Genomic DNA, 55,079 nt, shown 5'->3' on the forward strand with positions numbered 1-55,079 from the left:
CGGCAGCTCGACGAGCGGCCGCTCGACGCCCGCCACGACGTGCGCGTTGGTCACGACGCGGTCGGACGCGACGACGAACCCCGAGCCGGTCACCCCCGTCCCGCAGGCGTAGGCCGTGCCCCAGACCCGCGCCACCGACTGGGCGGAGGTGTCCAGGGCCGGGTCCGCGAGGTCGACGTCGGGCGCGACCCGCGTCCGACGCGGATCGAGCAGCCCGTCCAGGGTCGGCAGCCCGTCGTCGACCACCGCGGCACGCGCCTGGGCCAGCGAACGGGTCACGGGGGCCGGCGTGTAGTCCTCGATGGTGCGCAGGACCGACGACGACGAGACGGCCGGCGCGAGCACGGGCGACCCGGTCGCTTTGACCGTCGTGCCGAGGAAGGACAGCGCCACGGCGGCCACCAGCAGGCTCGCCACGCCACCGAGCAGACGCTCGAGCGGACCGAGCGGGGTGCGGTCGACCTGCCGCCGCAGTCCGTGCCCGATCCCGGAACCGACCGAGGCACCGATCAGCGGGATCACGACGGCGAGGAAGAGCGTCGCCGGGCCGCGCCACTGAGCGGTGGGCAACGCGTCGACCACGAGGGGCACGGCCAGGAAGGTGACGACTCCGCCGACGACGAGACCCACCAGACCGCCGAGCGTGGCCAGCAGCCCCCGGGACAGCCCGGCGACGACGGCCACCACGAGGAGCACGACGAGCACGACGTCGAGGGGTGTCACCGGGATCCTCCGGGGTGCTGGGCGACGAGGAACGCCGAGGATACGTGGTCGGACTGTGTTCTTCCTGAGAACGGGGCCGCCCTCCGGTGGTCGCTGGCCACCAGGCATATCGCCGCAGAGGCACCTAGGCCCACGTCGATTTCGGCATGGACGCACTCACCTACTGCGCGCTGTCGATCTGGACGATCCACTCGTTGACCGCCGCGACCGCACCGTCGAGCAGCATCGACAGGCCGGCGTCTCGGGCTGCCGTCGCGTAGTCGCGCGCCGCCCAGTGTTCATGAGCAGTGACGTTCGGCGGCCATGAGCGCTCGGGGCGACCCAGTGCACGCGCATCCTCAGCGCGCGCGTCGAACACCGCTATGGCGGCCGGACGAATGTCGCTCAGGCTCGGCTCGCCGTCCTCGTCGATCATGGACCGCAGGAGGACGAGGTCGACGACGTCGCGGGGCCGGTCGTTGACCCACATCGGGGGCTCGTGCGGATCCGAGGCCGCGTGGAGCTTCTGCGCGATCTGGTAGCGCATCGCGCATCGTGACGAGTGCGTCCGGCGTCGGCAGCCCGAACGGCTCGAGGCGCGGAGCCGGGATCGTCTCAGGCATCGCGCCCGCGCCACCCTCGTCTGGCGCGAGCTCGACCTGGACCTTGCGCCACACCTGTCCCTTCAGGCTCACGAACACCTGGAAGCGGCGGGGCTGGACGACACGGGTCGGGGTCTGGATCGTCTCGACCTCGGACCGGGTGAGCGTGAGCGGTCCCCACTGCTCTTCGAACGCGGCATCGAGCGCGACGATGAAGTCGTCGATGTCCCCACGGACGAGGCCGTCGAGGTCGCTCGTGGCACGCGCGGTCTTGCCCAGTCGATGCTGGAGGTAGGTACCGCCCTTGAGCAGGAAGCGGGGTGCGCCTTCGGAGTCGACCGCGCGTTGGAGCGCGGCGATCACGACCGTGGACGCGACGAGCCAGCCCATCCGCCCACCAGCGGCGGGCACGTCGAGCGCCTTCTCGGCATGGGTGACCCACTGTGCGAGGATCGACGCGCTGGCCGGCGGCTTGGCCTTGGGCTTGAGGTCGGCGAGCGTCTTGGCGGGCGGCTCGGCCTCGGTCATGCGCGATCCTCCAGGAGCTGGGTCAGACGGGCCACGTCGGCGCGCCGGACTGCGCCGGTCCGCTCCCCGCGCTCGATCGCCTGACGCAGGAGATACGTGGGCGTGCCGTAGGCGATGCACTGCTCGATCGCGGTCGTCGCCGTGACGACGCGCATGAGGTTCCACCAGCCGAGCTGGTCCGGCATCAACCTTTCGACGTGGACCACGAAGGCGTCGTTGTCGGACCGTCGAATCCGACGAGCCGTAGGGATGGTGACGTGGTAGCGGGCGGGGTTCACGTCGCTGATCTCGTGCAGCGCGAGGGCCGTCTCATGGCTCAGTGCCGCCTCCGGGTCACCCGTGCGCAGGAGCGCGACCTGGTAACGCTCGTTCTCGACGCCTGGCAGGTAGGGCACGCGGTAGATGCCGCGAGCCACGGGGAGCAGCCCTCCACGAGCGACGAGATGGTCGAGGGCACCCGGGGTCACGCCCAGGTCGTCGACAGCCTGCCTGCGGGACACCAGGCCGTTCTGCCCCTCCGCAAGATCACGCAGGGCATCGCGAGCGAGAACCTCACCAGGACCAGGCATGTCAAAAAACTACCACTAGTGGGGGTGTTTTGACATGTCTTGCTTGCCAGAGCTCCTACCCACGCGTCGCCCGACCTCTTGCCCAACCGGCTCCTGACCTCGGCGCAGGGAAGCACCCCCGCCCTCGGCCGACCCTGGTCGCCCACCACGGTCGAGGCGCAGAAGAGGCCCTGAACTGCGGCGATACCGCAGTTCAGGGCCTCCGAGCAGGACGGTCGAACCTGTCCGTGCTGTCGCAGGGATCAGAGGTTGAGCATGTGCCCCGCGAGACCGTGCACGGCCTCCTGGACGGACTCCGACAGCGTCGGGTGGGTGTGCACGTTGCGCGCCACCTCGTCGGCCGTGAGGTCCCACTTCTGGGCCAGGGTGAGCTCGGGCAGCAGCTCCGAGACGTCCGGGCCGATCAGGTGGGCGCCGAGCAGCTCGTTGTACTTCGAGTCGGCGACGAGCTTGACGAAGCCGGCGGTCTCGCCCAGGCCGTGCGCCTTGCCGTTGGCCATGGTCGGGAACTTGGCGACCTTGACGTCGTAGCCCTCGTCCTTGGCCTGCGCCTCGGTGAGGCCGAAGGAGGCGACCTGCGGCGAGCAGAACGTCGCACGCGGCATCATCCGGTAGTCGCCGAGCGTCATGGTCTCGGCACCGGCGATGGTCTCGGAGGCGACGACACCCATGGCCTCGGCCACGTGGGCGAGCATGAGCTTCGCGGTGACGTCACCGATGGCGAAGATGTGCGGCACGTTCGTGCGCATGTGCTCATCGATCTCGATGGCGCCCTGCTTGGTGAGCTGCACACCGGTGTTCTCCAGACCGAAGCCCTCGACGGCCGGGGCGAACCCGACGGCCATGAGCACCTTGTCGACCTCGAGCGAGCCGGGCTTGTCGTCCTTGACGCCCTTGTACTCGACCTTGACCGAGGAGCCGTTGTCCTCGACGGACTGCACGGCGGTGGAGGTGAGGATCTTGATGCCGAGCTTCTTGTACTGCTTCGCGATCTCCTTGGAGACCTCGGCGTCCTCGTTGGGCAGCGCCCGGTCGAGGAACTCGACGATGGTGACGTCCACGCCGTAGTTCTTCATGACGTAGGCGAACTCCATGCCGATGGCGCCGGCGCCGACGATGGCGACCGACTTCGGCAGCTCGCGCGTCATGATCTGCTTCTCGTAGGTGACGACGTTCTCGGAGAGCTCGACGCCGGGAAGCAGCTTGACCTGGGAACCGGTCGCGATGATCACGTTGTCGCCGGTCACGGTCTCGGTGCCGCCGTCGTTGAGCGCCACCTCGATCGTGTTCGCGTCACGGAAGGTGCCGCGGCCGTCGTACTCGGTGATCTTGTTCTTCTTCATGAGGAAGTGGACGCCCTTGACCCGTCCGTCCGCCACCTCGCGGGACCGGTCGTAGGCCTTGCCGAAGTCGAAGCTCACGTCCCCCGACATGCCGAAGTAGTCGGCCTGCTCGTGGAAGATGTGCGACAGCTCGGCGTTGCGCAGGAGAGCCTTGGAGGGGATGCAGCCCACGTTGAGGCAGACACCACCCCAGTACTTCTCCTCGATGATCGCAACGGACTTGCCGAGCTGGGCCGCACGGATCGCGGCGACGTAGCCGCCGGGGCCAGCTCCGAGGAGAACGACGTCGTAGTGAGAAGCCATGGGCCACAGCCTATGGGGTGCGCGCCGGTGCGTGCGTCGTGAGGTCCGTCGCAGGTTTCAGCGCACCGAGTCGACCCCGTCGTTGGCGAGCTGGTCGGCCCGCTCGTTGCCCGGGTCGCCCGCATGGCCCCTGACCCAGACCCAGTGCACGTCGTGCTGGGCGACCTCGGCGTCGAGGGCCTTCCAGAGGTCGGCGTTCTTCACCGGCTTCTTCGCCGCGGTCTGCCACCCGTTGCGCTTCCAGCCGGCGATCCAGGACTTCATGCCGTTCATCACGTACTGGGAGTCGACGTGCAGGGTGACGTCGCTCGGGCCCTTCAGCGCGCGCAGCGCCTCGACGACGGCCGTGAGCTCCATGCGGTTGTTCGTCGTGGCCTTCTCGCCGCCGAAGAGCTCCTTGCGGTGCTCGCCGGAGCGCAGCAGGGCGCCCCATCCCCCGATGCCGGGGTTGCCCTTGCAGGCACCGTCGGTCCAGATCTCCACGGTCGGCTTGTCGCTCACGGGGGTCACCCTACGTCCCGGCACCCCTGCCCCCGCCGCCGACGCCGACGCCGACGCCGACGAGCGTGCGCACTCGCTCCCTCATCGGGCAGGACGAGGGAGCGAGTGAGCACGCTCGTTGTCGGAGGGGGTGTCTAGCGTCACGGAGATGAGGTTCGGGTTCATCAGCAGCTTCGGCACACCCGCCCAGCACGTGGAGATCGCCCGCGCGTGCGAGGAGCACGGCTGGGACGGCTTCTTCACCTGGGACGGCGTCAGCCTGGGCGAGTTCGGCGAGGGCGCGGTGGCGACGTGGGACCCCTTCGGGATCCTCGCGGCCGCGGCGACGGTCACCGAACGCGTCACGCTGGGGGCGATGGTCTTCGCGCTACCCCGGCACCGGCCGTGGGAGCTGGCGCAGCGGGCGCTCACCGTCGACCACCTCTCGGGCGGCCGCCTCGTGCTGCCGGTGGGCGTCGGCGTCACCGACGACCGCGCCTTCAGCTCGGTGCCGGGGCAGCCGCTCACGCTGAAGGACCGTGCGGCGGCCCTGGACGAGACCCTGGCCTGGCTCGAGCGGTCGTGGTCGGGCGAGCCCTTCACCGCCGACGGCGAGCACGTGCGCACCGGTGTGTTCCAGTTCCCGCAGCGGCCCGTCGCGGGCCGCATCCCCGTGTGGCCGGTGGGGGTCTGGGACGCCACCCGGCCGCCGGCCCGGAACCTGCGCCGCGCGCTGCGCTGGGACGGCGTCGTCCCCCAGCTGCGCGGCACGGCCGAGGTCCCGGGACCCGACGACGTCGCGGGTCTCGTCGCCTGGATCGAGGCCGAGCGCTCCGCGCGGGACGACGCCGGGCGGCCGTTCGACGTCGTCGTGCAGGGTCGCCTGCCCGACGACGACACCGCGGCCGCCGAGCTCGTCGCCGCCCTGCGGGATGCGGGCGCGACGTGGTGGGTCGAGTCGCGCTGGGACCCGGCCCAGGACACCCCCGAGTCGCTCCTGGCCCGCGTCCGCCAGGGACCCCCGGCCACCTGACGGCACCGGTGGACGACGCACCGCCGATTCAATGGTTCAATGTGTTGACTCATTGAGCGAACAGGGAGGTTCCCGTGGCGGTCGTCGTCCTGGCGCTGGGGGTGGCCGCGGCCGCCGTGCCCGCGCTGCTCGTGAGCGCCGTGCTGTGGTTCCGGCGCCGGCCCACCGACGTCGGCGAGCCCACCCTCGCGGCCCGGCGCCACGAGCTGCTGGTGTCCACCGCGGCGCTGCTCGCCGCCGCGGTGTGCGCGGGTGTGCTCCTCGCACAGCCGGTGACCTGGCAGCCGGCCACGCCGGCCCCGGGGCTGCTGCAGGCGCTCAGCCCCTGCGCCGTCGCGGCCACGTTCGCCGCCGTGCGCGGCGTCGGTGAGCTGACCTGGCCCCGGCCGCGCGGCGAGGTCCGCAGCGCCCCGCTGCGACGCCGCACCGCACGCACGCTCGGCGGAGCACGCCTGCGCCTGATGGTCATGACCGCGGGATGCCTCGCCGCGACGCTGGTCGGGTTCGGCCTCACGGCCGACCCGACGGGCCGCGCGTTCCCGACCGGACCGGTCGCCCTCGCCGACGGCGGGACCCTGAGCGGCGCCACCGGCCCCTACCCCGGATGGCCCTACGGCGGTCCCCTGCTCGTCGCCGTCCTGATCACCCTCGGGGTGACCGGCCTCGCACTCGCCACGATCGTCCGACGGCCGCCGCTGCACGGGGTCCCGGGGCACCACGACGACGCCGTGCGGGCCACGAGCACCGCGCGCCTGCTGGGTGCGGTCCAGCTCTGCCTCGGCGTCACGCTCGGGGGCGTGCTCGCCGTCGGCGGCATGGCACTGCGGAACGCGGGAAGCTCCCTGCTGCTGAACGGGGCGTCGCCGCACGGACTGGTCGCCGTCGGCACCGCCCTGGCCCTGGCCGGTGGCGCGATCCTGCTCGCCTCGGTCGTCGCGGGTCTCGTGACCGTGGCCCCGCGGCAGGCGCCCGACCCCGCGACCCCGGCGGACGCGGCCGTCGCATGAGCGACGTCGTCGTCGACCTCGGCTCTCCCGTCCCGGCCTACGAGCAGATCCGGGCCCAGGTCGCCGCTGCCGTCGCGGTGGGCACGCTCCGGCCCGGGGACCGGCTGCCGGCCTCCCGCGCCCTGGCCCACGACCTCGGTATCGCGGTGGGCACCGTGCAGCGGGCCTACCGCGAGCTGGAGGGCGACGGCGTGGTGGTCTCGCGACGGCGCACCGGCACCGTCGTCACGCCGGGGAGGACGACGACGGGCGGCGGGACCGTGGTCCCGCCGCCCGTGATCGTCGAGCGGACCCGCGCGCTCGTCGTCGAGGCGCGGGCCGCCGGCCTCACCGACGAGGCCGTGCTCGACGTGGTCCGGGGCGTCCTGGCCGCACCGCGCGGCCAGGACTCCGACGTCAGCTGACCGGACGCGCCGGCTCGATCTCCACCTTCGGCAGGTGCTTGGCCGGCAGGGTCGTGGGGCGCCAGGACGACCGTGACTGCTCGTACGCGGAGATGTCGTCCTCGTGCTGGAGGGTGAGACCGATGTCGTCCAGACCCTCCATGAGCCGCCAGCGGGTGTAGTCGTCGATCTGGAACGGCACGGTGACGTCGTCGGCGTGCACGGTCCGCTGCTCGAGGTCGACGGTGACCTCGGTACCCGGCTTCGTCTCGAGGATCTTCCAGAGCAGCTCGATGTCGTCCGGGGCCACGACGCCGGCCACGAGGCCCTGCTTGCCCGAGTTGCCGCGAAAGATGTCCGCGAACCGGGAGGCCAGCACGACGCGGAAGCCGTAGTCCTTCAGCGCCCAGACGGCGTGCTCGCGCGAGGAGCCGGTGCCGAAGTCCGGGCCGGCGACCAGCACCGAGCCGTTCCGGTAGGCGTCCTGGTTGAGCACGAACGACTCGTCCCCGCGCCAGGCGGCGAACAGGGCGTCCTCGAAGCCGGTGCGCGTGACCCGCTTGAGGTAGACGGCGGGGATGATCTGGTCGGTGTCGACGTTGCTGCGGCGCAGCGGCACCCCGACGCCGGTGTGGGTGAGGATCTTCTCCATAAGGGGTTCTCCTGTCGGAAGGACGCGGGGCGGGCTCAGACGAAGGACGGCGCGGTCAGCGGCGCCAGCGGGGACCCGTCGAACGTGGTCAGGTCGATGTCCTCGCCCAGGTCGAGGTCGGCCACGGAGGACAGCGTGCCGCGCACGGCCGTGGCGGCCGCGACGAGCGGCGAGACCAGGTGCGTGCGGCCGCCCTTGCCCTGGCGGCCCTCGAAGTTCCGGTTCGACGTCGACGCCGCCCGCTCCCCCGGCTGCAGCTGGTCGGGGTTCATACCGAGGCACATCGAGCACCCGGCGTTGCGCCACTCGGCCCCGAAGTCCTTGAAGACGACGTCCAGACCCTCGGCCTCGGCCTGCAGCCGGACGCGGGCGGACGCGGGCACGACGAGCACCCGCACGCCGTCGGCCTTGGTGCGGCCCTGCAGGACCTTCGCCACGGACCGCAGGTCCTCGATGCGGCCGTTGGTGCACGAGCCGATGAACACGGTGTCCACGGCGATGTCGCGCAGCGGAGTGCCGGCCTCGAGCCCCATGTACTCCAGGGAGCGCTCGGCGGCCACGCGCTCGCCCTCGTCGGCGATCTCGGCGGGCACGGGCACGGAGGCGGATAGCGGCAGCCCCTGGCCGGGGTTCGTCCCCCAGGTGACGAACGGCTCGAGGTCGGCGGCCTCGAGCACCACCTCGGTGTCGAACTCGGCGTCGTCGTCGCTGCGCAGCGTCCGCCAGTACTCGACGGCGGCGTCCCAGTCCTCGCCCTCGGGGGCGTGGGGGCGGCCCTTCAGGTACTCGAACGTGGTCTCGTCGGGGGCGATCATGCCCGCCCGGGCGCCGGCCTCGATGGACATGTTGCAGATGGTCATCCGCGCCTCCATCGACAGCCGGCGGATCGCCTCGCCGCGGTACTCGAGCACGTAGCCCTGGCCGCCGCCGGTGCCGATCTTGGCGATGATCGCCAGGATGATGTCCTTCGACGTCGTGCCGGGGGGCAGGTCGCCGTTGACGGTGATCGCCATCGTCTTGAACGGGGCCAGCGGCAGCGTCTGGGTGGCCAGCACGTGCTCGACCTCGGAGGTGCCGATGCCGAAGGCGAGCGCCCCGAAAGCGCCGTGCGTCGACGTGTGTGAGTCGCCGCACACCACGGTCAGCCCCGGCATGGTGAGACCGAGCTGCGGGCCGACCTGGTGGACGATGCCCTGGTCGGCGTCGCCGAGCGAGTGCAGGCGCACGCCGAACTCCGCGGCGTTGTTCCGCAGGGTGTCGATCTGGGTCCGGCTCGTGGGGTCGGCGATCGGCAGGTCGATGTCGAGCGTGGGGGTGTTGTGGTCCTCGGTGGCGATGGTCAGGTCGGGGCGGCGGACGGGCCGTCCCGCGAGACGCAGCCCCTCGAAGGCCTGGGGGCTCGTGACCTCGTGCACCAGGTGCAGGTCGATGTAGAGCAGGTCCGGTGCTCCGTCCGTGCCCTGGCGCACGAGGTGCGCCTCCCAGACCTTCTCTGCCAACGTGCCGGCCATCGCGACCTCCTCGTCCGCCGCCTCGTGAGCGGCTGTCGTCCATTCCATCGTGCGGGCTCTGACGTGACGGCGGGAGCCCTCACCCGCTGAGAACTTGCAATCTCAGTACGCGAGACGTCAGTATCGACCTATGGACGATACTAGCGGAGTCGGCGTACTGGACAAGGCCGCGTCCGTACTCGGAGCACTGGAGGCCGGTCCGGCCACCCTCGCGCAGCTGGTCGCCTCGACCGGACTGGCGCGACCTACCGCGCACCGCCTGGCGGTCGCGCTCGAGCACCATCGGTTCGTCGCACGGGACATGCAGGGACGGTTCGTGCTCGGGCCCCGGCTCAACGAGCTCGCCACCGCGGCGGGCGAGGACCGGCTGCTCGCCGCGGCGAACCCGGTGCTGACCGCGCTGCGCGACCACACCGGCGAGAGCGCGCAGCTCTACCGCCGCCAGGGCGACCACCGCGTGTGCGTCGCGGCCGCCGAACGGCCCGTCGGCCTGCGCGACTCCATCCCGGTCGGCGCCACGCTGACCATGCAGGCCGGCTCGGCCGCCCAGGTCCTGCTGGCCTGGGAGGAGCCGGACCGCCTGCACCGCGGGCTGCGCGAGGCGGTGTTCACCGCGACGATCCTGTCCGGCGTGCGCCGGCGCGGCTGGGCGCAGTCCGTGTCCGAGCGGGAGCTCGGCGTCGCGTCGGTCTCGGCCCCGGTCCGCGGACCGTCGGGGCGGATCGTCGCCGCGGTCTCGGTCTCCGGACCGGTGGAACGCCTCACGCGCCAGCCCGGCCGGCTGCACTCGGCCTCGGTGATGGCCGCGGCGAACCGCCTGACCGAGGTGCTGCAGCGCGCCGGGGACTGACGGCGCGCCGACCCGATTGTCACGAACATCACGTCCCGGTCAGTAGGCTCACCAGCAGCGGGACAACACAGTCTCGTGACCCGAGAGGCGTGAGGACCGGATGTCGGGAAAGGCCAAGACCGTGCTGATGTGGATCGTCGTGATCTTCCTGATCTACGCGATCGTGACGAGCCCTGAGCGCTCCGCCGACATCGTCCAGGCCCTGTGGGACGTCATCGTGGGGGCGTTCGCCAGCTTCGGGGAGTTCGTCTCGAACCTGATGTCATGAGCAGCTTCGCCGACCCCGAGCTCGCGGTCCGGCGCCACCGGCACCTGCGGCGCTACGTGCTGGCCGGCGAGAAGGTCACGGTGGCCACCCGCCTGCACTGGTCCAAGCTCGTCGAGCCGGTCGTGACGACGATCGCCGTGACGATGCTCGTGGCGTGGCTGCACTCCGCGACCGAGGTGGGCTGGGTCTGGATCCTCTGGGCCCCGGTCGTGGCGCGCCTGGTGCTGCGGTGGGCCGAATGGCACTACGAGTGGTTCGTCGCCACCGACAAGCGGCTGCTCCTCAGCTACGGCTTCATCATCCACAAGGTGGCGATGATGCCCATGACCAAGGTCACGGACATGGGGTACACACGGACGCTGATGGGTCAGCTGCTGGGTTACGGCCGCTTCGTCATGGAGTCGGCCGGCCAGGACCAGGTGCTGCGGCAGATCGACCGCGTCCCCGACGCGGACCAGACCTACCGCACCCTCTGCGACACGATCTTCTCGCCGAGACCACCGTCCGCGCAGGGCGACCCGGCACCCCGACCGCCCGCGATCGTCCCGTCCGAGCGGGCCGCCCGGCGGCCGGGCACGGCGGAGATCCCGGTGGTCGCCGCCGGAGAGCCCGCACCGGCGACGGGGTCCCCCACCACGCTCGAGGACCACCCGACGTCGACGGAGGAGCCGGCCACGGTGGGCCCGTCGGACGTGCTGCGTTCGTGGCGACGCGCCCGGCGGCGGCGCTCCGGCCGCGACGACGCGGAGGACTCCACCGGCGGCACCACCGTCCCCGACCCGTTCCTGTGACGCGCCGGGGTCGGTCCCGGCGGTGAGCACCCCACGCACGACGAAGGCCCGGTCCTGTCGGACCGGGCCTTCGCGATGTGTACCCCCAGCGGGATTTGAACCCGCGTTACCGCCGTGAGAGGGCGGCGTCCTAGGCCGCTAGACGATGGGGGCCGGACGTGACCCCGCGAACGGAGTCTGCGCACCGTCCGTGACGGACGATGATGCGTACCCCCAGCGGGATTTGAACCCGCGTTACCGCCGTGAGAGGGCGGCGTCCTAGGCCGCTAGACGATGGGGGCCTATGGTTGGTCGATCCGAGGAGCGACTCGCCGGTGAGAACTCTAGCGCACCGTGAGACCGGATCAGGGCCTCGTGAGGTGTGACGTAGAGCGCTGCGCTGGGGTACCAGGACTCGAACCTAGACTAAGTGGACCAGAACCACTCGTGCTGCCAATTACACCATACCCCATGGTGTCCGGACCAAGCGGGACATATCCGATCTTTGTCGGCGTTCCCTGCGTGGCCCAACGACCGGAAACATTACCGGACGAGAGCCCCGGATCCAAACCGGCCGACGGGTGCCCTTCGTCACGCCCGCCGCGCCCGCTCGACGCCGCCGGACCGACCGGCCCGCGGTCGGCGCGGCGCGCCCGTCAGGCGTCGCCGACGAGGTCCGGGAGCGCCGCCGCCAGCCCCGGCACGACGACGATGCCCCGTGCCCGCATGGCCGCGACGTCGGCGTCGTGCTCGTCCGCGCGCCGGGCGCCCGGCCGGTCCAGCCAGACGCCCAGCAGGCCCGCCTCGTGCGCGGCGGTCGCGTCGACACGCGGCTCGTCCCCCACGTAGGCGGTGCGACCCGGCAGGGTCCCCAGGCGCCGCGCCCCCTCGACGAAGACGTCCGGGTGCGGCTTGCCGTAGCCGAGGGTGTCGACGCCGACGAGGATCGGCAGGTCGAGGCCGACGGCGGCGAGCTTCTGCTCCTGCAGCGCCACGCCGGCGTTGGTGACGACCCCCAGGTCGACGCCCGCCGCCCGGAGCCGGTCGAGGAACCCGGCGGCGTCGTCGAAGGCCCGCCACGACCGTTCGAACGTCCCCCAGAACAGCTCGTCCCAGGCGTCGAACGCCTCCTCGCCCACCGGGCCCCCGCCGAACGTCCGGTGCAGCAGGTCGGCACGCAGGCGGCGCTGCGTGCGGTGGTCGGTCTCGCCCCGCGTGTAGCGGCGGTAGTGGCCGGCCGGGTCGGAGCGCCAGTGGTCCAGCACCGCGCCGTGGTCGACGTCCTCGGGCAGGTGCGCCTCCGCCACGGCCCGCAGCGCCGCGGCGAACGCTCCCCGCGTGTCCACCAGGGTGTCGTCGATGTCGAGCAGGACACCGTCGACGCGGCGTGGCGGGACGCCGAACGTCGTCATCGCACCGGGTCCTGCGGGGCGTTCTCGGCGAGCGCGGCCAGGGCGGCGTCGATCCGGCCGAGGGTCCGCTCGCGACCGAGCACCTCCAGGGACTCGAAGAGCGGCAGACCGATCGTGCGGCCGGTGACGGCCACACGGACCGGCGCCTGCGCCTTGCCGAGCTTCATCCCGTGCCACTCCCCCGCCGTGGCGACGGTGTTCTTCAGCGGCTCGGCCTCCCACGGGTCGAGCGTCGCCAGCGCGGCCCGCACGTCCGTGAGCAGCTCGACGGCGCCGGGCTTCATGGCCTTGTTCCAGGACTTCTCGTCGAACACGGGCTCGTCGAGGAACAGGAAGTCGACGTTGTCGGTGATGTCGCCGAGCAGCGCGACCCGCGACTGGGCCAGCGGCGCGACGGCGGCGAAGGCGGCAGGGTCGAACTGCTCCTCGGCCCACGGGGCGTGCGGGGCCCGCAGCCACGGTCCGACGGCGGCGATGAACTCGTCGACGCTCAGCGCGCGGATGTACTCACCGTTGAACGCGGCGAGCTTCTTGAGGTCGAAGAACGCCGCGGCGCTGTTGACGTCCTCGATGCGGAACCGCTCGATCATCTCCTCGAACGGCAGGATCTCCTCGTCGTTGCCCGGCGCCCAGCCCAGCAGCATGAGGTAGTTCACCATCGCGGCGGGCAGGTAGCCCTCGGCGAGGTAGTCCTCGAGCGCGACCTTGTCGCGGCGCTTGGAGAGCTTCTGGCGCTTCTCGTTGACGATGACCGGCAGGTGCGCCCACACGGGCGGCTCCGCGCCCAGCGCGATCCACAGCAGCTGCTGCTTGGGCGTGTTCGACAGGTGCTCCTCGCCCCGGATGACGTGCGTGATGCCCTCGTCGAGGTCGTCGACCACGTTGGCCAGCAGGAAGACCGGCGACCCGTCGCCGCGCGCGACGACGAAGTCCTCCATCGCGCCGTTCGGGAAGACGGGGTTGCCACGGATGAGGTCCACGACGCGCGTCTCGCCCTCGTCCGGGGTGCGGAAGCGCAGCGCCCGGCCCGGGGCCTCGGTCAGCCCGCGGTCGCGGCAGTGCCCGTCGTAGCCCGACTGCTGGCTGCCGGTCCGCGCGGTGACGTCGTCGCGGGTGCAGTCGCAGTAGTAGGCGCTGCCGGCCGCGAGCAGGGTCTGGAGCGCTTCGCGGTGCTTGTCGAGGTTCGCCGACTGGAAGTACGGCCCCTCGAACGTCGGGTCGTCGGCGTGCATGCCGAGGGCCGCGTGCGCCGCGAGGATGCCGTCGACCCACTCGGGCTTGTTGCGCGAGGTGTCGGTGTCCTCGATCCGCAGCACGAACCGGCCGCCGGTCTGCTTGGCGACGGCCCAGTTGAAGAGCGCGGAGCGCGCACCGCCGACGTGGAACATGCCGGTCGGGGAGGGTGCGAAGCGGACACGGACGGAGGAGGTACCAGCTGCGGGGATCACGGGCACAGCCTAGTTGTCCGACGCCGACGGGTCGCCCGGGGTCCGCTCAGCGCGCGAAGACCAGGTGGTGGTCGAAGGCGAAGCGCTCGTCGCGCACCAGGCGCAGCCCGGCGTCGGTGGCCGCACGCGCCACGTCGTCCGGCCGGTGGACCCGGAAGCGCCAGTCGCTGCCCCGCAGGCGCGGGTAGACGTTGAGCACGCCACCCGCCGCGCGCATCCACCAGGTGTCCCGCGGGAACGCCAGCACGAGGTAGCGCCGTGTCCGGTCCGCGGCCGCGGTGACGAGCGCTCGGGCGTCGGGGTAGCAGCACACCACGCTGTGCAGGGCGACGACGTCGGCCGGGCCGGCCAGGTCCGGGTGCGTCACCAGGTCGCCCGTGCGGCGGCTCGCCCGGCCCGTCAGGCCCGCGTCGGCCAGCAGGCGGGCGGCCACGGCGTCGTAGCCGGTGGAGATGTCCACGCAGACGGCCCGGTCCACGCCGGCTCCGAGCATCTCGGCGGAGAAGTCACCGATGCCGCCGCCCACCTCGAGCAGCGTCGAGCCGCCGATCACGCCGTCGCGGTAGAGCTCCAGCGTGCGCCGCGGCAGCGTGGTCAGCCCGGACCGGGCGTACCGCGCGGCGGCGCGACGTGCCTCGCGGTCGTCGAAGACCTTCTCGTAGCCCTGCGGCTCGCAGCACGCCGCCATCGCACGCCCTCTTTCCGCTCAGTCCTCGCGACGCACCACGGGGTTGGCCAGCACGCCGATCTCGTCGACCTCGCACTCGACGCGGTCACCGGCCTCGATCCGCCCCACCCCGGCCGGGGTCCCGGTGAGCAGCACGTCACCGGGCAGCAGGGTCATGGCCTTGGAGGCGTAGGAGATGAGGTAGTCGACGTCGAAGATCATCTCCGCGGTGCGACCGTCCTGCTTGGTCTCGCCGTTGACGCGCGAGACCACGCCGACGTCCTCGGGGTCGAGGTCGGTCTCGATCCACGGCCCGAGGGGGCAGGCCGTGTCGAAACCCTTGGCCCGCGCCCACTGGTCGTCGGTGCGCTGGGCGTCCCGGGCGGTGACGTCGTTGGCGACGGTGTAGCCGAGCACGTAGGCGCGCGCGTTCTCCGGCTCGACGTCCTTGCACGGCTTGGCGATGACGACGGCGAGCTCGGCCTCGTAGGAGACCTCCGTCGTCCACTCCGGCAGCACGACGGGGTCGTCCGGGCCCACGACGGACGTGTTGGGCTTGAGGAAGAGCAGCGGCGCCGTCGGCGGCTCCCCGCCCATCTCCCGGACGTGGTCCATGTAGTTGCGGCCGACGCCCACGATCTTCGAGCGCGGGATCACGGGCGAGAGCAGCCGCACCCCGTCGCCGAGCTCGATCCGCTCGCCCGTCGGCATCGCCGGCATGGACAGCGGGTCGCCGCTGAGGACGGCGAGGTAGGTCCTGTCGCCCTCGGTCTGGACGAAGCCGAAGCGGGGGTCGTCACCGGTGGTGAATCTCGCGATACGCACGGGTCCAGGCTAACCGGCCGTACGCCCCCGTGGGCGGAGGCGCAGGCGCCCCGAAGCCGATAACCTGCATCGACACACTCAGCGACCGAAGGGGCATCATGAGCACGCCGCACGACGACTCGAACGCACCGCACCGCGACGAACCGCCCCACCCCGACCGCCACGACACCGAGCACCACGACGCCGACCGCCGCGACGCCGGGCGCTACGACGCCGGGCACCAGCAGCCGTACGCGGCCCAGGGCGCACCGGCCGCCCCCTACGCCGGCGGCACGCCCACGCAGGGGCCGGCCCCGAGCCGTGGGCTGGCGATCGCCGCGCTGGTCCTCGGCATCCTCGCGGTGCTCGGCTCGTGGATCCCGGTGCTCAACATCGGTGCCATCGTCCTCGCCATCATCGGCATCGTCCTGGGCATCATGGCGCTCGTGCAGGCGAAGCGGGGGACGGCGGCCGGCCGAGGCATGGCGCTGTTCGGCACGGTGCTGTCGGTCGTCGCGATCATCCTGGCGATCGTCGTCAACGTGTTCCTCGTGTCGACCCTCGAGGAGCAGGCCCCGGCGATCCAGCAGGAGCTGGAGCGCCAGCTCGAGGAGCAGGGCTACTCCGACGAGGAGATCGAGGAGCTGCTGGGCAACGGCTGACGCCGGTCCGCACGCCCGCACGGCAACGCCCGGTCCGCCTCCTGGCGGACCGGGCGTTCCCGCGTCCGACGGCGTGGCCGGGCCACGGCTGGTCAGGCCCGGGCGAGCACCTCGCCGTGCAGGACGGCGAACCAGCCGTCCGGCGCCTGGGCCCAGGCCCGCCAGTCGTGGGCGAGCTGCTCGAGGGCGACGTCGTCGGCAAGGTGGGACTCCTGGGCCTGCCGCGCGAAGTTCGACTCCACGCACCGCTCGGCCCAGACCTGGCCCCACCACTCCCGGTCCGTCGGGGTGGCGTAGCACCACGAGGACGCGCTGGGCACGGTGCCCGCGACGTCGAACCCTGCCTGCAGCACCCAGGAGAACAGCCGACGCCCGGCATCGGGCTCGAACCCGTAGGCGCGCGTGACCTCGTGGTACAGCGTGTTCCACTCGGTGAGCCCGGCCGACTCCGGGTACCAGGCCATGGCGAGGTAGTCGGCGTCACGGGCGGCGACGAGACCGCCGGGCTTGGTGACCCGCTTCATCTCGCGCAGCGCGGCGACGGGGTCGGACAGGTGCTGCAGGAGCTGGTGGGCGTAGACGACGTCGAAGGTGTCGTCGTCGAAGGGGAGCTCGTAGGCGTTGGCCTGCTCGAACCGGACGTTCTGCGCCCCGAGGGCGTCGGCGTGCGCCTGGGCCGCCTCGAGCACCGTCGCCGAGGCGTCGACGCCGACGACGCGCCCGCCGGCGAGGACCCTCCCGAGATCGGTCGTCACCGTGCCCGGACCGCACCCGACGTCGAGCAGGTGCATGTCGTCCTTGAGGTGCGGCAGCAGGAACCCGGCGGAGTTCTGCGCCGTCCGGGCGCGGTGAGCGCGCAGCACCGACTCGTGGTGCCCGTGCGTGTAGGACTCCGACTCCTGGCTCGGCACCGTCTGGTGGGTGCTCGGGGCCTCGATCGCGTCGGAGAGGGCCGCGCCCGACGGCTCGTCGGAGGCGTTCCCGTTCGGGCCGTCGGCCGGGCTGCCCAGGCTCGGGGGCTCCGGGAAGTCGGGCTCGGAACCCGTCGGCAGATCACTCATGGCGCCAACCTAGTGAAGACGTCCTGTCAGCACATCCCGTTTCTCACGAGACGGGACGGCTGGCAAGATCGCTGCCATGCCCACGGTCCGCGAGCGCCTCCTCGGCGGTCCCGCACGCGTCGTGGGGCTCGACGTCGCCCGCGGACTGGCCGTGCTGGGCATGTTCACCGCCCACGTCGGCGTGGCCGAGGACTCGACGGCCTGGCTCACCATCGCCGACGGCCGGTCCTCGGTGCTGTTCGCCCTGGTCGCCGGCGTCTCGCTCGCCCTGGTCACGGGTGGCCCGCGGGTCCTGGCCGGTGACGTGCTGGTCCACGCGCGGGCCCGGCTGCTCGTCCGGGCCGTCCTCCTGCTCGCCCTCGTGGCGCTCCTCGACCTGCTCGGCACGCGCGTGCTGCTCATCCTGGGCTTCTACGCGGCGTACTTCGTGCTGGCGCTGCCGTTCCTCACGTGGGGGCCGCGGCGGCTGGCCGTGGCGGCGGTCGTGGTGGCCGTGGCCGGGCCGCCGGTGGCGTACTGGGGCCCGGTCGCCCTGAGCCGCGCAGGCCTGCACCTGCCGGACGACGGGTCCGGGGCCGTCACGGACTTCCTGCTGACCGGCCACTACCCGGCGGTGGTCTGGATGGCCTACGTCTTCGCCGGCATGGCGATCGGGCGGTGCGACCTCTCCTCGACCGCGCTGCGCCGCGGGCTCGTGATCGGCGGCCTGAGCGCCATGGTGGTGGGCACGCTGGCGTCCTCGGCGGTCGTGGACCGGTTCGGGGGCCAGTTCGTGGTGCGCGACCAGGTGGAGGCCGCCTCCACGCCGGGCTGGTCCTGGACCGACCCGTGGCCGACGCCGGTGTACCTGGCGCTGGCCGGCCCGCACGACGACAGCTGGCTGGAGGTGGTGGCCACCGGTGGGTTCGCGGTGGCCGTGGTGGGGCTGTGCCTGTCCGTGGGGCGGATCAGCGGCTGGGTGCTGTCCCCGCTGGCCGCGGTGGGCTCGATGGCGCTGACCGTGTACTCGCTGCAGATCGTGGCGATCTGGCGGTGGGACCTCATCGGGTCCGCGACGAACGGGCCGCTGCTGGTGATGATCCTGGCCTCGCTGGTGACGGCCACGCTGTGGCGGCTGTGGCTGGGCCGCGGCCCGCTGGAGCGGCTGTTCACCGCGGTGGCACGACGCACCGCTCCCCCGCCACCCACGACGCGGGTCAGCACCACCGACCCGCGGTGACCGTTCGGCCCGCGCCCGGGGGCCGAAAGCCTCTACGCGGCGGGTGGCCACCGGCATAGCCTCGGGGCAGGACGGAGGGGGTGAGCGTCATGGCGGACCGTGAGACCACGGACCCGGCACGGCGCCGGGCGAAGGCGGCGACGGGTCTGATGTGGCACGTCGGGGTCTTCGTGATCGTCAACGGCTTCCTGTGGGCCATCGACCTGGCCACGGACCCGGGGGTGGACTGGGCCTTCTGGACCACGCTGCCCTGGGCGGTCGGTCTGGCCTTCCACGCGCTCGCGTACCTCATCGACGGCCGGCAGGTCGAGGACCGCCTGACCCGGAAGTACGAGGAGCGTCGGGGCGGCTGACCCTCGTCAGACGGTGACCTCGCCGCGCACGGTGGTGACCGTGGAGCCACCGACCCGGACGACGTCGCCGTCGCGGCGCACGTGCACGCGCCCCCGCCGACCGAGCACCGTTCCCTGGGAGGCGACGTAGGCCGTCGGCAGGACGGTGCCCGCGAGCCACTCCCCCAGCCCGGCGTTGAGCGAGCCGGTCACGGGGTCCTCGGCCGCACCGATCTCCGCGATGAACGCGCGCACCTCGACGTCCGCGTCGGGCTCCCCCGGACCGTACGGCCCGACGACGCCGACGGCGAGTCCGCCGAGCGCGGCGGGATCGGGGTCGACGGCGAGCACCGCGGCGGCGTCGGCGAGCCGGACGCCCACCCAGCCCGGTCCGTTGTCGACCCACGCGGCGTCGACGACGTCGGTGTCCCGGATGCGCAGCGCCCGGACGATCCGCTCGCGGTCGGCCGGCGAGACCGGTCCCGACCGGCGCAGCGGCGGCCCCACGAACGCCAACCCGTCCGCGGTCCGCGAGACCTCGACCAGCCCGACGCCGCACTCCTGGACGACGACGTCCTCGCGACCCGGCGTCCCGCCCGCCTCGAGCCATGCGTGGGCGGTCCCGAGCGTGGGGTGCCCGGCGAAGGGGAGCTCGCCGCCCGGGGTCCAGATGCGCACCCGGTAGTCGGCATCGGGGTGCGTGGCGGGCAGCAGGAAGGTGGTCTCGGACAGGTTGGTCCAGCGCGCGAAGGCGGCCATGCGCTGCTCGTCCCAGGTCCCGGCGTCGTGCACCACGGCCACGGGGTTGCCGGCCAGGGGTCCGTCGCCGAAGACGTCGACCTGACGGAACGGGAAGCTCGTCATGGCCGCAAGGTACCGCCGGACGACCCCCGGCGCCGCGCGGATCAGTCCACGTAGCGCAGCAGGGTCGCGATCACGGCCGCGATCCCGACCAGCAGACCGACCGTGGTGCCGTGACGTTCCACCCACGTGTCCAGCGGGACGTGCGGCGTGGGTTCGACCTCGTCCTGGTGCGGGTCGAAGTCCGACTGCGTGCCGACGGTGGCCATCGTCACCACCTCCCGTCTGCTTCCACGATACGACGGCCGCCGTACCCTGGCCGGGTGACACCGCCCTCTCTCCTCGCCGGTCCCGAGGCTCTCCGCGAGCCCGTCGGGGACGTCGTCGTGGACGGCTGGCGCGAGCCCGCGGCGGCGCACGCGCGCCGTGCCGACGCGCTCACCGCCGTCTGGCGCGCCGCCCGCGACCGGGGCGAGAAGCACGCCGTCGAGGACTTCCTGTTCACCTACTACCCCACCCGGGTGAGCCACCTGCGGCGCTGGCACCCGGGTGCCGGCAGGGTGCTGCCCGGGGCCGACGACCACGCCTCCTGGCGCTGGTACCGCACGGTGGACCTGCCCGACGGCGGCACGGGCGCCACGCTGGACACGGCGGCGTTCCTCGCCGGGCGCGGCGACACCGTGCGCTACGTGCGGTCGCTGGTGGGTGCCACGGCCGGTCGGACCGGGACCTTCGGCTGCTTCGGGCTGCACGAGTGGGCGATGGTCTACCGCGACGCCGCGGCCGGACGCGACCATCGCCACCCGCTGCCGCTGCGGCTGGGGGCGTCCGGCACGGACGAGGTCGTGGAGTCGCACCGCGTCGGGTGCTCGCACTACGACGCCTTCCGGTTCTTCACCCCGGAGGCCCGGGACGCCAACGAGCTCCGCCCGACCCGCGAGCGCCAGGTCGCGATGGAGCAGCCGGGCTGCCTGCACGCGAACATGGATCTGTACAAGTGGTGCCAGAAGCTCGGCCCCGCGGTCCCGGGCGAGCTGCTGCTGGACGCCTTCGAGCTGGCCCGCGACATCCGGTACACCGACATGGCGGCCTCCCCCTACGACGTCTCGTCCTACGGCGTCGAACCGGTCGCGATCGAGACGGCGGCCGGCAAGGCCGAGTACGTGCGGCGCCAGCGGGCCTTCGCCGAACGGGCGCAGGCGCTGCGGGCACGGCTGCTGGACGTCTGCGACGCGCTGCTCGCCGCCGAGGGCTGAACCGCTCCGCGACGGCGTCGCACCGGCGCTCTCGTATCACCCGAGCCCCGCGACGCCTCCTTCCAGGAGAGGGCCCGTGGCGCGGACCCCGGTCGAGCTCGAGGAGATGACCCGCCGTGGGACTCGGCAGCACGTTCGGGAAGATCGCCAAGAAGGCGAAGAGCGCAGCGAAGAAGGTCGGGCGCAGCGCCCAGGGTGCGGCCACCACGCTCGGACGCAGCGCCCGGCGCGCGGGGAAGAAGACCGCGCGCGTCGCGCGACGTGCCGGTCGGAGCGTCCGCAAGGGCGCCGGCTCGGTCGGCTCAAGCGGTCTCCACGTCGTCCAGGAGACGGTGAACCGCGCCGTCGGTCTGCCGGGAGCAGCGCTCGGTGCGTTGGGCGTCCGGCCGATGAAGAAGCTGCGGCTCCGGGTGATCGTCCTCGCGGGCGCTGACGGCGCCCCGGTGACGGGGACGTCGGCCGCGCGCGCCCGCGCACGGGTCCGTGAGGCGGTCGAGGTCGCCGACGAGCTCTTCCGCCGCGAGGCGCGGTTCCGCCTGGTCCCTGCCGGTCGGCGGTTCGTCACCGTCGACGCCGAGCCGGCGCCCGCGCCGGCCCGGCGGGTGCGCTGCAACGGCGGCGCGCTGCAGGACGACCTCACGGACGCGGGCGGGTACTTCCGGGCTCGGGCCGCGAGCAACCTCGTCGGCACGCTCACAGGCGCCGGCTCCCCGCTGACGGCGTTCGTCGTCGAGGACGTCGAGGGCAAGGCCGGGTGCTCCCTCGGCCCGCTGACGGACTACGTCACCGTGGACGACGGCGGGCTGGGCGCGCGGCGCACGCTCGCGCACGAGATCGGCCACGCCCTGGGACTCCCGCACACCGGCGGGGCGGGCAGCGCTCTCTCGGGCAGCAGCACGTCGAACCTCATGACGCCGTCCGGCCACGGGGCGACCCTCAACGACCGTCAGGTGCTGACGTTGCGCAGCTCGCGCCACGTCACCCTGCTGTGAGCGCGCCCCGAGGATCACCAGCTCGGCGTGCACGGTGCGCGACCGCGGCGGTCCCGGCCGCCGGGTCGACGACCTGTCAGGATCACGACATGTCTCGCGACCTCGCCGCCCCGCCGCGCGGACCCGTCGTCGTCCCGGACGCCGTGGCCGCGCTGGCCGGTGCCGACGACGTCGCCCCGGTGTGGCGCAACACCCTCGGTGGCCTGACCTTCCGGCTCTTCGGCGGCCAGGGCGAGCGGTACGTCAAGTGGGTGCCCACGGGGACGCCGGAGATCGACCTGGACGCCGAGGCGGAACGCCTCGTCTGGGCCGGCCGGCACACCCGGGTGCCGCGTGTGCTGGGCCGCGGCCAGGACGCCACCGGGAGCTGGCTGGCGACGGCGGCGCTGCCGGGCCGGTCCGCCGTCGACCCGACCTGGCTGGCCCGTCCCGAGACCGCGGTCCGCGCGATCGGCGCCGGGCTGCGGGCGCTGCACGACACTCTGCCCGTCGCGGACTGCCCGTTCTCGTCGAGCGCGACCGACCGGGTCGCGCGGCTCGAGCCCGCCGTCGGTGCCGACGTCGGACCCGTGCCGCCCGTCGACCGTCTCGTGGTCTGCCACGGCGACGCCTGCGCCCCCAACACCCTGGTGGCCGACGACGGCACCTGGGCCGGGCACGTCGACCTGGGCACCCTCGGGGTCGCCGACCGGTGGGCGGACCTCGCCACGGCAAGCCTGAGCCTGGGCTGGAACTACGGCGACGGGTACGAGCCGCTCTTCTTCGCGGCCTACGACATCGAGCCCGACGCGGAGCGGATCGCCTTCTACCGCCGCCTGTGGGACCTGGGCTGAGCGGGCTTGCGGAGAACCGGCACCCTGGAGTGCTCCCCGCCGCCCGCACGCCCCGGCGCCAACGAGGGTCGTTCGGTACCCCAACCAAGCACTTGACGTACCGAACGAGCACGCTCGTCGGGGGTCATGCGGGGCTGCTGACAGAATGACCGCACGATGACTGCCACCGACACCGCCTCCTCGTCCGTCACGCCCGCACCGCGCCCCGCCGGCACCCTGCTGCCGCACCTGCCCGCCCCGACGGGCCAGGCCCCGGACCCGGACGCGCTGTTCGAGGGCTTCGGCGAGTGGGCGGCCGCGTCCGGACGGCCGCTGTACGCGCACCAGGAGGAGGCGCTGCTGGAGCTCATGACGGGCTCGCACGTCGTCCTGGCGACGCCGACCGGGTCGGGCAAGTCGATGGTGGCGATGGGAGCGCAGTTCGCGGCGCTGGCGGCGCGGCGGTCCGGCCTGGGCGGGCGCACCTACTACACGGCACCGCTCAAGGCGTTGGTCAGCGAGAAGTTCTTCGACCTCGTGGCCGCGTTCGGGTCGCGCAACGTCGGCATGATGACCGGCGACAGCGCGGTCAACGCCGACGCCCCCATCATCTGCTGCACGGCCGAGATCCTGGCGAACCTCGCGCTGCGCAACGGGGCCGGGAGCCCGGGCGACGACGACTTCATCGGCCAGGTCGTCATGGACGAGTTCCACTTCTACGGCGACCCGCAGCGTGGCTGGGCCTGGCAGGTGCCGCTGCTCGAGCTGCCGCACACCCAGTTCCTGCTGATGTCCGGCACGCTCGGCGACACCACACGGCTGCGGGAGGACCTCACCGAGCGCACCGGCCGTGACGTCGCCGAGGTCACCGGCGCCGAGCGGCCGGTCCCGCTGGAGTTCTCCTACGTCCAGGAGCCGCTGCCCGAGGTCATCGAGGAGCTCGTGCACACCCACCGTGCCCCGGTGTACGTCGTGCACTTCACCCAGAAGGACGCCGTCGACCGGGCCCAGGCCCTGCTGAGCACCAAGCTCGCCTCCAAGGAGGAGAAGCAGGCGATCGTCGACGAGATCGGCGCGTTCCGGTTCGGCACCGGGTTCGGCAAGATCCTGTCCAAGTACCTGCGCGCCGGCGTCGGGGTGCACCACGCCGGGATGCTGCCCAAGTACCGCCGGCTCGTGGAGCGCCTCACCCAGAAGGGGCTGCTCAAGGTCGTCTGCGGCACCGACACCCTGGGCGTGGGCATCAACGTGCCGATCCGCACCGTGCTCATGACGTCGCTGGTGAAGTTCGACGGCGAGCGCATGCGCCATCTGACGGCTCGGGAGTTCCACCAGATCGCCGGCCGAGCCGGTCGCGCGGGCTACGACACCCTCGGCGAGGTGCTGGTCATGGCGCCCGAGCACGTCATCGAGAACCGCAAGGCCCTCGCCAAGGCCGGGGACGACCCGAAGAAGAAGAAAAAGATCGTGCGCAAGAAGGCCCCGTCCGGCGCGGTCAACTGGACCGAGTCGACCTTCGACCGCCTGCGCGACGCCCCGCCGGAGCCGCTGGCCAGCCAGTTCCACGTCAACCACGCGATGGTGCTCAACGTGCTGGCCCGCACCCGGGGGACGGGCGACGGCGCCGCCGCCGACCCGGTCGAGGCGATGCGCCACCTGCTGACCGCCAACCACGACACCGCCGCCCAGCAGGCCGGCCACGTGCGCCAGGCGCTGCGCATCTACCGCTCGCTGCGGGTGGCCGGCGTCGTGGAGAGGGTCCGCGTCCCCGACGACACCCGCCCCGCGGGCTACCGCCCGAGCGTGCGGCTGGTCGTGGACCTGCCGCGGGACTTCGCGCTCAACGCCCCGCTGTCGCCGTTCGCGCTGGCGGCCATGGACCTGCTCGACGTCGACTCCCCCACGCACGCCCTCGACGTCGTCTCGGTCATCGAGGCCACGCTCGACGACCCGCGCCAGATCCTGTTCGGCCAGCAGAAGAAGGCGCGCGGCGAGGCCGTCGCCGAGATGAAGGCCGAGGGCATCGAGTACGACGAGCGCATGGAGCTGCTCGAGGAGGTGTCCTGGCCGAAGCCGCTCGCGGACCTGCTCGAACCCGCGTTCGCGCAGTACAAGCAGTCCAACCCGTGGGTCGCCGGGGCCGAGCTGGCCCCGAAGGCCGTGGTGCGCGACATGCTCGAGCAGGCGATGACCTTCGCCGAGATGGTCAGCACCTACGGCCTGGAGCGCACCGAGGGCGTGGTGCTGCGCTACCTCGCCGACGCCTACCGCGCGGTGCGTCAGGTCGTGCCCGAGGAGCACCGCACCGAGGAGGTCGCCGAGGTCGTCGAGTGGCTCGGCGAGCTGGTGCGCGGCGTCGACTCCTCGCTGCTGGACGAGTGGGAGCGGCTGCAGAACCCCGTCGACGACGACGCCGACACCGTGGTGGAGGGCGAGCTCGCCGAGGCGGGCGCCGAGGCGCCCGCCCGCCCGGTCACCGGCAACCCCCGCTCGTTCCGCCGGCTCGTGCGCAACGCCATGTTCCGCCGGGTCGAGCTCGCCGCCCGGGAGGACTACGACGCCCTGGAGACCCTCGACAAGGCCTCCGGCTGGGACGGGGACGCCTGGGCCGACGCGCTGGAGGACCTCTTCGAGACCCAGGGCGACGACGCGATCGGCTTCGGGGCGGACGCCCGCTCGGCCGCGCTGCTGACCATGCTGGAGCCCGGGGCCGCCCTGCCCGCCGGCGCCCCGCCGTCGGACGCCTCGACCGTGCCGGCCGACACCTGGTGGGTCCGTCAGATCCTGGACGACGCGAACGGCGACCGCGACTGGGCGATCACCGCGCTGGTGGACCTGCCGGCCTCCGACGAGGCGGGCCGTCCGGTCCTCGAGGTCCTCGCGGTCGGGCGTCTGTAGCTCACACCAGGCCGGTCAGGCCGCGCACCAGCGTCGCGAGACCGCCGACGTAGGCGAGCACGATGAGCACCCGCCGCGTCGCGGTCGCCGAGACCCGCGGGGCGAGCCGGTCCCCGACCACGAGCCCGGCGAGGATCGAGACCATGAGCACGACCCACTGCCAGGGCGCCATGGACGGGAACGAGGCGTCGGAGAGCACCAGCTTGGCCACCATGGCCGCCAGCGCGTTCGCCGCGAAGAAGGGCTGGGCCGTGGCGGCGAACCGCTTCGGGTCCCAGCCGCTGAGCACCGCGTAGACCGCGACCGGCGGCCCGCCGATACCGGCCGCCACCGAACCGATCCCGCTGGCCGTCCCCGTCACGGCGAGCGGCCAGCCCGCCGCGGCGTCCACCGGGTGCCGGCCCTCGCGGCGCAGCCGGGTCGTCACCACCGCCAACGTCATCGCGGCCACGACGAACGCCCCGATCGTCACCTCGAGGGCGGGGGCGCTGACCTCCCGCAGCGCGAGGGCGGCGGGGACGGTGACGACCAGCGACGACAGGGTCAGCCACGCGAACTTGCGCCACTCCACGTCCCGGACCACGCGGCCGAGGATGAGGGTCGACGCGGTCGCACCGGCCAGGTTGACGAACAGCACGCCCTCGAGCGGCCCGACGATCAGCACGATGAACGGTCCGGCCACCAGGCCGAACCCCATCCCCGAGACCCGCTGCAGGACGCCACCGACGAGGATGGCCAGGACGAGGAGGGCGAGCACGGCCCCACCGTACGCCGAGCGGGGCGGGCGGGCCGGACCGTGCCGTGGGGCGGACCTGCCCGCCGGCGAGTCGTCGGGCACACTGGCCGCGTGACACGCCGGAGGAACAGCGCACCGACCCTCGCCGTGCTCGCCCTGGAGAGGGCCGGGATCCCGCACGGGCTGCACCCGTACGACCACGACCCCCGCAGCACCCTGGGCTACGGGCTCGAGGCGGCCCGGGCGATCGGCGTCCCGCCCGAGCAGGTGTTCAAGTCGCTCGTCGCCGACGTCGACGGCGAGCTGGTGGTCGCCGTGGTCCCCGTGACGGGCGAGCTCGACCTCAAGGCGCTCGCCCGCGCCGTCGGCGGCAAGAAGGCGGTGATGGCGCCGGTCGCCCGGGCCGAGCGCGCCACCGGCTACGTCGCCGGCGGCATCTCGCCGCTGGGGCAGCGCACCCGCCTGGTCACGGTCCTGGACGCCTCCGCGACGTCGCTGGCGGTCGTCTACGTCTCGGGCGGTCGGCGCGGCCTGGACCTCTCCCTCGCCCCCGCGGACCTGGTGCGGCTCACCGGCGCCACCACCGCTCCCCTGGCCCGGTGAGGCCGGCCCCCGGGCGGCCCGGTGCCGGGGCGGGGACGGACGGCGTCAGGAGGGCTGGTAGGTCGGGTACCGGGTGTCGGTGGAGACGATGTCCTTGCCGAGCGGCAGCAGGGAGATCGGGATCATCTTGAGGTTGGCGATGCCGAGCGGGATCCCGATGATCGACACGAACAGCGGGATCGCGGTGACGACGTGCCCGAGGGCCAGCCACCAGCCCGCGACGACGATCCAGATGATGTTGCCCAGCACGGACCAGCCGCCGGCGCCGGGGCGGTCCACGACGGTGCGGCCGAACGGCCACAGGGCGTAGCCGGCGATGCGGAACGAGGCGATCCCCCAGGGGATCGTCACGATGAGCAGGCAGCAGATGATGCCCGCGGCGGCGTACCCGATCGCGAGCCAGAAGCCCGACAGGACGAGCCAGATGACGTTGAGGATCGCTTTCACGCCGTCGATTGTGCCCCGTGGGACCGGGCAGGGCATCCGGGAGGTCCCTGATCCTGCCCCGGAGGTTCCTACACTGGGCGCCATGCCGTCCGACCTCCCCGACCGGATCGCCCGGGTACGCGCACGGATCGACGACGCCGCCACCGCGGCGGGCCGGCGCCCCGACGACGTCCGGCTGATGCTGGCCACCAAGACCCAGGACGCCGGGACCGTCCTCGCGGCCGTCCACGCCGCCGCCGACCTGGCGGCCGCGCGGGGGGACGACCGGCCGGTGCTCGTCGGGGAGAACCGGGTCCAGGAGCTGGTCGCCAAGGCGCCGGCGCTGGCCGACCTGGTCGCGGCCGGCCGGCTCGAGGTGCACATGATCGGGACGCTGCAGCGCAACAAGATCAACCAGATGCTGCCGACCGTCACGGGGCTGGCCGCCGTGGACCGGCTCTCCCTCGCGGAGGCGGTGGCGCGGCGCTGCGTGCGCGACGGCCGGACGCTGGACGTCATGGTGCAGGTCAACGTCTCCGGCGAGGGGTCCAAGTCCGGGGTGGCGCCGGCGGAGGCCGTCGAGCTCGCGACCGCCGTCGCGGCGCTGGAGGGGCTGCACCTGACCGGGTTCCTGACCATCGGGGCGAACACCCCCGACGAGGACGAGGTCCGTGCCGGGTTCGCCCGGCTGCGCGCGGTCCGCGACGAGGTCGTGGCCGGTGGCACGCCCGCCACCGAGGACGCCCGGGAGCTGTCGATGGGGATGTCGACGGACCTCGAGCTCGCGGTCGCCGAGGGGGCCACCGTCGTGCGGGTCGGCACCGCCGTCTTCGGCGCGCGCCCACCCGCCTGACCGGCTCAGGGCACCCGGTGGATCCACTCGGCGGTGTCGAACTTGGTGCGCACCAGGTCCTCGGCCCGCTCGAGCTCCTCGGGGCGCAGGTCGGAGGCCTCGGTCCGGTGCCGCTCGGCGAAGTACACCGCGAACGCCTCGACGACGTCGTCGCGCGTCATGCCGGTCTGCGAGCGCAGCGGGTCGACGCGCTTGTTCGCGCTGCGGGTGCCCTTGTCGGACATCTTCTCCCGGCCGATGCGCAGCACCTGCATCATCTTGTCGGCGTCGATGTCGTAGGCCATCGTCATGTGGTGCAGCACCGCTCCCCCCGCCAGCCGCTTCTGCGCGGACCCGGCGAGCTTGCCGCCGGGTGAGGCGACGTCGTTCATGCCGCTGAAGTACGCCTCCACACCCAGCTCGCCCAGGGCGCCGAGCACCCAGGTGTCCAGGAACGCGTAGGACTGCTCGAAGCTCATCCCGTCGACGAGTGAGCCGGGCACGACCAGGGAGAACGTGACGCAGTTGCCCGCTTCCATGAACATCGCGCCGCCGCCGGAGATGCGTCGCACGACGGTCACGTCGTGCTCGGCGACGCCGTCCTCGTCGATCTCGTTGCGGTAGGACTGGAAGGAACCGATGAACACGGCCCGCTCGTCCCAGTCCCAGAACCGCAGGGTCGGGCCGCGGCGGCCGGCCGCGAGCTCCTCGGTGAGCACCTGGTCGAGCGCGGCGAGCGTGCGCGGGGGCAGGGGTCCGGGGCGCAGCACCTCGAAGGTGTGGTCCTCCCACGTCGTGGCCAGGCCCAGCGCGCGCCGCACGGCGACGGCCACGGCCCGGGCGTCGAAGCCGACCATCGCCACGGGTCCGGCGATCTCCCCGCCCTGCTCGGCCTTCTCCAGCGCCTCGGTGACGGTGCGCGCGAGCTCGCCGGTGCCGGTCGTGGCCGGCAGCCCGCTCAGGGCGGTGTCGATGACGCCCAGCGCCTCGTCGGGTTCGAGGAAGAAGTCGCCCGACACGCGCACGTCCGTCAGGACGCCGTAGCCGGTGGACTCGTCGACCGCAAGGTCGACCGCGACGAGCTTGCCGCCCGGGACCTTGTACTCACCATGCACCCCGCCAGCCTAACCGCCCCGCGCGGACCGTTGTGGGCATGAGATCTGCAGCTCCGGGTGCGCCCGGAGCTGCAGATCTCATGCCCACAACGGGAGAGGAGTCAGCGCGGCTCGACGTCGGCGTGCAGCAGCCCGTAGACGTGGGCGTCGATGAGCGCCTCCCAGGCGGCCTCGATGATGTTGGGCCCGACCCCCACGGTCGACCACGTGTGGTGGCCGTCCGTGGTCTCGACCAGCACCCGGGTGGTGGCGTCCGTGCCGTGCTCGGCGTCCATGATCCGCACCTTGAAGTCCACCAGCTCGAAGGTCTCGATGGTCGGGTAGACCTTCCGCAGGGCATGCCGCAGGGCCTGGTCCAGGGCGTTGACCGGACCGTTGCCCTCCCCGGTGACCACGATGCGCTCGCCACCGGCGTGCAGCTTGACCGTCGCCTCGGCCAGCGCCTCGGCGTCCCGCTGGTCGGCGTCCGGCACGCCGCCGCGCCCGCCCGTGGTCTCGACGATCGCGCGCCACGACTCGACCCGGAAGTAGGCGGGCCGCTGCCCGGTGAGCTCCTCGCGCAGGATGAGCTCGAACGACGCGTCGGCGGCGTCGAACGTGTAGCCCTGCGCCTCGGCGTCCTTGACGCGGTTGGTCACGCGGGTCAGCAGCTCTCCCTGGCCGGCCAGGTCGAACCCCAGCTCGCGGCCCTTGAGCTCGACCGACGCCCGCCCGGCCATGTCGGAGACCAGCATCCGCATGTCGTTGCCCACGGCCGTGGGGTCGATGTGCTGGTACAGGTCCGGGTCGATCTTGATGGCGCTGGCGTGCAGGCCGGCCTTGTGCGCGAACGCGCTGGCCCCGACGTACGGCTGGCGGGTGTAGGGCGCGATGTTGGTGATCTCGGCGACGGCGTGCGCGATGCGGGTCGAGTCGGCCAGCCCGTCGCCGGCGAGGGTCGGCAGGCCGCGCTTGAGCGCGAGGTTCGCGACGACGGACACCAGGTCCACGTTCCCGGTGCGCTCGCCGTAGCCGTTGACGGTGCCCTGCACGTGCGCGCACCCGGCGGCGACGGCGGCCAGCGTGTTGGCCACGGCGCAGCCGGAGTCGTTGTGCGCGTGCATGCCGAGCAGCGGGTCCCCCGGCAGGGCGTCGCGGCCGTGCGGCAGGTCGAGCCCGGTCCGCAGCTCCTCGACGACGTCGGTGACCCAGTCCGGCAGCATGCCGCCGTTGGTGTCGCACAGCGCGACCACCTCGGCACCGGCCTCGAACGCCGCCGCGACCGCGGACCGCGTGTAGGCCGGGTCGTACCGGTAGCCGTCGAAGAAGTGCTCGGCGTCCACCACGACGCGGCGCCCCTCCCCCACGAGGAACTGCACGGTGTCGGTGATCATCGCCAGCCCCTCGTCCGGCGTCGTGCGCAGCGCCCGCTCGACGTGCCGGACGTCGGACTTGGCCACGAGCGTCACCACGGGAGCCTCGGAGTCGAGCAGGGCGCGCACCTGCGGGTCGTCCCACGCCCGGGAACCCGCGCGCCGGGTGGCTCCGAAGGCCGCCAGCACGGCGTTCTTCAGCTCGAGCTCCTTGGCCGCACGCCGGAAGAACTCGGTGTCCTTGGGGATCGCGCCGGGCCAGCCGCCCTCGATGAAGCCGACGCCGAGCTCGTCCAGCAGCGGCGCGATCGCGAGCTTGTCCGCGACGGACAGGTTCATGCCCTCCTGCTGGGCGCCGTCGCGCAGGGTGGTGTCGTACACATGGAACGGTGCGGTGGCCATCGGTGGCTCCGTAGGTGCGGTGGCGGCAACAAAAAAGACCCTCCGGGTACGGAAGGTCTGCGCGTCCGGCGGGGGTGCACCGGACGCGCTAGCTAATGAGGCAGTGACGGCGCTGGTCGCACCGCCGTGCGTGAGTCATACGTCACATGGTGCCACAGGTGGCCACCCATCGGTCAGCCCCGTCCGAGCCGCGGACACCCCTCGCCAGTTCTAACCAAAGTTGGTCACCTTTTGATTGCATGTCGCCGTAAGTCCCGCTAGCGTGACGGCCGGAGGTAGGGACGCCTCCGACGCCACGACCGGTCCGCGCGACCGGCTTCTGGGGGGAGCGACGATGCACCACGGGACCACGACCGCCACGCAGCCGCCCGCGACGACGGGCCGCACCGGCCTCTGGTTGGTCGGCGCCCGCGGCTCGGTGGCCACCACGGCCACGCTCGGGCTCGCCGCGCTCGCCGCCGGCCACGCCCCGCCGACCGGCTGCGTCACGGCGGCCGGACCGTTCGACCGGCTCGCCCTGCCCGCGTTCGACGACCTGGTCGTCGGCGGGCACGACGTCGCCCCGACGACGGTGGTCAAGCAGGCCGAGGCGCTCGCCGACGCCGGCATGATCCCCGGCCACCTGCTGGCCGGCACGCGCGACGCCCTGGCCGCCGCCGACGCCGAGATCCGGCCCGGCCACGACCCCCGCCGGCACCTGGGCTCCCAGCAGGAGGCCGCCGAGACGCTCGCCGCCGACCTCGTCGCCTTCCGCGAGCGCCACCGCCTCGCCCGGGTCGTCGTGATCGACGTCGCCTCGACCGAACCGCCGCTGGACCCGGTCCCCGAGCACGACGACCCCGAGCTGCTGCGTGCCGCGCTGCTCGACCCGGACCGCGCCGTGCTCCCGGCCTCCTCGGTGACCGCGTACGCCGCCGTGCTCGCCGGCTGCGCCTACGCCTCGTTCACCCCGTCGGCCGGCATGACCGTGCCGGTCCTCACCCGCTGGGCCACCGAGGCCGGGCTCCCCGTGGCCGGCCGCGACGGCAAGACGGGACAGACCTGGCTGCGCACCGTCCTGGCACCCGCGCTCACCACCCGCGGCCTGCGGGTGCTGTCCTGGGCCGGGACGAACCTCCTCGGCGGCGGCGACGGCGCCACCCTGGCCGACCCCGTCGCGGCCCGCAGCAAGCTCACCTCCAAGAACCGCGGCCTGCGCGACCTGACCGGCACCGACGTCACCCCGCTGCACATCGACAACGTCCCCGACCTCGGCGACGTCAAGGTCGCGTGGGACCACGTGCACGTCGAGGGGTTCCTCGGCTCGCGCCTCACCCTGCAGACCACGTGGAGCGCGCACGACTCCATGCTCGCCGCGCCGATGGTCCTCGACCTCGCCCGCCTGCTGGCCCTCGCGCACGCGGCCGGGCTGACCGGCCCCGTCCCGGAGCTGGGGTACTTCTTCAAGGACCCCTGGGGGTCCGACGTGCACGGGGCCGCCGCCCAGGCGGTCGAGCTCGCGGACTGGGCCGGCCGCACCGCCGACGCCGTGGCACGGCGGCCATGAGGGCGGGCGACCTGGTCGAGCTCGTCCGCGCCCCGGCGGCGCTGACCGTCCTCGGCGACACCCTCGCCGGGATGGCCACCGCACCGCCGCCGGACCTCCGCCCGCCGCGGCACGCCCTGCTGCCCGTCGCCTCGACCTGCCTCTACCTCGGTGGCATGGCGCTCAACGACTACGGCGACCGCGACCTCGACGCCGTCGAACGTCCCGAACGCCCCATCCCCTCCGGACGCGTGACGCCCCGGCAGGCGCTCGCCGTCGGCACGGGGCTCGTCGCGACCGGCGTCGTGGCCGCGGGTGCGGCGAGCGGACGGCGGGGGCTCGCCGTCGCGGTGCCGCTCGCCGCGTGCGTCCTCACCTACGACCTCGCGGCGAAGGACCGGCCCGCCGGTGCCGTCGTGATGGCCGCCTGCCGCGGGCTCGACGTGCTGCTGGGCGCCGCCCCGGGCTCCCTGCGCACGGCGCTGCCCACCGCCGCCGTGCTGACGACGCACACGCTCGCCGTGATGGCGCTGTCGCGCGGCGAGGTCCACGGCACCACCCGCGGCGTGGCAGGGTCCGCCGTGGCCGGCACCGTGGCCGTCGCCGCCACCACGGCCGTCGCGGCGTGGCGGGCACCGGCCGGTTCGCCGGGCGGTCCCACGGTCCGGCGCGTCGCGGCGCTGGCCGCCACCGCCGGGTACGTCGCCACGTGCCTGCCGGAGCAGCGCACCGCGGCCGCGGACCGCACGGCCCCCGCGGCACGCACCGCGACCCGGGCGGGGCTGCAGGCCATGATCCCGTTGCAGGCCGCCTGGACGGCGCGCGGCGGGCGGTGGGCGAGCACCGCCGTGCTGGCCGGCGCCGTCGCCGCCGGACGGCTGCTGCGCCGGGGCCGCCGGCAGGTGAGCATCACGTGACCACCCACCCCGCCCCCGACCGGCCCCCGTTCGCGCTCGGGTACGGCACCAACGGGTTCGGCGACCACCCGCTGCCCGCCGCGCTCGACGTCCTCGACACGCTCGGCTACGAGGCCGTCGCCCTCACGCTCGGCCACCCGCACCTCGACCCGTTCGCACCCGGTGCCGCGTCCGCGACGGCCCGGCTGGCCGACCGTCTGGGCCGGATGCGCGACGGCGCGGGGGCGGACGTCGTCGTCGAGACGGGGACGCGCTACACCCTCGACGCGTGGACGAAGCACCGGCCCACCCTCGTCGACCGCGAGGCCGACCTGCGGATGCGCTACCTGACGCGGGCGATCGACGTCGCCGCCACCCTCGACGCGACGTGCGTGTCCTTCTTCTCCGGCGTGCTCCCGGACGGCGACCGCCCTGCCGAGGGGTGGGCCCGGCTGCTCGACCGTCTGCCGGTCCTCCTGGAGGAGGCCGGCGAGCACGGCGTGCAGCTCGCGATCGAACCCGAGCCGGGCATGCTCGTCGAGACCGTCGAGGACGCCCTGCGGCTGCGCTCGGACCTCGGCGACCCCGCCGGTCTCGGTCTGACCGTCGACGTCGGGCACTGCCTCGTCGTCGAACCCGACGGCGTGGTCGGCGCGCTGCGCGCCGCCGCCCCGGTGCTGACGAACGTCCAGCTCGACGACATGCCCCGCACCCACCACGAGCACCGGCCCTTCGGCGAGGGCGACCTCGACCTGCCGCTCGTGCTCGCCACCCTGGCCGACATCGACTACCGCGGCGTCGCCGCGGTCGAGCTGCCCCGCCACTCCCACGACGCCCCGGCGCTCGCCCGCCGCAGCCTCGCCGCGGTGCGGCGCGCCTGGGCGGACGTCGTCGGGCACCCCCACCCGGAGGCCCCCTGATGAGCGACACCTGGATCGACCGGACCCGGGCCGAGGTCGCCCGTGACCCGCGCACGCTGCCCCGCGCCTTCGCCCTGGCTCCTCGGCGGGCCGGCCGCGGACCCCGGCGGCCCGGGGCCGACCCGCACGGCCTCGTGCACGGCACGTTCGAGGACGAGGCCCGCGCCGCCCTGGTCGTGGCGCTGGCCCACGCCGCCGGCGACGGCGAGGACGTCGCCGGACGGCTGCGCGACCTGTTCACGCAGGGAGACACCGGCGAGCGGCGCGGGGTGCTGCGCGGCCTCGACGCCCTGCAGTCCGACGGCGCGGTCGCGCCCGGCTCGCCCCTGGCGCGGACCGGCGTCGAGCTCGCCCACGACGCCCACCGCGCCAACGACCCCTCCCTCGTGGCCGCCGCCGTCGGACCGTTCGGCGCGGCGCACCTGGACCAGCACACGTGGCGGCACACGGTCCTCAAGCTCGTCTTCCTCGGGGTGCCCCTCGACGCCGTCGCCGGGCTGACCGACCGCGTCGACGCCGAGACCGCGCGGATGGCGTCCGACTTCGCCGCCGAACGACGCGCCGCCGGACGCCCGGTCCCCGCCGACGTCGACCGGCTGCTGCAGCACCGACCCGACCCGGCCGTCCCGGCCCCGACCACCGCGGAGTGACCATGCGCATCTTCGACCCGCACGTCCACATGACCAGCCGGACCACCGACGACTACGAGCGGATGTACGCCGCCGGGGTGCGCGCCGTCGTCGAACCCGCGTTCTGGCTCGGCCAGCCGCGCACGGGGGTGTCCTCGTTCACCGACTACTTCGACTCGCTGCTCGGCTGGGAACGGTTCCGGGCCGAGCAGTTCGGCATCCGGCACCACGCCACCATCGCCCTCAACCCCAAGGAGGCCAACGACCCGCGCTGCCGCGAGGTGCTCGCCGAGGTGCCGCGCTACCTGCTCAAGGACGGTGTCGTCGCGGTCGGCGAGATCGGCTACGACTCGATGACACCCACCGAGGACGAGGTGTTCGCCGCCCAGCTCCAGATGGCGCGCGAGGCCGGGCTGCCCGTCCTGGTGCACACGCCGCACCGGGACAAGCTGAACGGCACCCGCCGCACCCTCGACGTCGTGCGCGAGTCCGGGATCGACCCCGCCCGGGTGCTCGTGGACCACCTCAACGAGACCACCGTGGCGATGGTGCGCGACGCCGGCGCCTGGGCGGGCTTCTCCATCTACCCGGACACGAAGATGGACCCGCACCGCATGGTGGCGCTGCTGGACGAGTACGGCACCGAGCGGATGATCGTGAACTCGGCCGCCGACTGGGGCCGCAGCGACCCGCTGCTGACGGCGCGTACCGGCGCCGAGATGCTCGCCGCCGGGTTCACCGAGCACGACGTCGACCGCGTCCTGTGGCGCAACCCGGTGACCTTCTACGGGGCCTCCGGCCACCTTGTGCTGGAGCCGGTCCCCGGCGTCGTCGCCGGCGAGGTCCCGGCCCCGGCCGAGTTCGAGGGCTCCTCCGTGCTGCGCGGCGCGCGCGTCTGAGGACCCCGATGCACCTGTCGTACTGCACCAACGTCCACCCCGCCGAGGACCTGGACGGCGTGCTGGACCAGCTCGCCCGCAGCGCCGGCCCGGTCCGCCGCGCCGCCGGGCTGAACCGGCTCGGGATCGGGCTGTGGCTGCCCTCCCGTCTCGCCCACCGCCTCGACGCCTCCGCGGCCGACCGCGACCGCCTGCGTGTCGCCCTGCACGAGCACGGCCTCGAGGTCCGCACGCTGAACGCCTTCCCCGCCGGCGGGTTCCACGCCGACGTCGTGGGCCGCGCCGTCTACCGCCCCGACTGGACCCGGCCCGAGCGCCTGGCCTACACGCTCGCCTGCGCCCGGGTGCTCGCCGACCTGCTGCCGACGGGCGCCGACGGGTCGGTCTCGACGCTCCCGCTGGGGTGGCGCACCGGCTGGACGGCGTCGGACGACGAGGCCGCCACCCGGGCGCTGGCCACGCTGTCCGCCGAGCTGCGCGCCCTCGCCGAGCGCAGCGGGGTCGTCGTCCGGCTCGCCGTCGAGCCCGAACCCGGCTGCGTGCTGGACACCGTCGACGACGTCGTGGGGTGGCTGGGCGCCCGGACCGGCGCCGACCGGCCCGCGACCGCGCGGATCGACCCCGCACTCGTCGGCGTCTGCCTCGACACCTGCCACCTGGCGGTGTCGTTCGCCGACCCGGCCGCCGCGGTGCGGCGCATCACCGGGGCCGGGCTCCGGGTCGTCAAGGTGCAGGCCTCCGCCGCCCTGCACGTCGCCGACCCGGCGGCGCCCGCCGCCCGTGATGCCGTGCGTCGGTTCGCCGAACCGCGCTACCTCCACCAGACCCGCGAGCTCGGTGCCGACGGGCGGGTGCACGGCGTCGACGACCTGACCGATGCGCTGGCGGGCGGTCTGCCGGGCCGCGGGCCGTGGCGCGTGCACTTCCACGTCCCGCTGCACCACGACCCGGCGCCGCCCCTGGCGGCCACCACCGACGTGCTGCGCGAGTCCGTCGCCGCGGTGGCCGCGGCGCCGCACGGCGAGGAGGCGCATCTGGACGTGGAGACCTACACCTGGTCGGTCCTGCCCCCCGACGTGCTGCCGTCCGGCACCGACGAGCTGGTGGCGGGCATCGCCGCCGAGCTGCGCTGGGCCGCCGACCACCTGACCGCCCGTGACACCGTCCTGACCCCCGCCGGGAGGAGCACCCCGTGAGACCCGTCCTGCTGCTCGACGTCGTGGGGCTCACGCCCCGCGCCCTGGCCCACATGCCCCGGCTCCGCCGTCTCGCCGACGGCGGATGGTCCTCGTCGCTGGCGACCGTGCTGCCGGCGGTGACCTGCACGGTCCAGTCGACGATGCTCACGGGCCTGTCCCCCGCCCAGCACGGCGCCGTCGCCAACGGCTGGTACTTCCGCGACCTGGGCGAGGTCCACCTGTGGCGCCAGCACCACCGCCTGGTCGCCGGCGAGAGGGTCTGGGAGACCGCCCGGCGGCGCCGTCCGGGGTACTCCGCGGTGAACGTGTGCTGGTGGTACGCGATGGGGATGACCACGGAGGTCACGGTGACGCCCCGGCCGATCTACCACGCCGACGGCCGCAAGTCCCCCGACGCCTACGTGCGACCGCCCGGCCTGCACCACGAGCTGGTCGAGCGGTTCGGCGACTTCCCGCTGTTCACCTACTGGGGCCCGACGGCGTCGCTCACGTCCAGCCGCTGGGTCGTGGACGCCACCCGGCACCTGCTGCGCACCCGGGCCGCCGACCTCACCACCGCCTACGTCCCGCACCTCGACTACGACCTGCAGCGGTTCGGCCCGGAGTCTCCCCAGGCCGACGCCGCCGCGGCCGACCTGGACGGCGTGCTGGCACCGCTGCTCGACCAGGCCGAGGCCGACGGCGTGACCGTCCTGGTCGTCTCCGAGTACGGCATCACCCGGGCCGAGCGCCCCGTGCACCTCAACCGGGTCCTGCGTCGCGAGGGCCTGCTGGAGGTGTACACCCAGGCGGGCCGCGAACAGCTCGACCCGTGGACCTCGCGGGCGTTCGCCGTCGCCGACCACCAGGTCGCGCACGTGTACGTCGACGACGCCTCCGACGTGGCCCGGGTCGCCGCCCTGCTGCGCACCGTGCCCGGCGTCGACGAGGTGCTGGACCGCGAGGCCCAGGCCCGCCACGGGCTGGACCACGAACGCTCCGGCGAGCTCGTCGTCGTCGCCGAGCCGGGCGCCTGGTTCACCTACTACTTCTGGCTCGAGGACGACCGTGCCCCCGAGTACGCCCGCGCCGTGGACATCCACCGCAAGCCGGGGTTCGACCCGGCCGAGCTGTTCTTCGACCCCGCGGACCGGTTCGCGAAGGCCAGGGCCGGGCTGAACCTCGTGCGCAAGAGGCTCGGCCTGCGGTACGCGATGTCGACCGTGCCGCTCGACGCCTCCTGGGTCGGCGGCACGCACGGTCGGTTGCCGGACTCCGCCCTCGACGCCCCGATGGTGCTGTGCTCCGACCCGACCGTCCCCGACCCCGTCGCGTCGTGGGTGCACGACGACGACCGGGCCGTGCCGGCCGCGTCCGTCAAGGATCTCGTCCTGTCGCTGCAGGGCCTCGCGCACCCGGTCGGCGCGGCGCGGTGAGGTGCTCCCGGGCGACGTCCCGGGGGGCGCCGACGGCCCGGATGTGGTCCTCTAGGGGCACGACGACGGCGAGGAGAGGGACAGTGAGCGATCAACAGCGTCCGTACGGGTCCGAGGACCCGACGCAGCGCTACCGGCCGGTGAACCAGCCGGCGGAACAGCCTCCCGGGATGATGCCGGCGCAGAAGCCGACCTGGGAGGCCGCACCGAAGCCGCCTCCGCCCGAGCCGCGCCTCGACATCGGCCGGTACTGGGCCGGAGCCGCCGCCACCGTGCTCGTGTGCGCCCTGCTCGGTTTCACCGCCTCGGTGATCTTCGACGAGGTCTTCGGCATCGAGCTGATCCCGCCGCCCGACGTCGCCGGCGGCGGGGACGACGCCTCGTGGGCCGCCGCCGGGGCGCTCTTCGCGCTCGCCGCCGCCATCGTGCTCAACCTGCTCGTGGTCGTGGCCCCGCGGCCGCGGATGTTCTTCGGCTGGCTCGTCGGGCTGACGACGGTGATCCTCGCGGTGCTGCCGTTCACCGGCAACCCCGACCCGCTGTCCGGCGCGATGACCGCGCTGGTGTGGGCGGTCCTGGGGATCGCGGTCGCCTCGATGCTCGGCAGCGTCATCACCCGGACGCTCGTGGTGCCGACGGTCCCGCCGCGCTGAGGATCCGACGACGAGGGGGCCGTTGCGGACGTCCGCACCGGCCCCCTCGTCGTGGAGCGGTCAGGCCAGCCGGCGCATCCAGCCGTGCCGGTCCCGCGCCCGCCCGTACTGGATGTCCGTGAGCTCGCTGCGGATCGCCATGGTCAGCTCGCCCGGCTCACCGTCGGCGACGGTGTGGTCGAAGTTGCTGCTGGCCAGACGACCCACCGGCGTCACCACCGCCGCGGTGCCGCAGGCGAACATCTCCCGCACGCTGCCGCCGGCGAGGCCCGCCTCGATCTCGGCGAGGGAGATCCTCCGCTCGACGACCTCGTGGCCGCGGTCCGCCACCAGCTGCAGGATGGACTTGCGGGTGATCCCCTCGAGGATCGAACCGGTCAGCTCCGGGGTGTGGACGGTCCCGTCGTCCATCACCACGAAGATGTTCATGCCGCCGAGCTCCTCGAGGTAGGAGTTCGTGCTGGCGTCCAGGAAGCACACCTGGTCGCAGCCGTTCTGCTGCGCCTCGGTCTGCGGCAGCAGGCTGGCGGCGTAGTTGCCGCCGCACTTGGCGTTGCCCGTACCGCCCGGCCCGGCCCGGTGGTAGTCCTGGGAGACCCAGATCGAGACGGGCTTGACGCCGCCGGCGAAGTACGGGCCGACGGGCGAGGCGATGCACAGGTACTCGACCTCGGCGGCGGGCCGGACGCCGAGGAACGGCTCGGAGGCGAACATGAAGGGGCGCAGGTAGAGGCTCGAGTCCTCCCCGCCGGGGACCCAGGCGCGATCGGTCCGCACCAGCGCGGCGATCGAGCCGATGAAGTCGTCCACCGTCAGGGCGGGCAGCGCGAGCCGGTGCGCCGAGCGCGCGAACCGGTCGGCGTTCGCCTCGGGCCGGAAGGTCCACACCGACCCGTCGGCGTGCTTGTACGCCTTCATGCCCTCGAAGATCTCCTGCGCGTAGTGCAGGACGGCGGTGGCGGGGTCGAGCTGCAGCGGACCGTACTTCTCCACGCGCCGGTCGAGCCAGCCGTCCTCCTGCCGCCAGGACACCCGGGCCATGTGGTCGGTGAACACCGTGCCGAAACGGGGTGCCGCGAGCGCTTCTTCGCGCTCGGCGTCAGGGGTGGGCTCGTCGGTGCCGCGGACGTCGAACAGGGCGACGAGGTCCTCGAGCTCCTCGGGGAGCACGTTGTGCGAGGTCGTGGTCATATCAGAGGCCTTTCACCAGGTAACCCCTGTAGGGTCCCACGACTCTCGGCATCGTGGGACCCCGTGCGGCGCCGCCCCTGCGCCGACCCCCTCGCGCGCCCGGAGCCGTGCGGATCCCGGGCGGCTGATCCGGCGGGTCAGCCCGCGACGCGCGCGGCGAGCTCGCGCCCGACCTCCGCCGTGGACCGTACCCGGTCGCCCCGCTCGGCGAGGTCGGCCGCCACGGCGGCCTCGACCCGGCGGGCCTGCTCGGTCAGCCCGAGGTGGTCGAGCAGGAGGGACACGGACAGCACCGTCGCCGTCGGGTCGGCCTTGCCCTGGCCCGCGATGTCGGGGGCGGACCCGTGCACCGGCTCGAACATCGAGGGCGTGGTGCGGTCGGGGTTGATGTTGCCGGACGCGGCCAGCCCGATGCCGCCGGTGATCGCCGCGGCCTGGTCGGTGAGGATGTCGCCGAAGAGGTTGTCGGTGACGATGACGTCGAACCGCGAGGGGTTCGTGGTCAGGAAGATCGTCGCGGCGTCGACGTGCAGGTAGTCGGTGGTGACGTCCGGGAACTCGGCGTTGACGGCCTCGACGGTGCGCCGCCACAGGTGACCGGCGTGCACCAGCACGTTGTGCTTGTGCACCAGCGTCAGGTGCTTCCGGGGGCGCGCCTGGGCGCGGGCGAAGGCGTCGCGGACGACCCGCTCGACACCGAACGCGGTGTTGACCGACACCTCGGTGGCGATCTCGTGGGGCGTCCCGGTGCGGACGGACCCGCCGTTGCCGACGTACGGACCCTCGGTGCCCTCGCGGACGACGACGAAGTCGACGTCGCCCGGGTCGGCCAGCGGGCTGGTGACGCCGGGGAAGAGCTTGCCGGGCCGCAGGTTGACGTAGTGGTCGAGGGCGAACCGGAGCTTGAGCAGCAGACCGCGCTCCAGCACGCCGGACGGCACCGAGGGGTCGCCGATCGCGCCCAGCAGGATGGCGTCGTGGTCCGTGATGCGCGCGAGGTCCTCGTCGGTGAGGGTCTCGCCGGTGCGGTGCCAGCGACGGGCGCCGAGGTCGAGCTCGGTCGTCGAGACCTTGACGTCGGCGCCGGTCAGCGCCGCGTCGAGCACGGTGAGACCCTGCTCGACGACCTCGGGACCGATACCGTCCCCTGCCACCACGGCCAGATCGATGTTGCGCGTCATGCGCCGATACTACGCGGGGGCACGCCATCATGCGGACGCGCGTCTCAACATGCGGACAGGACGCGAGCTACATCTCCCGCGAGGACAGCACGCAGAACTCGTTGCCGTCGGGGTCCGCCAGCACCGTCCACGACGCGTCCGCCGGCTGCCCGACGTCGATCCGCGTCGCCCCGAGCGACCCCAGCCGGTCGATCTCGGCGTCGCGGTCGTCGCTGGTGTGCGGCGCGAAGTCCCAGTGGAGGCGGTTCTTCGACGACTTCTCGTGCTCCACACGCACGAACACCATCCCCGGGGGCGTCTGGTGGAAGGTCAGGCTCCTGCCCAGCTCCCGGGCCCAGGGCGGGACGAGGACGCACTCCTCGTCGGACTCGTAGGCGAACTCCCATCCCAGGGCCTCTGCCCACCAGCCCGCCAGGGCACGCGGGTCGGTGGACTCCACGACGGTCGAGTACCAGCGCAGCGGCATGTCGCGATCACCTCACTCGGAGTAGAGGACCTTGAACCGCTCGCACAGGACCTCCAGCGACGGGTCGAACTCGTGGGCGGTGCCCGCCAGCGTGCGGCGCCAGTAGCGCTCGTGCTCGGTGCGCCAGGACTCCAGCGTCCGGTCGTCCTCGCCCTCACGCCAGGCGTGCTCCGCGGTGACCTCGCCGAACGGCACGCGGTCGACCTGGGTGGTCCGGATCAGCGCCCGGGGCTCGCCCGCCCCGTCGAGCAGGATCGACAGGTCCCCCTTGCGGGGCTCGGGTTCCCCGGCGTCCTCGTACTCGACGACGAGCGACGCCGTCGCCGTCTTCGTCCCGACGAGCACCAGACGGAGCAGCTCGTCGGCCAGCCGCGGCGAGTCGCCGAACGCCCAGGCCGGCGGCGGGACGACGTTCTCCGACCGCTCCCCCACGGCTCCGCCGTGGCTGGTCCGGCCGGCACTGGGCCGGGCGGTGTCCCAGAAGGCCGTGATCCGTTCGGCCTGGGCCACGTCGTCCAGCTGCGGACCCTGGTCGGCCGTGGCGGCCGCCTCGGGCGGGGGTGCGTCGTGGCCGGTGAAGGCGCCGTCGTCCGTCATGCGGGACATCCTGCCACCGCCGCCGGTCCACCGCGCCCCCACCCCGCCTCCCGCGAGTCAGGACGGATCTCGGCGGGTCAGGACGGAACTCGACGGGTCAGGACGGTTCCCGTCCGGTCAGGACGGAACGCGGTGAATCAGGCCTCCGCCGCCCCCGAGCGGGGCCGCGATCTGCCAGGATCTCGGCATGTTCCTTCGGGTGGCGGCCTACGCCGTGATCATCGACGACGGTCAGGTGCTCCTGCCGCACTGGTCCGCGACGGGACGGTCGGGGTGGACGTTGCCCGGCGGCGGCATCGACCCGGGCGAGCACCCGGAGGATGCGGCCGTGCGCGAGGTGCGCGAGGAGACCGGGTACGACGTCGAGCTCGACGGCCTGCTCGGCGTGGACAGCCACGTGGTGGAACCCCAGGACCTCATCGGCTTCGAGGACGACCCGGACGTCGACCCGCTGCACGGCATCCGCGTCGTGTACCGGGCCCGCGTGGTCGGGGGGTCGCTCACCGTCGAGCAGGACGGGTCCACCGACGACGTGGCGTGGCACCCGCTCGACGCCGTGGCGCACCTTCCGCGGGTCGACCTCGTCGACATCGGACTGGGTTGGGCCGGAGCCCTCTGACTCGCTGAGTTCCGCCCTGACTCGGCACGGGGTGGTGGCCCGGGGTCGGGTCGGACGTGCGAGCGGCCGCCGCCCCGGGGTGGGGGCGACGGCCGCTCACGTCGATCGCTGACGCAGGGTGGTTGTCAGCGAGCGGCGGTGCCCTCCGTGTAGTCGGAGTCGGCCGGCTTGATCCACGAGAACATCTTGCGCAGCTCGCGGCCGGTGGCCTCGATCGGGTGGTTCTCCGCCTTGGCCCGCAGCTCCGTGAACTCCGGGGCGCCGGCGTCCTGGTCGGCGATGAAGCGCTCGGCGAAGGCACCCGACTGGATGTCCGCGAGCACGGCCTTCATGTTCTGCTTGACCTCGGGCGAGATCACGCGCGGCCCGGAGACGTAGTCGCCGTACTCCGCGGTGTCGGACACGGACCAGCGCTGCTTGGCGATGCCGCCCTCGACCATCAGGTCGACGATGAGCTTCAGCTCGTGCAGCACCTCGAAGTAGGCGACCTCGGGCTGGTAGCCGGCCTCGGTGAGCACCTCGAAGCCGTACTGGACGAGCTGGGAGGCGCCGCCGCACAGCACGGCCTGCTCGCCGAACAGGTCGGTCTCGGTCTCCTCGGTGAACGTGGTCTTGATGCCCCCGGCGCGCAGGCCGCCGATGCCGGCGGCGTAGGACAGCGCGGTGTCCCAGGCCGTACCCGAGGCGTCCTGCTCGACGGCCACGATGACCGGCACGCCACGGCCGTCGACGTACTCGCGGCGCACGAGGTGGCCGGGGCCCTTGGGGGCGACCATGAAGACGTCGTGGCCGGCCTCGGGCTTGATGTAGCCGAAGCGGATGTTGAAGCCGTGGCCGAAGACCAGGGCGGCGCCGTCCCGCAGGTTCGGGGCGATCTCGTCGCGGTACAGGTCCCGCTGGACCTGGTCCGGGGCCAGGATGACGACGACGTCGGCCTCGGCGACGGCCTCGGCCACGGGCAGGACCTTCAGGCCCTGCTCCTCGGCCTTGGCGGCCGACGACGAGCCGTCGCGCAGGCCGACGCGGACGTCGACACCCGAGTCGCGCAGGTTCAGCGCGTGGGCGTGGCCCTGGCTGCCGTAGCCGATGACGGCGACCTTCTTGCTCTGGATGATGGACAGGTCGGCGGCATCCTCGTAGAACATCTCAGCCACGGTGGTGCTCCTCTTTCTTCAGGGTGTGACGCGTCAGGGGGATTCTGGCAGGCACGGGGTGGCGGGGCGCAGGCGTCTCAGGCGCTGCGGACCCGCTCCAGCGCCCGGTCGGTGATGGATCGCGACCCGCGCCCGACGGCGAGGGTCCCGGACTTGACGATCTCGCGGATGCCGTACGGCTCGAGGGCGGTCAGGAGGGCCTCGAGCTTGGCCCCGGTCCCGGTGGCCTCGATGACGACCGTGTCGGGCACGACGTCGACGACCTTGGCCCGGAAGAGCTCGACGACCTCGAGCACCCCCGACCGGGTGGTCGGGTCCGCCTTGACCTTGACGAGCAGGAGCTCGCGCTGGACGGACGCCTCCGGGTCGAGCTCGACGATCTTGATGACGTGGACCAGCTTGTTGAGCTGCTTGGTGACCTGCTCCAGCGGGTGGTCCTCGACGTCGACCACGACGGTGATCCGCGAGATCTCCTCGTGCTCGGTCGGGCCCACCGCCAGGGACTGGATGTTGAACGCGCGACGGGCGAAGAGCCCGGCGACGCGGGTCAGGACACCCGGCTTGTCCTCGACCAGCACGGACAACGTGTGACGGCTCATCGGCTCAGTCCTCTCGTTCCCAGGCCGGCGAGATGCCCCGCGCGTACTGGATGTCGTCGTTGCTGACCCCGGCCGCGACCATCGGCCACACCATCGCGTCCCGCGAGACGGTGAAGTCGACCACCACGGGCCGGTCGTCGATCTCCTGGGCCTTCTTGATCGCGGCGTCGACCTCGTTCTCGTGCTCCACGCGGATGCCGACGCAGCCGTAGGCCTCGGCGAGCTTGACGAAGTCGGGGATGCGGGCGGTGCCGTGGCCGGTGTGCAGGTCCGTGTTGGAGTACCGCTCGTTGTAGAAGAGGGTCTGCCACTGGCGGACCATCCCGAGCGAGCTGTTGTTGATCAGCGCGACCTTGATCGGGATGTCGTTGATCGCGCAGGTGGCCAGCTCCTGGTTGGTCATCTGGAAGCAGCCGTCGCCGTCGATCGCCCACACATCGCGGTCGGGTTCGCCGACCTTGGCCCCCATCGCCGCCGGGATCGAGTACCCCATGGTCCCGAGCCCGCCGGAGTTGATCCAGGTGTTGGGGCGCTCGTAGCGGATGAACTGGGCGGCCCACATCTGGTGCTGGCCGACGCCCGCCACGTAGATCCCGTCGGGGCCCACGAGCTCGCCGAGCCGGGAGATCACCGACTGGGGAGCCAGGTGACCGTCGTCGGTGGAGCTGTAACCGAGCGGGTAGGTCTCACGCCAGGTGTCGATCTGGTGCCACCACGCCTCGATGTCGGGTCTGCCGACCTTGTCGTGCTCGGCCTCGAGGGCGGGCACCAGATCGGCGACGACCTCGCGCAGGTCGCCGACGATCGGCACGTCGACGGCGCGGTTCTTGCCGATCTCGGCCGGGTCGATGTCCGCGTGGACGATCGCCGCGTGCGGGGCGAAGCTGGACAGCTTGCCGGTGACCCGGTCGTCGAAGCGGGCGCCGAGGGCGACGATGAGGTCGGCCTTCTGCAGCGCGGCCACGGCGGGCACCGTGCCGTGCATGCCCGGCATGCCCAGGTGCTGCGGGTGGGAGTCGGGGACCGCACCCCGGGCCATCAGCGTGGTCACCACCGCCGCGCCCGAGACGTCCACCAGGCGGCGCAGCTCGGCCGCGGCCCCGGAACGCACGGCCCCGCCGCCGACGTACAGCACCGGGCGACGCGCCGTGGCCAGCAGCTTGGCGGCCTCCCGGATCTGCTTGGCGTGCGGCTTGGTCACCGGGTGGTAGCCCGGCAGCGTCAGCTGCTGCGGCCAGGAGAACGTCGTCCGGGCCTGCATCGCGGACTTGGCGATGTCGACCAGCACGGGACCCGGACGACCGGTCGAGGCGATGTGGAAGGCCTCGGCGATGGTCCGCGGGATGTCGTCGGCGTCCTTGACCAGGTAGGAGTGCTTGGTGATCGGCATCGTGATGCCGACGATGTCCGCCTCCTGGAAGGCGTCCGTCCCGATGGCGGGGCCGGCGACCTGACCGGTGATCGCGACCATCGGCACGGAGTCCATGTTGGCGTCGGCCAGCGGAGTGACGAGGTTGGTCGCCCCGGGGCCCGAGGTCGCCATCGTCACCCCGACCCGCCCGGTGGCGTGGGCGTACCCGGACGCCGCGTGCCCGCCGCCCTGCTCGTGGCGCACCAGGATGTGCCGCAGCTTCTGGGAGTCCATCAGCGGGTCGTAGGTCGGCAGGATCGCACCGCCGGGGATGCCGAAGACGGTGTCGACGCCGATCTCCTCGAGCGACCGGACGATCGACTGCGCGCCCGTGACCTGCTCCTCGACCCGGTGCTCGACCGGGCGCGGAGCGGTGCGCGCTGCCACGTGGGCGGGTGTCGGGTTCGGCTGGCCCATCGGTCTCTCCTGCCGCTGGAACGGAATCTGGGGTGTGTGGGGTGTCTCTGTGCAATGAAAAACCCCTCGGTCCCGACCACAAGGGGGACGAACGAGGGGTGAGCGCGCTGACGAAGTCCGGAACGTGGCCTCAGCCGGCGCGCCCAGGAAGTACTACAAGGATGATCGTCTGCACGTGACGCACGTTACGCCGTCGGGCCGCGGATGTCACGCGCTGGTCGGAACGTCCCAGATGATGGGACGCCGCCGGGAGCGGGTCGGTCAGTCGAGGTCACGCCGGCGGAACACGGCACCGGCGACGAGCGTCAGCACGGCCACGACCGCCAGCCAGTACAGACCCCCGTGCACACCGTCGACCACGCCCGCCAGCCACGGCACCGAAGCCTCCCCGGACGGGTCGGCCGCCCTCGCGGGGTACTGGTAGATCGCGCCGCCCCGGAGCCAGGCGTCCAGGTTCAGCACCGGCAGCCAGCGCTGCGCGGCCCCCAGCGTGAACGCGAAACCGGCGCTCGCCCACAGCAGGAGCGCGACCCCACCGATGGCCGAGGCCGCGTGGCGCAGCAGCACCCCCAAAGCGACGCCCGCGGCGGCGCACAGCGCCCCGGCCAGGAGCAGCCGCCCCGAGAACGCGGCGATCTCGGCCCAGTCGGCCCCCGACACCGTCCCCAGGGTCCCGGCGGCGGCGTGCAGCGCGTAGAGGCCACCGACGGTGGCCAGCCAGCCCCCGAGGACCAGCGGCGCCGTCCCCAGCGCGGCGGCGGCCGCCTTCGACCCGTAGACCCGCGAGCGGCGGGGCTCGAAGGTCAGCCACAGCCCCAGCGCCCCCGTGCGCTGCTCCGCCGTGACGAAGCTGACGCCGACGACGAAAGCCAGCATGAGGAAGGCCGGCGCGGCACTCCGCGCGGCGGCGGAGAGGCTCGACCAGCCCGACCACAGGGACTCCTGCACGGCGGCGACCTCTGCCGAGACGGCCGCGGCGGCGGTCTCCGTCCCGGTCAGCCCGCCGGTCGCCGAGGAGCCGGAGGTCTCGTGCGACACGAAGGTCGAGCTCGACGGCAGGAACTGCTCGAGCCGGGGTTCCAGCCGGTCGCACCCGTAGTCGGCACCCGGCTCGGCCGCCTGGGCCTCCCGGCAGCTGGCCGTCTCCTGCGCGCCGTTCTCCTGCCACCACTCGACCTGGTCGGCGTAGAACTGCTCTGCCTGGGCGATCTCCTGCGCCGACGGCGGCTGCGCCGCGCCGACCTGGGTCACGACGGCGAGCCCCGCGACCACGAGCGCCAGCAGCAGCCCACCCCACGTCACGCGGCGCATCCACAATCGCCGCAGCTCGACCCGGACCAGTCGCATCAGACGCTCTCCCCCGCCGTCTCGGCCTGCGTCAGCCCGAGGAAGACCGACTCCAGGTCGACCTGCCGCGGGGCGAGCTCACGGGCCCACACCCCCTGCTCGCCGAGCATCCGGTTCACGGCGGCCGCCTCGGCACCCTCGACGACGAGCGCCGCACCGTCGCGCTCGACCGACAGCCCGCGGGCGCCGAGCACGCTCGCGGCGACCGCGACCTCGTCGGGCGCGAGCCCGACCCGCACCGCGGCCCCGGCCTGCCCGGACACGAGGTCGGCGACCCGGCCCTCGGCGATCAGCCGTCCGCGGGCCACGATGGAGACCGTGTCGGCCACCTGCTGGACCTCGGCGAGGATGTGGCTGGAGACCAGCACCGTCCTGCCGCGGTCGGCCAGGTCCCGCATGGTCCGCCGGATCTCGTGGATGCCCGCCGGGTCGAGCCCGTTGTTCGGCTCGTCGAAGATGAGCAGGTCGGGGTCCTTGAGCAGCGTCGCGCCGATGGCCAGCCGCTGCTTCATGCCCAGCGAGTAGGTCCGGTAGGGATCCCCGGCGCGGCCGCTGAGACCGACCTCCTCGAGCACCGCGTCGACCCGGCCGCGCGGCGTGCCGATGGCGTCGGCCAGCAGCTGCAGGTTCGACCGCCCGGTGAACGCCGGGAAGAAACGGGGGCTCTCGACGATCGCACCGACCCTTCCCACGACGTCGGGCAGGTGCCGCGGCACCTCGTGACCGAAGATCGTGGCCGTGCCCCGGTCGGGACGGGCCAGACCCAGCAGCATGCGGATCGTCGTGGTCTTCCCGGACCCGTTCGGGCCGAGGAACCCGTGCACGCCTCCGAGGGGGACCCGCAGGTCCAGGTTCTCGACACCGACCCGACGCCCCCGCAGGGTGCGGAACGACTTGCGCAAACCGCGCGTCTCGACCGCCAGCTCGCCGTCGATCACCACATGCCTCCCGGTGGCCCCGCGGGGCCACGCCGACCGCTCCCACCTGGACGGACGCCGGGTGTGCTGCGGAGCATAGCGGCCCGGCGGGCACCCGGGACAGGTCCCCCGCGGTTCCTTCAGCCGGACGACGGTCGGTCGGCGGGGATGTCGAGCTCGCGAGCCGCCTCCGAGATCCGGGCCGCGAGCGCCGCGTCCCGATCGCTGAGCCCGCCGATGTCGTGGGACATCGTGCGCACGACGACGGTGGCGTACCGCAGGTCGACGTCCGGGTGGTGGTCCGCGGCCTCGGCCAGCTCCCCGATCTCCTCGACCAGCCGCACCCCGGTGGTGAAGGCACCGGTGCGGAACGTCGCGGTCGCCGGCCCGTCCTCGGGCGCCTGCCAGTCCTCGGTCCCGGCGGCGTCGTGGAACTGCGCGGGGGTGATGCGGTCACTCATGGTCCTGGTCCCTTCCGATCGAGACGGCGATGTCGATCTCGTTGCCCTCCGGGTCCGCGACGGTACGCCACAGCGGCGCCTCGGCGTCGTACACGACCCGCCCCCCGGCGGCCACCGCGGCGGCGACCCGCTCGTCGGCCACGTCCGCCGGGACGAACAGGTCGACGTGGATCCTGTTGCGCTGCTCGCGGGGTGCGTCCATCTGCTGGATGAAGACGGACGGGCCACGCAGCAGCGGGTCGTACAGGTCGGCGTCCTCCCGGGTGGCGTACCCGAGGGCCGCGGCCCAGAACCGGCGTACGGCGTCGACGTCGAGGGCGTCGAAGGTGAGCTGGACGTCCCGCAGGGCACCCGGGTCCGGCTCCACACCGGCCTCACGGGCGGCGGCCTGGATCCGGCGCGCCAGGTCGAGCGCGGCGTCGTCGATCCAGCCGTCCTCGGGGGCGCCGACGCGGAAGGTGACGTGGCCGAACCGCAGGTCCGTGGAGAGCCGCACCCCGGCGTCGTCGGCGAGGCGTTGGGCGGTCGCCGCGAGGTCGACCCCGGCGTCGAACCCGCCGGTCACGTAGCGCGCGCACGCCCCCTGCAGGACGCGCCAGTCGTCCACCCCGTCCGCGGCGCGGAACGCGTCCGGGGAGACCAGGCCCTCGGGGAGATCGTCCTCGAAGCCCTCCCACGCCTCGACGTCGGCCTCGTTGCCCTCGGGGTCCGCGAGGGTCCACCACTGCGGCACGAACTCCTCGGTCGTGAGCCGGCCGCCCGCCGCGAGCGCCGCCTGCACGCGCGCGGGTCGGTCGTCGTGCGGGACGAAGACGTCCAGGTGCAGCCGGTTGCGCAGCGGCCGGGGCTCGTCCATCTGCTGGAACCACACGCCGGGCCACCGGGCGTCCGGGTCGAGCAGGTCCTCGTCACCGGCCCGGCGGTGGCCGAGCACGACCTCCCAGAACGGCATGACGCGCTCGCGGTCGGTGGCGTCGATGGTCAGCTCGACGTCCCGCAGCGCGGCCGGGTCGGGGGTCAGGCCCACCCGCTCGGCCGCGGCCGAGATGTCCTGCGCGAGGGCGACGTCGCGGCGGCTCAGTCCGCCGACGTCGTGCGAGACGCACCGCACGACGACGGCGTCGGGGCGCAGGTCGACGTCGGGGTGGTGGTTCGCGGCGTCGGCGAGCACCTTGATGTCCTCGAGCAGCACGGCCCCCGCCCCCGGTGCGGTAACGCGGAACAGTGCGCAGGCGCCGTGCGACAGCACGCGCCAGTGCCCGGTGGCGTCGGCCTTCTCGAAGGCGTCCGGGGTGATCTCGTCGGACTCGGTGGCCATGGTCCCTCCCGCGGTGGCCGGTGCGATCCACCTACCGTGCCGTGGTCGGGGGCAGCTCGCGCGTCCTCAGCCGAGCACGGCACCCTTCGACGCGGACTGCACGAGCTTCGTGTACTTGGCGAGCACCCCGCGGGTGTAGCCGTGCGGCACGGGCCGCCAGTCGTCGGTGTGCCGGGCGGCCAGCTCGTCGGCGTCGACGAGCAGGTCGAGCGTCTTGGCCGCGACGTCCAGGCGGATACGGTCGCCGTCGCGCACGAACGCGATCGGCCCGGCGTCGACGGCCTCCGGGGCGATGTGCCCGACGCACAGGCCCGTGGTGCCGCCGGAGAACCGGCCGTCGGTGACGAGCAGGACGTCCTTGCCGAGCCCCGCGCCCTTGATCGCGCCGGTGATGGCGAGCATCTCGCGCATGCCCGGGCCGCCCTTCGGGCCCTCGTAGCGGATGACGACGACGTCCCCGGCCGTGATGGTGCCGTCCTCCAGCGCGTCGAGGGCGTGCCGCTCCCGCTCGAAGACCCGCGCCGTGCCCTCGAAGACGTCGGAGTCGAACCCGGCGCTCTTGACCACGGCGCCGTCCGGGGCGAGCGACCCGTGCAGGATCGTGATGCCGCCGGTCGGGTGGATCGGGGCGTCCAGGGCACGCAGGATCTTGCCGTCCGGGTCGGGCGGGGCGATGTCAGCCAGGTTCTCGGCCACGGTGCGCCCGGTCACGGTGAGGCAGTCGCCGTGGAGCAGACCGGCGTCCAGGAGCGCCTTCATGATCACGGGGACCCCGCCGATGCGGTCCACGTCGTTCATGACGTAGCGGCCGAACGGCTTGAGGTCGCCCAGGTGCGGGACCTGGCTCGCCACGCGGTCGAAGTCCTCCAGGGTGAGCTCGACGTCGGCCTCGTGGGCGATGGCGAGCAGGTGCAGCACGGCGTTGGTCGACCCGCCGAACGCCATGACCACGGCGATGGCGTTCTCGAACGCCTGCTTGGTCAGGATGTCGCGCGCGGTGATGCCGCGGCGCAGCATCTCCACGACCGCCTCGCCGGAGGCGTGGGCGAACGTGTCCCGCCGCCGGTCGGCCGACGGCGGGGCCGCGGACCCCGGCAGGGACATGCCCAGCGCCTCGGCGGCCGAGGCCATGGTGTTCGCCGTGTACATCCCGCCGCAGGCGCCCTCGCCCGGGCAGATGGCCCGCTCGATGCGGTCGACGTCCTCGCGGGACATCAGCCCCCGCGAGCACGCCCCGACCGCCTCGAAGGCGTCGATGATCGTCACGTCCTTCTCGGTGCCGTCCGAGAGCTTGACCCAGCCGGGCATGATCGAGCCCGCGTAGAGGAACACGCTGGCCAGGTCCAGCCGGGCGGCCGCCATGAGCATGCCGGGCAGGGACTTGTCGCAGCCGGCCAGCAGCACCGAGCCGTCCAGGCGCTCGGCCTGCATGACCGTCTCGACGGAGTCGGCGATGACGTCCCGGGAGACCAGCGAGAAGTGCATCCCCTCGTGGCCCATCGAGATGCCGTCCGAGACGGAGATCGTGCCGAACTCGAGCGGGTACCCGCCGCCCGCGTGCACGCCGTTCTTCACCGCACCGGCGAGCCGGTCCAGCGACAGGTTGCAGGGCGTGATCTCGTTCCACGAGCTCGCGACGCCGATCTGCGGTTTGGCGAAGTCGTCGTCCCCCAGGCCGACGGCGCGCAGCATCCCGCGCGCGGCGGTGGCCTCCAGACCGTCGGTGACCTGACGGGAACGGGGCTTCAGGTCGGGGGTGGTTCCGGCGTCGGTGCTCGTCATGCCCTCAGGCTAGGGCCGACGGCGGCACGGGGCCCAGCGGTCTCCCGGCGCGGGACCGGACGGACCCAGATGCGCGCCCGGGTCCGCACGCTCCCGGAGACGAACGGCGCCGACTCGCCGGTCGGCGCGTACCCCAGGGCACGCCAGAACGGTTCCGCCGCCGCACGGTTGGTGTCGACGACGCCGAGCCGCAGCCGGACGACCTCCGGCCACGTCCCCGCACGCTCCTCGACCGCCGCGTGGAGCGCCCGGCCCAGCCCCTGGCGGTGCCGGCTCGCGGCGATCGCGAGCAGGCCCAGGTGCGCCTGGTCGGCGGTGGGCCAGCCGCGGATCACGTCGGCCAGCCCCACGAGGACACCCGTGGTGTCGAGGATCCCGAGGACGTGCTTGGCGTCCGGCGTCGTGCCCGGCGGACGCGACGTGAGGGCGTCGACCGCGTCCTGACGGCTCGGCGGACGCCCGGAGACGCGCCGCGCGTACCCGCCGTCGTCGGCGAGCAGCCGCTGGACGGCGTCGACGTCGGCCGCGGAGAGGTCGACGACCCGCACGCTCAGCGCCGCGCGACGAGGTCGACGTCGCGCACCGCGCCCTTGTCCGCGCTCGTCGCCATGGCGGCGTAGGCCCGCAGGGCCGGCGAGACGTACCGGTCGCGGTCCTTCGGCTGCCACGGGGTCGCCGAGGACTCCATCGCGGCGCGGCGCTCGGCGAGCACCTCGTCGGAGACGTTCAGGCGCACGGAGCGGGACTCGACGTCGATCTCGATCTCGTCGCCGTCCTCGACCAGGCCGATGACGCCGCCCGCAGCCGCCTCCGGGGAGACGTGCCCGATGGAGATGCCGGACGACCCGCCGGAGAACCGGCCGTCGGTGATGAGCGCGCAGACCTTGCCCAGCCCGCGGCCCTTGAGGAACGAGGTGGGGTAGAGCATCTCCTGCATGCCGGGTCCGCCGGCGGGACCCTCGTAGCGCACCACCACGACGTGCCCGGGCTCGACCTGCTTGGTGAGGATCTTCTCGACCGCCTCGTCCTGCGACTCGCACACGAGCGCCCGACCGGTGAAGTGGAAGACGTCCGGGTCGACACCGGCGGTCTTGAACACGGCGCCGTCCTCGGCGAGGTTGCCGCGCAGCACGGCCAGACCGCCGTCGGCGGTGTAGGCGTGCTGGACGTCGCGGATGCAGCCCTCGGCGGCGTCGGTGTCGAGGGACTCCCAACGGTTCTCGGTCGAGAAGGCCTGGGTGGTGCGCACCCCGCCCGGAGCGGCGTGGAACAGCTCGGTGGCCTGCTCGGTGGCCTTCCCGCCGCGCACGTCCCAGTCGTCCAGCCACTCCTGCAGCGTCGGGGTGTGCACGCTGGTGACGTCCTTCTCCAGCAGCCCGCCACGGTGCAGCTCGCCGAGCAGTGCCGGGATGCCACCGGCCCGGTGGACGTCCTCCATGTGGAAGTTCGGGTGGTTGGGGGCGACCTTGCTCAGGCACGGCACCCGCCGCGAGATCTCCTCGATGTCGCGCAGCGTGAAGTCGACCTCGGCCTCCTGCGCGGCGGCCAGCACGTGCAGCACGGTGTTGGTCGACCCGCCCATGGCGACGTCGAGCGCCATCGCGTTGGCGAACGCCTCCTTGGTGGCGATCCCCCGTGGCGCCGCGGTGTCGTCGGAGTCGTCGTAGTAGCGCTTCGCCAGCTCGACGACGGTGCGCCCGGCCTCGAGGAACAGCTCCTTGCGCGCGGCGTGCGTGGCCAGCGTCGAGCCGTTGCCCGGCAGCGACAGCCCGAGCGCCTCGGTGAGGCAGTTCATCGAGTTCGCGGTGAACATGCCCGAGCAGGAGCCGCAGGTCGGGCAGGCGTTCTCCTCGACCTTCGCCAGCGCCTCGTCGGAGACGTTCTCGTCCGCCGCGTAGTTGATCGCGTTGACGAGGTTGAGGTTCGTCCGCGCGACGCCGTCGGCGACGACCGCCTTGCCGGCCTCCATCGGCCCGCCGGAGACGAAGACGACGGGGATGTTCAGCCGCAGCGCCGCGTTGAGCATGCCCGGGGTGATCTTGTCGCAGTTGGAGATGCACACCAGCGCGTCCGCGCAGTGCGCGTTGACCATGTACTCCACCGAGTCGGCGATGAGGTCGCGGCTGGGCAGCGAGTAGAGCATGCCGCCGTGGCCCATCGCGATGCCGTCGTCCACGGCGATGGTGTTGAACTCCTTGGCGACTCCTCCGGCCTCGCGGATCGCGCCCGCGACGAGATCGCCCATGTCCTTGAGGTGCACGTGCCCCGGGACGAACTGGGTGTAGGAGTTCGCGATCGCGACGATCGGCTTGCCGAAGTCCTCCGAGCCCATGCCGGTGGCGCGCCACAGGGCGCGGGCGCCGGACATGTTGCGGCCGTGGGTGGACGTGCGCGAACGCAGGGGGCGGCTCATCTGCATGCTCCTTCGGACCGGCTCACGGACGCACCGTGAGCGACGTGCCTGGGCAGCGTACGCCGTCGTGCCGGATGCTGGGACGCCCGTCCCGCGTGCTGGTCACCGGGCCCGCCGCTCCCCCGGCGCCGACGGGACGGGCACCGTACGGTGGCCGCATGCCCACGACCGTGATGTGGTTCCGGCGCGACCTGCGCCTGGCCGACAACCCGGCCCTGCTGGCCGCGCTGGAGACCGCG

General features: G+C 73.2%; 58 protein-coding genes and 3 tRNA genes (2 of these 61 running past the window's edge). 25 read left to right on the plus strand and 36 right to left on the minus strand.

Annotated elements, in window-relative coordinates:
- The 6 genes from Q6349_RS12900 to rnhA all read right to left on the minus strand — a co-directional run.
- Positions 1-723, minus strand: the 5' portion of a protein-coding gene (locus Q6349_RS12900) for a MarP family serine protease (RefSeq protein WP_304604397.1). Its footprint begins 450 nt before the window's first position; the window shows 723 of its 1,173 coding nt (coding positions 1-723); the start codon lies at positions 721-723; its stop codon lies off the left edge, out of view.
- A 160-nt stretch (positions 724-883) separates the two neighbouring features.
- Positions 884-1,138 carry a hypothetical protein gene (locus Q6349_RS12905; RefSeq protein WP_304604398.1) on the minus strand — a complete coding sequence of 85 codons (255 nt, stop codon included), beginning with the start codon at positions 1,136-1,138 and terminating at the stop codon, positions 884-886.
- A complete protein-coding gene (locus tag Q6349_RS12910) occupies positions 1,062-1,832 on the minus strand; it encodes a nucleotidyl transferase AbiEii/AbiGii toxin family protein (RefSeq protein ID WP_304604399.1) in 771 nt (256 codons plus the stop codon). Before Q6349_RS12910 ends, Q6349_RS12905 begins: the two co-directional genes overlap by 77 nt.
- Positions 1,829-2,401, minus strand: coding sequence for a type IV toxin-antitoxin system AbiEi family antitoxin domain-containing protein (locus Q6349_RS12915; RefSeq protein ID WP_304604400.1), 573 nt, complete (start codon positions 2,399-2,401; stop codon positions 1,829-1,831). Before Q6349_RS12915 ends, Q6349_RS12910 begins: the two co-directional genes overlap by 4 nt.
- Before the next feature lie 242 nt (positions 2,402-2,643).
- Complete coding sequence (lpdA, locus tag Q6349_RS12920) at positions 2,644-4,047, minus strand: dihydrolipoyl dehydrogenase (protein ID WP_171247241.1); 1,404 nt, start codon at positions 4,045-4,047, stop codon at positions 2,644-2,646.
- 57 nt (positions 4,048-4,104) lie between these two features.
- Positions 4,105-4,548, minus strand: a complete 444-nt coding sequence (gene rnhA / locus Q6349_RS12925; RefSeq protein WP_304604401.1) for a ribonuclease HI — start codon at positions 4,546-4,548, stop codon at positions 4,105-4,107.
- Positions 4,549-4,696: 148 nt separating this feature from the next.
- On the opposite strand from rnhA, the gene Q6349_RS12930 reads away from it, so the two are divergent.
- The 3 genes from Q6349_RS12930 to Q6349_RS12940 all read left to right on the plus strand — a co-directional run bounded on the left by Q6349_RS12930 (position 4,697) and on the right by Q6349_RS12940 (position 6,971).
- Positions 4,697-5,560 (plus strand): LLM class flavin-dependent oxidoreductase, encoded by an 864-nt coding sequence (locus Q6349_RS12930; RefSeq protein WP_304604402.1) that lies wholly within the window; start codon positions 4,697-4,699, stop codon positions 5,558-5,560.
- Positions 5,561-5,634: 74 nt separating this feature from the next.
- On the plus strand, positions 5,635-6,567 hold the full coding sequence (locus Q6349_RS12935) for a hypothetical protein (protein WP_304604403.1): 933 nt from the start codon (positions 5,635-5,637) through the stop codon (positions 6,565-6,567).
- Positions 6,564-6,971 (plus strand): GntR family transcriptional regulator, encoded by a 408-nt coding sequence (locus Q6349_RS12940; RefSeq protein WP_304604404.1) that lies wholly within the window; start codon positions 6,564-6,566, stop codon positions 6,969-6,971. The genes Q6349_RS12935 and Q6349_RS12940 overlap by 4 nt, the downstream gene beginning before the upstream one ends.
- On the opposite strand, the gene leuD is transcribed toward Q6349_RS12940, so the two are convergent.
- Together leuD and leuC are read right to left on the minus strand one after the other, a co-directional pair.
- The gene (gene leuD, locus Q6349_RS12945) at positions 6,964-7,602 is read right to left on the minus strand and encodes a 3-isopropylmalate dehydratase small subunit (protein ID WP_171247246.1); all 639 of its coding nucleotides are present in this window, start codon (positions 7,600-7,602) and stop codon (positions 6,964-6,966) included. The two genes, Q6349_RS12940 and leuD, sit on opposite strands and share 8 nt — an antisense overlap.
- A gap of 35 nt (positions 7,603-7,637) precedes the next feature.
- On the minus strand, positions 7,638-9,113 hold the full coding sequence (gene leuC, locus Q6349_RS12950; protein ID WP_171247247.1) for a 3-isopropylmalate dehydratase large subunit: 1,476 nt from the start codon (positions 9,111-9,113) through the stop codon (positions 7,638-7,640).
- Between the two features lie 130 nt (positions 9,114-9,243).
- Here leuC and Q6349_RS12955 point away from each other — a divergent pair, with 130 nt between their 5' ends.
- The 3 genes from Q6349_RS12955 (at position 9,244) to Q6349_RS12965 (ending at position 11,022) form a co-directional block, all read left to right on the plus strand.
- Complete coding sequence (locus tag Q6349_RS12955) at positions 9,244-9,963, plus strand: IclR family transcriptional regulator (protein ID WP_171247248.1); 720 nt, start codon at positions 9,244-9,246, stop codon at positions 9,961-9,963.
- Between the two features lie 100 nt (positions 9,964-10,063).
- Positions 10,064-10,231, plus strand: coding sequence for a hypothetical protein (locus tag Q6349_RS12960; protein ID WP_171247249.1), 168 nt, complete (start codon positions 10,064-10,066; stop codon positions 10,229-10,231).
- Complete coding sequence (locus Q6349_RS12965; protein ID WP_304604405.1) at positions 10,228-11,022, plus strand: PH domain-containing protein; 795 nt, start codon at positions 10,228-10,230, stop codon at positions 11,020-11,022. The genes Q6349_RS12960 and Q6349_RS12965 overlap by 4 nt, the downstream gene beginning before the upstream one ends.
- Before the next feature lie 80 nt (positions 11,023-11,102).
- On the opposite strand, the gene Q6349_RS12970 is transcribed toward Q6349_RS12965, so the two are convergent.
- The 7 genes from Q6349_RS12970 to Q6349_RS13000 all read right to left on the minus strand — a co-directional run bounded on the left by Q6349_RS12970 (position 11,103) and on the right by Q6349_RS13000 (position 15,353).
- Positions 11,103-11,175 (minus strand) — tRNA-Glu (locus Q6349_RS12970).
- A gap of 55 nt (positions 11,176-11,230) precedes the next feature.
- Positions 11,231-11,303: transfer RNA gene (locus Q6349_RS12975), tRNA-Glu, on the minus strand.
- Between the two features lie 98 nt (positions 11,304-11,401).
- Positions 11,402-11,473, minus strand: a tRNA-Gln gene (locus Q6349_RS12980).
- 184 nt (positions 11,474-11,657) lie between these two features.
- Complete coding sequence (locus Q6349_RS12985; protein WP_304604406.1) at positions 11,658-12,413, minus strand: HAD family hydrolase; 756 nt, start codon at positions 12,411-12,413, stop codon at positions 11,658-11,660.
- A complete protein-coding gene (gene gltX / locus Q6349_RS12990; protein WP_304604407.1) occupies positions 12,410-13,861 on the minus strand; it encodes a glutamate--tRNA ligase in 1,452 nt (483 codons plus the stop codon). Before gltX ends, Q6349_RS12985 begins: the two co-directional genes overlap by 4 nt.
- 46 nt (positions 13,862-13,907) lie before the next feature.
- Entirely contained in the window at positions 13,908-14,549 is a 642-nt protein-coding gene (locus Q6349_RS12995; RefSeq protein WP_304604408.1) for a bifunctional 2-polyprenyl-6-hydroxyphenol methylase/3-demethylubiquinol 3-O-methyltransferase UbiG, read from the minus strand.
- An 18-nt stretch (positions 14,550-14,567) separates the two neighbouring features.
- Entirely contained in the window at positions 14,568-15,353 is a 786-nt protein-coding gene (locus tag Q6349_RS13000; protein WP_304604409.1) for a fumarylacetoacetate hydrolase family protein, read from the minus strand.
- A gap of 98 nt (positions 15,354-15,451) precedes the next feature.
- Between Q6349_RS13000 and Q6349_RS13005 the strand changes: the two genes are divergently transcribed.
- Positions 15,452-15,994: a DUF4190 domain-containing protein gene (locus Q6349_RS13005; protein WP_304604410.1), complete on the plus strand. Its 543-nt coding sequence runs from the start codon at positions 15,452-15,454 to the stop codon at positions 15,992-15,994.
- A gap of 92 nt (positions 15,995-16,086) precedes the next feature.
- Here the strand turns inward: Q6349_RS13005 and Q6349_RS13010 are convergent, their stop codons facing one another.
- The gene (locus Q6349_RS13010; protein ID WP_304604475.1) at positions 16,087-16,905 is read right to left on the minus strand and encodes a class I SAM-dependent methyltransferase; all 819 of its coding nucleotides are present in this window, start codon (positions 16,903-16,905) and stop codon (positions 16,087-16,089) included.
- A 226-nt stretch (positions 16,906-17,131) separates the two neighbouring features.
- On the opposite strand from Q6349_RS13010, the gene Q6349_RS13015 reads away from it, so the two are divergent.
- Complete coding sequence (locus tag Q6349_RS13015) at positions 17,132-18,274, plus strand: heparan-alpha-glucosaminide N-acetyltransferase domain-containing protein (RefSeq protein WP_304604411.1); 1,143 nt, start codon at positions 17,132-17,134, stop codon at positions 18,272-18,274.
- A gap of 89 nt (positions 18,275-18,363) precedes the next feature.
- The gene (locus Q6349_RS13020) at positions 18,364-18,627 is read left to right on the plus strand and encodes a 2TM domain-containing protein (RefSeq protein WP_304604476.1); all 264 of its coding nucleotides are present in this window, start codon (positions 18,364-18,366) and stop codon (positions 18,625-18,627) included.
- A 6-nt stretch (positions 18,628-18,633) separates the two neighbouring features.
- On the opposite strand, the gene Q6349_RS13025 is transcribed toward Q6349_RS13020, so the two are convergent.
- Positions 18,634-19,470, minus strand: a complete 837-nt coding sequence (locus Q6349_RS13025; RefSeq protein WP_304604412.1) for a PhzF family phenazine biosynthesis protein — start codon at positions 19,468-19,470, stop codon at positions 18,634-18,636.
- A 41-nt stretch (positions 19,471-19,511) separates the two neighbouring features.
- Positions 19,512-19,676 carry a hypothetical protein gene (locus Q6349_RS13030; RefSeq protein ID WP_171247259.1) on the minus strand — a complete coding sequence of 55 codons (165 nt, stop codon included), beginning with the start codon at positions 19,674-19,676 and terminating at the stop codon, positions 19,512-19,514.
- A gap of 117 nt (positions 19,677-19,793) precedes the next feature.
- On the opposite strand from Q6349_RS13030, the gene Q6349_RS13035 reads away from it, so the two are divergent.
- The 4 genes from Q6349_RS13035 to Q6349_RS13050 all read left to right on the plus strand — a co-directional run bounded on the left by Q6349_RS13035 (position 19,794) and on the right by Q6349_RS13050 (position 25,365).
- Positions 19,794-20,663 carry a 3-methyladenine DNA glycosylase gene (locus tag Q6349_RS13035; RefSeq protein WP_304604477.1) on the plus strand — a complete coding sequence of 290 codons (870 nt, stop codon included), beginning with the start codon at positions 19,794-19,796 and terminating at the stop codon, positions 20,661-20,663.
- Positions 20,664-20,779: 116 nt separating this feature from the next.
- Positions 20,780-21,655, plus strand: coding sequence for a M12 family metallo-peptidase (locus tag Q6349_RS13040; RefSeq protein WP_304604413.1), 876 nt, complete (start codon positions 20,780-20,782; stop codon positions 21,653-21,655).
- An 89-nt stretch (positions 21,656-21,744) separates the two neighbouring features.
- Complete coding sequence (locus Q6349_RS13045; RefSeq protein ID WP_304604414.1) at positions 21,745-22,488, plus strand: aminoglycoside 3'-phosphotransferase; 744 nt, start codon at positions 21,745-21,747, stop codon at positions 22,486-22,488.
- A gap of 156 nt (positions 22,489-22,644) precedes the next feature.
- The gene (locus Q6349_RS13050) at positions 22,645-25,365 is read left to right on the plus strand and encodes an RNA helicase (RefSeq protein WP_304604415.1); all 2,721 of its coding nucleotides are present in this window, start codon (positions 22,645-22,647) and stop codon (positions 25,363-25,365) included.
- Between the two features lies 1 nt (position 25,366).
- Here Q6349_RS13050 and Q6349_RS13055 read toward each other — a convergent pair whose 3' ends face one another.
- Positions 25,367-26,122, minus strand: a complete 756-nt coding sequence (locus Q6349_RS13055; protein WP_304604416.1) for a sulfite exporter TauE/SafE family protein — start codon at positions 26,120-26,122, stop codon at positions 25,367-25,369.
- Positions 26,123-26,212: 90 nt separating this feature from the next.
- Between Q6349_RS13055 and ybaK the strand changes: the two genes are divergently transcribed.
- On the plus strand, positions 26,213-26,704 hold the full coding sequence (gene ybaK / locus Q6349_RS13060; RefSeq protein ID WP_171247264.1) for a Cys-tRNA(Pro) deacylase: 492 nt from the start codon (positions 26,213-26,215) through the stop codon (positions 26,702-26,704).
- A gap of 45 nt (positions 26,705-26,749) precedes the next feature.
- On the opposite strand, the gene Q6349_RS13065 is transcribed toward ybaK, so the two are convergent.
- Positions 26,750-27,151: a YccF domain-containing protein gene (locus tag Q6349_RS13065; protein WP_171247265.1), complete on the minus strand. Its 402-nt coding sequence runs from the start codon at positions 27,149-27,151 to the stop codon at positions 26,750-26,752.
- Between the two features lie 82 nt (positions 27,152-27,233).
- Between Q6349_RS13065 and Q6349_RS13070 the strand changes: the two genes are divergently transcribed.
- Positions 27,234-27,983 carry a YggS family pyridoxal phosphate-dependent enzyme gene (locus Q6349_RS13070; RefSeq protein ID WP_304604417.1) on the plus strand — a complete coding sequence of 250 codons (750 nt, stop codon included), beginning with the start codon at positions 27,234-27,236 and terminating at the stop codon, positions 27,981-27,983.
- A 5-nt stretch (positions 27,984-27,988) separates the two neighbouring features.
- Here the strand turns inward: Q6349_RS13070 and Q6349_RS13075 are convergent, their stop codons facing one another.
- Both Q6349_RS13075 and cimA read right to left on the minus strand, forming a co-directional pair.
- Positions 27,989-29,077 carry a biotin/lipoate A/B protein ligase family protein gene (locus Q6349_RS13075; RefSeq protein ID WP_304604418.1) on the minus strand — a complete coding sequence of 363 codons (1,089 nt, stop codon included), beginning with the start codon at positions 29,075-29,077 and terminating at the stop codon, positions 27,989-27,991.
- 101 nt (positions 29,078-29,178) lie between these two features.
- Positions 29,179-30,831, minus strand: coding sequence for a citramalate synthase (gene cimA, locus Q6349_RS13080; RefSeq protein WP_304604419.1), 1,653 nt, complete (start codon positions 30,829-30,831; stop codon positions 29,179-29,181).
- A 334-nt stretch (positions 30,832-31,165) separates the two neighbouring features.
- Between cimA and Q6349_RS13085 the strand changes: the two genes are divergently transcribed.
- The 8 genes from Q6349_RS13085 to Q6349_RS13120 all read left to right on the plus strand — a co-directional run bounded on the left by Q6349_RS13085 (position 31,166) and on the right by Q6349_RS13120 (position 38,967).
- A complete protein-coding gene (locus Q6349_RS13085; protein WP_304604420.1) occupies positions 31,166-32,377 on the plus strand; it encodes an inositol-3-phosphate synthase in 1,212 nt (403 codons plus the stop codon).
- Positions 32,374-33,273 carry an SCO3242 family prenyltransferase gene (locus Q6349_RS13090; protein WP_304604421.1) on the plus strand — a complete coding sequence of 300 codons (900 nt, stop codon included), beginning with the start codon at positions 32,374-32,376 and terminating at the stop codon, positions 33,271-33,273. Before Q6349_RS13085 ends, Q6349_RS13090 begins: the two co-directional genes overlap by 4 nt.
- A complete protein-coding gene (locus Q6349_RS13095; protein WP_304604422.1) occupies positions 33,270-34,172 on the plus strand; it encodes a sugar phosphate isomerase/epimerase in 903 nt (300 codons plus the stop codon). The genes Q6349_RS13090 and Q6349_RS13095 overlap by 4 nt, the downstream gene beginning before the upstream one ends.
- Complete coding sequence (locus tag Q6349_RS13100; protein WP_304604423.1) at positions 34,172-34,822, plus strand: EboA domain-containing protein; 651 nt, start codon at positions 34,172-34,174, stop codon at positions 34,820-34,822. The genes Q6349_RS13095 and Q6349_RS13100 overlap by 1 nt, the downstream gene beginning before the upstream one ends.
- A gap of 2 nt (positions 34,823-34,824) precedes the next feature.
- Complete coding sequence (locus Q6349_RS13105; protein ID WP_304604478.1) at positions 34,825-35,700, plus strand: TatD family hydrolase; 876 nt, start codon at positions 34,825-34,827, stop codon at positions 35,698-35,700.
- 8 nt (positions 35,701-35,708) lie between these two features.
- Positions 35,709-36,896: a metabolite traffic protein EboE gene (gene eboE, locus Q6349_RS13110; protein WP_304604424.1), complete on the plus strand. Its 1,188-nt coding sequence runs from the start codon at positions 35,709-35,711 to the stop codon at positions 36,894-36,896.
- Entirely contained in the window at positions 36,893-38,314 is a 1,422-nt protein-coding gene (locus Q6349_RS13115; RefSeq protein WP_304604425.1) for an alkaline phosphatase family protein, read from the plus strand. The genes eboE and Q6349_RS13115 overlap by 4 nt, the downstream gene beginning before the upstream one ends.
- An 83-nt stretch (positions 38,315-38,397) precedes the next feature.
- Positions 38,398-38,967, plus strand: coding sequence for a hypothetical protein (locus tag Q6349_RS13120; protein ID WP_171247274.1), 570 nt, complete (start codon positions 38,398-38,400; stop codon positions 38,965-38,967).
- A gap of 60 nt (positions 38,968-39,027) precedes the next feature.
- On the opposite strand, the gene Q6349_RS13125 is transcribed toward Q6349_RS13120, so the two are convergent.
- The 4 genes from Q6349_RS13125 to Q6349_RS13140 form a co-directional block, all read right to left on the minus strand.
- A complete protein-coding gene (locus Q6349_RS13125) occupies positions 39,028-40,158 on the minus strand; it encodes a branched-chain amino acid aminotransferase (protein ID WP_171247275.1) in 1,131 nt (376 codons plus the stop codon).
- A gap of 137 nt (positions 40,159-40,295) precedes the next feature.
- Positions 40,296-41,339 carry a 3-isopropylmalate dehydrogenase gene (locus Q6349_RS13130; protein WP_171247276.1) on the minus strand — a complete coding sequence of 348 codons (1,044 nt, stop codon included), beginning with the start codon at positions 41,337-41,339 and terminating at the stop codon, positions 40,296-40,298.
- 67 nt (positions 41,340-41,406) lie between these two features.
- The gene (locus Q6349_RS13135; RefSeq protein ID WP_304604426.1) at positions 41,407-41,805 is read right to left on the minus strand and encodes a VOC family protein; all 399 of its coding nucleotides are present in this window, start codon (positions 41,803-41,805) and stop codon (positions 41,407-41,409) included.
- A gap of 12 nt (positions 41,806-41,817) precedes the next feature.
- Positions 41,818-42,402, minus strand: coding sequence for an ASCH domain-containing protein (locus Q6349_RS13140; protein WP_304604427.1), 585 nt, complete (start codon positions 42,400-42,402; stop codon positions 41,818-41,820).
- Positions 42,403-42,589: 187 nt separating this feature from the next.
- On the opposite strand from Q6349_RS13140, the gene Q6349_RS13145 reads away from it, so the two are divergent.
- Positions 42,590-43,021: an NUDIX hydrolase gene (locus tag Q6349_RS13145; RefSeq protein WP_304604428.1), complete on the plus strand. Its 432-nt coding sequence runs from the start codon at positions 42,590-42,592 to the stop codon at positions 43,019-43,021.
- Positions 43,022-43,146: 125 nt separating this feature from the next.
- Here Q6349_RS13145 and ilvC read toward each other — a convergent pair whose 3' ends face one another.
- The 10 genes from ilvC to ilvD (Q6349_RS13195) form a co-directional block, all read right to left on the minus strand.
- Positions 43,147-44,175 carry a ketol-acid reductoisomerase gene (gene ilvC, locus Q6349_RS13150; protein ID WP_304604429.1) on the minus strand — a complete coding sequence of 343 codons (1,029 nt, stop codon included), beginning with the start codon at positions 44,173-44,175 and terminating at the stop codon, positions 43,147-43,149.
- Between the two features lie 77 nt (positions 44,176-44,252).
- Positions 44,253-44,774 (minus strand): acetolactate synthase small subunit, encoded by a 522-nt coding sequence (gene ilvN, locus Q6349_RS13155; protein WP_304604430.1) that lies wholly within the window; start codon positions 44,772-44,774, stop codon positions 44,253-44,255.
- A 4-nt stretch (positions 44,775-44,778) separates the two neighbouring features.
- Complete coding sequence (locus tag Q6349_RS13160) at positions 44,779-46,602, minus strand: acetolactate synthase large subunit (protein ID WP_304604431.1); 1,824 nt, start codon at positions 46,600-46,602, stop codon at positions 44,779-44,781.
- Positions 46,603-46,863: 261 nt separating this feature from the next.
- On the minus strand, positions 46,864-47,949 hold the full coding sequence (locus tag Q6349_RS13165) for an ABC transporter permease subunit (RefSeq protein ID WP_304604432.1): 1,086 nt from the start codon (positions 47,947-47,949) through the stop codon (positions 46,864-46,866).
- Entirely contained in the window at positions 47,949-48,890 is a 942-nt protein-coding gene (locus tag Q6349_RS13170; protein ID WP_304604433.1) for an ABC transporter ATP-binding protein, read from the minus strand. The genes Q6349_RS13165 and Q6349_RS13170 overlap by 1 nt, the downstream gene beginning before the upstream one ends.
- 116 nt (positions 48,891-49,006) lie before the next feature.
- Positions 49,007-49,327, minus strand: coding sequence for a 4a-hydroxytetrahydrobiopterin dehydratase (locus Q6349_RS13175; protein WP_304604434.1), 321 nt, complete (start codon positions 49,325-49,327; stop codon positions 49,007-49,009).
- Positions 49,320-50,645 carry a VOC family protein gene (locus Q6349_RS13180; RefSeq protein WP_304604435.1) on the minus strand — a complete coding sequence of 442 codons (1,326 nt, stop codon included), beginning with the start codon at positions 50,643-50,645 and terminating at the stop codon, positions 49,320-49,322. The genes Q6349_RS13175 and Q6349_RS13180 overlap by 8 nt, the downstream gene beginning before the upstream one ends.
- Before the next feature lie 66 nt (positions 50,646-50,711).
- Positions 50,712-52,427, minus strand: coding sequence for a dihydroxy-acid dehydratase (ilvD, locus tag Q6349_RS13185; protein ID WP_304604436.1), 1,716 nt, complete (start codon positions 52,425-52,427; stop codon positions 50,712-50,714).
- Positions 52,424-52,975 carry a GNAT family N-acetyltransferase gene (locus Q6349_RS13190; protein WP_304604437.1) on the minus strand — a complete coding sequence of 184 codons (552 nt, stop codon included), beginning with the start codon at positions 52,973-52,975 and terminating at the stop codon, positions 52,424-52,426. The genes ilvD (Q6349_RS13185) and Q6349_RS13190 overlap by 4 nt, the downstream gene beginning before the upstream one ends.
- A gap of 2 nt (positions 52,976-52,977) precedes the next feature.
- Positions 52,978-54,840, minus strand: coding sequence for a dihydroxy-acid dehydratase (gene ilvD / locus Q6349_RS13195; RefSeq protein WP_304604438.1), 1,863 nt, complete (start codon positions 54,838-54,840; stop codon positions 52,978-52,980).
- Between the two features lie 158 nt (positions 54,841-54,998).
- Here ilvD (Q6349_RS13195) and Q6349_RS13200 point away from each other — a divergent pair, with 158 nt between their 5' ends.
- Positions 54,999-55,079, plus strand: the 5' portion of a protein-coding gene (locus tag Q6349_RS13200; protein WP_304604439.1) for a deoxyribodipyrimidine photo-lyase. 1,293 nt of this gene lie beyond the right edge of the window; 81 of the gene's 1,374 nt are visible here — the first part of the coding sequence; the start codon lies at positions 54,999-55,001; the stop codon falls past the right edge of the window.

The sequence above is a fragment of the Isoptericola sp. 178 genome (assembly GCF_030586525.1).
GTDB lineage: Bacteria > Actinomycetota > Actinomycetes > Actinomycetales > Cellulomonadaceae > Isoptericola > Isoptericola sediminis.

Bases quoted from the DNA above. Each gene is read 5' to 3' on its own strand.
- Q6349_RS12905 (WP_304604398.1), bottom strand. From the start codon at position 1,138: ATGATCGACGAGGACGGCGAGCCGAGCCTGAGCGACATTCGTCCGGCC.
- Q6349_RS12910 (WP_304604399.1), bottom strand. From the start codon at position 1,832: ATGACCGAGGCCGAGCCGCCCGCCAAGACGCTCGCCGACCTCAAGCCC.
- Q6349_RS12915 (WP_304604400.1), bottom strand. From the start codon at position 2,401: ATGCCTGGTCCTGGTGAGGTTCTCGCTCGCGATGCCCTGCGTGATCTT.
- lpdA (WP_171247241.1), bottom strand. From the start codon at position 4,047: ATGGCTTCTCACTACGACGTCGTTCTCCTCGGAGCTGGCCCCGGCGGC.
- Q6349_RS12930 (WP_304604402.1), top strand. From the start codon at position 4,697: ATGAGGTTCGGGTTCATCAGCAGCTTCGGCACACCCGCCCAGCACGTG.
- Q6349_RS12940 (WP_304604404.1), top strand. From the start codon at position 6,564: ATGAGCGACGTCGTCGTCGACCTCGGCTCTCCCGTCCCGGCCTACGAG.
- leuD (WP_171247246.1), bottom strand. From the start codon at position 7,602: ATGGAGAAGATCCTCACCCACACCGGCGTCGGGGTGCCGCTGCGCCGC.
- leuC (WP_171247247.1), bottom strand. From the start codon at position 9,113: ATGGCCGGCACGTTGGCAGAGAAGGTCTGGGAGGCGCACCTCGTGCGC.
- Q6349_RS12955 (WP_171247248.1), top strand. From the start codon at position 9,244: ATGGACGATACTAGCGGAGTCGGCGTACTGGACAAGGCCGCGTCCGTA.
- Q6349_RS12960 (WP_171247249.1), top strand. From the start codon at position 10,064: ATGTCGGGAAAGGCCAAGACCGTGCTGATGTGGATCGTCGTGATCTTC.
- Q6349_RS12965 (WP_304604405.1), top strand. From the start codon at position 10,228: ATGAGCAGCTTCGCCGACCCCGAGCTCGCGGTCCGGCGCCACCGGCAC.
- Q6349_RS12985 (WP_304604406.1), bottom strand. From the start codon at position 12,413: ATGACGACGTTCGGCGTCCCGCCACGCCGCGTCGACGGTGTCCTGCTC.
- Q6349_RS12995 (WP_304604408.1), bottom strand. From the start codon at position 14,549: ATGGCGGCGTGCTGCGAGCCGCAGGGCTACGAGAAGGTCTTCGACGAC.
- Q6349_RS13005 (WP_304604410.1), top strand. From the start codon at position 15,452: ATGAGCACGCCGCACGACGACTCGAACGCACCGCACCGCGACGAACCG.
- Q6349_RS13015 (WP_304604411.1), top strand. From the start codon at position 17,132: ATGCCCACGGTCCGCGAGCGCCTCCTCGGCGGTCCCGCACGCGTCGTG.
- Q6349_RS13020 (WP_304604476.1), top strand. From the start codon at position 18,364: ATGGCGGACCGTGAGACCACGGACCCGGCACGGCGCCGGGCGAAGGCG.
- Q6349_RS13025 (WP_304604412.1), bottom strand. From the start codon at position 19,470: ATGACGAGCTTCCCGTTCCGTCAGGTCGACGTCTTCGGCGACGGACCC.
- Q6349_RS13030 (WP_171247259.1), bottom strand. From the start codon at position 19,676: ATGGCCACCGTCGGCACGCAGTCGGACTTCGACCCGCACCAGGACGAG.
- Q6349_RS13045 (WP_304604414.1), top strand. From the start codon at position 21,745: ATGTCTCGCGACCTCGCCGCCCCGCCGCGCGGACCCGTCGTCGTCCCG.
- Q6349_RS13050 (WP_304604415.1), top strand. From the start codon at position 22,645: ATGACTGCCACCGACACCGCCTCCTCGTCCGTCACGCCCGCACCGCGC.
- Q6349_RS13070 (WP_304604417.1), top strand. From the start codon at position 27,234: ATGCCGTCCGACCTCCCCGACCGGATCGCCCGGGTACGCGCACGGATC.
- cimA (WP_304604419.1), bottom strand. From the start codon at position 30,831: ATGGCCACCGCACCGTTCCATGTGTACGACACCACCCTGCGCGACGGC.
- Q6349_RS13085 (WP_304604420.1), top strand. From the start codon at position 31,166: ATGCACCACGGGACCACGACCGCCACGCAGCCGCCCGCGACGACGGGC.
- Q6349_RS13090 (WP_304604421.1), top strand. From the start codon at position 32,374: ATGAGGGCGGGCGACCTGGTCGAGCTCGTCCGCGCCCCGGCGGCGCTG.
- Q6349_RS13100 (WP_304604423.1), top strand. From the start codon at position 34,172: ATGAGCGACACCTGGATCGACCGGACCCGGGCCGAGGTCGCCCGTGAC.
- Q6349_RS13105 (WP_304604478.1), top strand. From the start codon at position 34,825: ATGCGCATCTTCGACCCGCACGTCCACATGACCAGCCGGACCACCGAC.
- eboE (WP_304604424.1), top strand. From the start codon at position 35,709: ATGCACCTGTCGTACTGCACCAACGTCCACCCCGCCGAGGACCTGGAC.
- Q6349_RS13125 (WP_171247275.1), bottom strand. From the start codon at position 40,158: ATGACCACGACCTCGCACAACGTGCTCCCCGAGGAGCTCGAGGACCTC.
- Q6349_RS13130 (WP_171247276.1), bottom strand. From the start codon at position 41,339: ATGACGCGCAACATCGATCTGGCCGTGGTGGCAGGGGACGGTATCGGT.
- Q6349_RS13135 (WP_304604426.1), bottom strand. From the start codon at position 41,805: ATGCCGCTGCGCTGGTACTCGACCGTCGTGGAGTCCACCGACCCGCGT.
- Q6349_RS13140 (WP_304604427.1), bottom strand. From the start codon at position 42,402: ATGACGGACGACGGCGCCTTCACCGGCCACGACGCACCCCCGCCCGAG.
- Q6349_RS13145 (WP_304604428.1), top strand. From the start codon at position 42,590: ATGTTCCTTCGGGTGGCGGCCTACGCCGTGATCATCGACGACGGTCAG.
- ilvN (WP_304604430.1), bottom strand. From the start codon at position 44,774: ATGAGCCGTCACACGTTGTCCGTGCTGGTCGAGGACAAGCCGGGTGTC.
- Q6349_RS13160 (WP_304604431.1), bottom strand. From the start codon at position 46,602: ATGGGCCAGCCGAACCCGACACCCGCCCACGTGGCAGCGCGCACCGCT.
- Q6349_RS13165 (WP_304604432.1), bottom strand. From the start codon at position 47,949: ATGCGACTGGTCCGGGTCGAGCTGCGGCGATTGTGGATGCGCCGCGTG.
- Q6349_RS13175 (WP_304604434.1), bottom strand. From the start codon at position 49,327: ATGAGTGACCGCATCACCCCCGCGCAGTTCCACGACGCCGCCGGGACC.
- Q6349_RS13180 (WP_304604435.1), bottom strand. From the start codon at position 50,645: ATGGCCACCGAGTCCGACGAGATCACCCCGGACGCCTTCGAGAAGGCC.
- ilvD (WP_304604436.1), bottom strand. From the start codon at position 52,427: ATGACGAGCACCGACGCCGGAACCACCCCCGACCTGAAGCCCCGTTCC.
- ilvD (WP_304604438.1), bottom strand. From the start codon at position 54,840: ATGAGCCGCCCCCTGCGTTCGCGCACGTCCACCCACGGCCGCAACATG.